Genomic DNA, 57,671 nt, shown 5'->3' with positions numbered 1-57,671 from the left:
AGCAGTTATAATCTTAGCTATCGAACTATAACCTGTTGAAAGACTCTTTATCTTTTTACTTATATCAAGGTCAAACTTTTTAGAAAGCTCTAAAGCATATGACATATTAAAGTTTGGATAAAACTCTTTTGTATATTTAAATATATCCTTTACCTTATAGCCTTCTGGAAAAAGGTTTCTCTCTGTCATAAAGTATATTTTTTCTAAAGCTTTATCATTTTCACGAATATTTTCGCCATCAACTTCTACAGTTCCATCATCTTGAAAAACTCTATTTGTAATTATATTTAAAAGAGTAGTTTTCCCAGCTCCATTTCTGCCTAACAACCCATAAATTTTATTTTCTTCAAAAGTAAGCGAAATATCATCTAGCACTAAATTATCATCATATTTTTTTCTTAAATTTTTTATTTCTATCTTTGCCATATCTTATTCCTCTCTCTCAATCATCTTTATAATATCTTCTTTAGAGATATTAAGTTTTTTTGCCTCTTCAATTAAAGCTACAATGTAATCCTTAAAAAACCTCTCTTTTCTTTTATTCATAAGTAAGTCTTTGCTACCCTCTGCTACAAACATACCTATACCTCTCTTTTTATAAATAATTCCTTCATCAACAAGAAGATTAAATCCTTTTCCAACAGTTGCTGGATTAATTTTATACTTTACAGATATCTCTGTAGTTGATGGAATCATCTCATTTTCTTTAAAAATATCTTTTAATATATTATCTTCAATAGCCTGTGCAATCTGGATATATATAGGTACATCATTAGTAAATTCTAAATTCATACGTCGCCTCCTATACCTTTATAATTTAATATATTCAACTATAGTTAATTAGTTCATTACTTATATAATTAACCATAGCACCAACTTACTTTATTGTAAATATTTTACTTATATTTCTTTTAATAAATCATATTTCATTTTTAGACATTCTTCTTAGTTCACTTTATAAAATTTAGATATTTAGTGAAGCTCTTTACAACTTGTAATAAATTCAATTATTTCTTTATTAATAACGTAGAATAAATATATAAAGTTTTTAAACAAAAAAAGACCTAGAGCTTTTTTTGGGGGATTAAGCTCTAGGTTATTTTCAATATTAAAATTTTACAAAAGGTTATTTATTTAGGGGACATAATAATTTATTAATTACTACAAGATTTATAATACTCTTTATTTATGTCAATTATGTGACATAAATATTTATTTTTAATATTTTGACTTACATTTTTCTTACCTTTGACTTACAATTCAAATAATCTTCTTACTAATCTTCTACATCAATTAAATTACTTTCATATTCTATTTTTCCAGTAAGTACACCATCATAGAAAGCTTGCTTATTATCAATAAAATTAATACACTCATTAATTTCTTTAATTTGATTTAGTAAAGCTTCTTTTGATTTATTAAGCATCTCTTTTCTTTCTGGAATTGTAGACGGTCCTTGTAAGCAATAATTCATATATAATTTCATATCTTTAATACTCATACCACATTTCTTTAAACATTGTAGTCCCTTTAACCATGCAACATTTTTTTCATCAAAAATACGATAATTATTTTTATCTCTTTTCACATTAGGCACTAAGCCTTCTTTACAATAATACTTTAATGTTTCGTATGATATCCCAACTTGCTTACTAACCTCTTTCATTGTGTACATAAAATTTTCCTCCAAAACTATAAAATATTTACAAAAAACTATTGCACGGTAGTTGCTACCGAGTGCTACACTATTAAATTGTAAGGCAAATATTGTTAAAATTCAAGGAGTGATAAATAATGAACTATGTAACTTTAAATAATGAAATTAAAATGCCATCAGTTGGTTTTGGAGTTTTTCAAATTCCTGAAAAAGAAGAATGTGTAAGAGTGGTAAAAGATGCTATTGATGTGGGCTATCGTTTAATTGATACTGCTCAAGCTTATGGTAATGAGGAAGCAGTAGGAGAAGCTATTAGGGAATCATCTGTACCTAGAGAAGATTTGTTTATAACAACTAAAGTATGGATTAGTAATGCTGGATATGAAAAAGCAAAGAAATCTATTGAAGAATCTTTAAATAAAATGAAATTAGACTATTTAGATTTAGTACTTATTCATCAACCCTTAAATGATTATTATGGAACATATAGAGCTATGCAGGATCTATACAAGGAAGGAAAAATAAAAGCTATAGGAGTATCGAACTTTTATCCTGACCGTTTAGTTGACTTATCCTTATTTAACGAAATAGTACCAGCCGTTAATCAAATTGAGGTCAACCCATTTCATCAATAAATAGAAGCACAAAAAGTTAATGAAAAGTATGGAGTTCAGTTGCAGGCATGGGCACCATTTGCTGAAGGAAGAAATGGAATGTTTACTAATCCAGAATTGAAAGCTATTGGAGATAAATACAATAAATCTGTAGCTCAAATTATTCTAAGATGGTTACTTCAAAGAGGAATTGTTCCACTATCTAAAACAGTTAATAAAGAAAGAATGTTACAAAATATTGATATTTTCAATTTCGAATTAAATGAAGATGATATGAATAAAATATCTTGTTTAGATAAAAAAGAAAGCTCTTTCTTTAATCATCAAGAAGCATCATCTGTAGAAATGTTAGCAAGTCTAGTTAGATAGGAGGAAATATAAATGAAAGTATTACTGATAAATGGAAGTCCAAATGCTAAAGGATGTACTTATACAGCATTAGAAGAAGTCTCTAAAACCTTAAATCAAGAAGGTATTGAAACAGATATCGTTCATGTAGGAAATAAAGATATTAGAGGTTGTATCGCATGTCGTCAATGTAGGACAAAAGGTAAATGTGTATTTAATGACATAGTTAATGAAGTCGCTCCAAAATTAAATGAATGTGATGGTATAGTAATAGGTTCGCCTGTATATTATGCTTCAGCAAATGGAACGCTTATTTCTTTTATTGACCGTCTGTTTTATAGTAGCATGTCCATTGATAAAAGAATGAAAGTAGGAGCTGCTGTAGTAAGTTGCCGTAGAGGTGGAAGTACTGCTACATTTGATGAAATTAATAAATATTTTACTATCTCAGGTATGCCAATTGCATCAAGTCAGTATTGGAATATGGTACATGGTAATTCTGCTGAAGAAGTAAAAAAAGACTTAGAAGGAATGCAAACAATGCGTACATTAGGTAAAAATATGGCATTTTTAATGAAAAGTATTCAATTAGGCAAAGAACAATTTGGATTACCAGAAAAAGAAGCTCACATATTTACAAATTTTATTAGATAGAGAATCTAGACAATTATCTAAAATTAATATAATTACCTTATTCATTAGTATTGAATAAGGTAATTCATTTAATGGTCTTTCTAAATATAAATTAAACTATAATATATTAAAACGGGGATGAATTTATGAAAAAAATATTGTACTTAATGAGACATGGGCAAACACTTTTTAATGTTAGACGAAAAGTCCAGGGATGGTGTGATTCTCCATTAACTAGCCTTGGAATTAGACAAGCTACCATAGCCGGAGAATATTTCAAAGCAAATAATATAACTTTTGATCATGCCTACTCATCTACATCTGAAAGAGCTTGCGACACTTTGGAATACGTTTCTAACACTCCATATAAAAGAGTAAAAGGTCTTAAAGAATGGAATTTTGGTACATTTGAAGGAGAAAGTGAAGACTTAAATCCACCATTACCTTATGGAGATTTTTTTGTTAAATATGGTGGTGAGGATGAATTTGAATTAAGAAATAGAGTTGCTGAAACACTCCACTCTATTATGAAAAATGATGACCATAATACTGTTTTAGCTGTTTCTCACGGAGCTGCTTGCCGTCAATTTATGAGATACTGGGCTCATACTAGCGATGTTGACCAAAAAGAAAGGCTTGGCAACTGTTGTATATTAAAATTTGAATTTGAAAATGATAAATTTAAATTATTAGAAATAATTAATCATGACTTTAGCAAATTAAAATAATGCTAATTAAAAAGCCGGCAAATTGAACTATACTCTATCAAATAGACTTTGTTAGTTCATTTTTTCCGGCTTTTACTATATCATTTTTACTGTGAATACCTTTATATTATTTATAGTTTATTATTTTTAATTCTTTCTGCTAAGTCTTTAACTTTAGCTTCAATAGTTTTTGCTATCTTTATAAACTCTTCATCTGATTTTCCTGTTGGATCTTCTAATCCCCAATCTTCAGTATGATTTGCTTTTAAGTATGGACAAACTACGTTACATCCCATTTTTATAGCTATATCAATTTCAGGAATATCACTTAATAACTTTGATTTTTGTGTTTTATTCATATTAACATTATATAAATCTTCTATTATTCTCACAGCATCTTGATTTATTTGTGGTTTTGTTTCTGTTCCTGCTGAGTAGCTTTCAAAAACTTCACTTCCAAATAGCTTACCTAAAGCTTCTGCCATTTGTGATCTACAAGAATTATGTACACATATAAATGCTACCTTTGGCTTACTCATATTATCCCCCTAAGTTCTAATTACTATAAAGTCTAATATATTTTTAATATTAAACTTTACAATATCATTATTAATTATATAAGACTGTCTCAAAGCTAATTTTATCATATAATTAACCTTAAGGCAGTCTAAAGTTTTATAATAAATTCATTAATTTATATGTCTACTAATCCATAACTTTTACTTCTTTGTTTTTAACTACAAAAAATGCTATTATAAGTCCTAATAATGTTAATGCTGCTATTAATGTAAAAGATACATTCATACCATGAACCTGTGCTTCTAGAGGATTTGTTAATCCTGATGATGCAGCAGATTTACTCATTAATGTAACTATTATTGATGTTCCTATTGATCCTGCTACTTGTCTTAATGTATTATTGGCTGCGTTACCATGAGCATAAAGCTCTCTATTTAATGAATTTAATCCTGACGTTGTAAGCGGCATCAAAAGCATAGCTATTCCTAACATTCTTATAGCATAAACAATAATTACATAAGTTATTGATGTATCTACTTTTAAAAATGAAAATCCAAATGTTCCAAGTGTAAGTATTGCTAGACCTCCTAATGCAAGGTATCTAGCACCATATTTATCAAAAAGAGTACCTGTTACAGGATTCATTATAACCATTACTATAGCTCCGGGCATAAGTGTTAACCCACTTCTAAAGGCACTTTCTGCTTTAACATTTTCTAAGAACATAGGAATTATAAGTTCTGATGAAATCATTGCTGCATAAACAATCATTACTATTATTGTTGAGAATGTAAATATACTACTTTTAAATACACTTAAATCTAGCATAGGTTCTTTCATTGTTAATTGTCTCCAAACAAATATTATAAGAAAAACTATCCCTATAATAAGTGGAATATATACATTTTTATCGCTCCAAGCATAATTTCCAGCATTACTAAATCCAAATAACAATGCTCCAAAACCTACAGCAGCCCCTATAAATGAAATAATATCAAATGATACCTTTCTAGTTGGCGTTACATTCTTAAGAAGGAAAATTCCAATCACTAAATCTATTACTGCAAAAGGTAATGTTACATAAAATAAGTATCTCCAAGGATAGCTATTTATTATCCATCCTGATAACGTTGGCCCTATAGCAGGTGCAAATCCTATTACAACTCCTACTATTCCCATTGCAAATCCTCTTTTTTCTATTGGAAACATATTCAAAAATACCGTTTGCATTAATGGAACTATTATTCCACTAGCTACACCTTGTATAAGCCTTGCTGTAAGAAGCATTGGAAAGTTAGTCGCAAAAGCTCCTACAACAGTTCCTACAGTAAATAAACCTATAGATACAAAAAATAAAGTTCTATTTGTAAATCTATCTATAAGGAATGCTGTAAAAGGAATTATGATACCAGTTGCAAGCATATAACCTGTACTTAACCACTGTGCTGTAGATACACTTATATTTAAATCTTTCATAATATCAGAAAGAGCAACATTCATAAATGTACTATTTAAGAAACATACAAATGCACCTAAAAGGAATACGCTCGCAATCGCAACTACATTGTACTTTTTATCATTAGTTGATTTTTCATTCATAAGCTCTTACCTCTCTATAATTTTTATACTTCAAGACTATATTTCCATTCTCTAAGGTAACTTATTCAAAAAAATACATATTTAAATATATCAATAAAAAAAGCCTTAGGATAATATTTTTCCTAAGACCTTTTTTAATTTATTTTAAATTAGCTAAGTTTATACAACTTCTAAATTTTCTATTCCTTCTCCACTTAAAACTAGAATATCTCCTTCTTTTATAATGCTAGCTCCCTTTGGAATTATAATCTCATCATTTCTTTTAATCATTACTATAAGTATTTCATTTGGTATATCGGCATCCATAATACTTTTATTAACCCACTTACTTTCCTTAGTTATATTCAATTCTATTAACTTACTACTCATCTCTCCTGTATAATCATTAAATGTTTTTAAAACTGGACTACTGTTATCTACTAAATCAAGTTTTTTTGCTAACTTAGGTATTAATGTTCCTTGAATTGCTACTGAAAATAGTGCAACGAAAAATATTATATGAAATATGTCATTTTCTATTTTTACACCATAAGTCATTGCATATATAGCGAAAACTAATGACGCTGCTCCTCTTAGTCCTACCCATGATACAAATAATTTTTCCCTTGTTGAATATCCAAACGGCTTCAATATTAAAAATGTAGCTGCAGGTCTTGCAATAAATATTAAAAATATTGATATAGCTATAGAAATACCTATAACTTGTGGAAATTTTGATGGAAATGCCAATAAACCTAGCAAGAAAAATAATGCTATTTGCATTATCCATGATACTCCATCAAAATAATAAAATAGATTCTTTTTATGTGGAATCTTACTATTACCAATTATTACTCCTGCTAAATATACACTTAAATATCCATTACCACCTAACCATTCACTCACCGCATATGCAAGTATAGCTATAGCTGTTATAAATATGCTATCAAATCCCCTTATTTCAAAGTCAACATTTCTAAGTACAAAAACTGCAATTTTAGCTAATATAACTCCAATTAAAACTCCAAATATTATTTGTTTAATTATAATTAAAATTATTCCATTTACTGCTCCACTACTCATTATAGTTAGAATTGATATAGTAAACATATATGCTGTAGGGTCATTACTTCCACTTTCAACTTCTAACAACGATGCTAAAGACCCTTCTAAGTTTAACTTTTGTGATCTCAATATTGCAAAAACAGATGCTGCATCTGTAGATGATACCACCGCCCCAATAAGCAATCCTTCCAATATACTAACCTTTAAAATAAAATATGCAAATGTACCTGTAAGTAATGTTGTTATTATTACTCCTCCTGTAGACATCAAAAGAGCAGGCTTTAATGACGGTTTAGCAACTTTCCAATTAGTTCCAAAACCTCCATAGAACATTATCAATACAAGAGCTATTGAACAAATCTCATTTGTTAAATTGTAATTTGCAAAATATATTCCTACAATGCCATCAGAGCCAAATAACATACCTAGCACTATAAAAATTAATAATATAGGCACACCAAATTTATATAAAACCTTACTAGTTGTTATAGAAATAAGTAAAACCAATCCACATATCATCAAGGTGTTCATCATAAGCATTCCCCCTATCCCTTTAATTTTTGCTTTTATAATATATAACTTCTATAACACATAATATGTGTAGAAACTTTTTCAAGTTACAATTCTATCTCCTATATTACTTTTTTGATAATAAATTTTAAAATTCTTTAGTGTATTTTCAAGAATAAAAATAACCTCCTAGAACTTCTCATATTAAAATAAGATAATCCTAACAGGTGACTTACTACTTAAGTTACTTTTTTTGCAATCAATTTTTTGAATAATAATTTATCTATAAATTACCCAAAATATATAATAACTAGTATCATCTATGATTATATCACAGAAAATACTCTCAATTCTGTATATACTTTTAAACAGTTATTAAATAAATGTCTAGGAGGAAAAAATATGAGTAAAAATAATTGGATAAAAGGCGCTTTAATATTAGGCTTTTCATTTTTCATAGCAATATTTTTAGTTAAACCAATAGGTGTATCTACTCAATTCTCAGTATTATCTGGAATCATTCATAGTTCAATTGATAAAAATGTTATAGTAGAAGACCCATTAAGAGAATCTGGTTATAGTAGTACAAATGCCTATTACGATAAAAACGATGGGAAATTGGCAAAAGCTATAAAACATCCTTTAAATTATGACTTTATATTTGTTTTAGCTATTCCAGTTGGCGGTTATATAGGATATGAGTTATTAAAAAGAAGAAAGAAATCTGAAGCACTTGATACAAGCTCTAATTTGAAAGTATGCGAATTGGGAGATGATACAAGTTTTATTAAAAATTATGCTCCAAGCTTTATTGGAGGATTCTTATTACTATATGGAGCTAGAATGGCAGATGGATGCACAAGTGGTCATATGATGAGTGGAATGATGCAAGGAAGTGTTAGTGGTTATGTGTTCGCTGCTTCTGTTTTTGCCACAGCAATACCATCCTCACTAATAGTAAAACATCTTAAGAATAAATCTAAGTAGGGAGGTTATTTAAAATGAAAATATTATTAGCAATATTACTTGGTGGTTTCTTTGGTTTTGCACTTGCATATGTAGGAGCTACTGGTTTTAAAAATATATTAAAAATGTTAAGACTTGAAGATTTATCTTTAGCCAAAATAATTTTATTTGCTATAGGTTTTTCTAGTGCTTTACTTTCACTGACAGCAATGTTAGGAATATTTGATGTATCACATTTATCTATTAAAACTATGAATTTAGGAGTTATTATAGGTGGATTAATATTTGGTATTGCCTTTGGCTCTATAGGCACTTGTCCTGGTACATGTATTGGTGCTATAGGTAGCAAAGGAGTTAAAAAAGCAATTTCTGCTGTTATCGGAGGATTAGTTGGTGCATTTGCATTTACTATGTCCTATGGTCCACTAAAAAATATAGGATTATTTGATATGTTAAATCTAGGAAAGCTAACTTTATTTAATATATCTGATAAATATCCTTCAGTTTTTAATACTGGATATTTAGGTTTACTATTAGTAGGTATAATTTTTATGATTGGAGCTTACTTACTACCAAAACATATTTTAAAATAAACTATATAAAAAGAAAAGCATCTTGAATTATACATTTGTATATTTAAGCATGCTTTTTCTTTAATCACTTATATATCGCTCTATCTTATTCTTTCTAAGATCTCTTTACATACTCTCTCTCCGCTTTCAACTGCTCCATTCATATATCCTTGATAATATATAGAGGTTTGATCACCTGCAAAAAAGCAATTACCTTCACTTTCACCTTCTACTCCTGCAAATTTTGTATATTGTCCTAACTTATAATACGGATATGACCCTAATGTCCAACGATTACCAGTCCAATAATCTAATATGGCTTTTCCATTCCATTTAGCATTACGCCTTGGTATAACTCTATCTAATCTATTAATAAACGTTTCTACATATTGTTTTATATACTCTTGATTATTATAAGAAGCACCAATTTTTCCTCCTGTATTATTAACAAGTATCCCCTTAGTTCCTAACTGTCCACAACTTCCCTCCCTTGTAACTTGATATCCAATATTACAATAAGTAGTACCGTTATTATTAACTCTTCTCCAATATCTGCTTGTAAACTGTACATTTAATTTTGTATTAGTTCCCATGGCCAGTTCATCTATAGCCTGTTTTTTCAATTCACTAAAACCAGCTTTATCATAGTTAACGCTGAGCTTAAGAACACTAAAAGGAATAGCTAAAACCACTATATCTGCAAGCACACTTGCTACCTTACACGCACTTTGAAATACTAATTTGTATTTATCATATTTCACCTTCGATATAGATAAAAGTTGCGTCTTAAATTTAACAGTTCCTTTCGGGAGTGCCCTATATAATCTTCCTGGGAGCTGATCATTTCCCCCTTTAATATGATACATTCTATCAGAACTACCAAATATATTAAAAGCATTTTCTTCTCCTGAACCAAGTAATCTTACTATATTAAGAGCACTTTGAGTATTAGTTTCTGCTCCATACTCCGCTGAATATGCTACATCTAATAGCCTTCCTAAATTAGAATTAACACCCTCTGGAATGATTTGATTAATCCACTGCCTAACAGATATATTATCTAATTCATATCCTCTATTTGTATATTTATTATAAAGTGTTGGAAATTTTACATCTTCATAATCTTTTCTAACTCTGGGATAAACACTTAGCCAATCTTTACTTGCTTCATCATAAGAATATGGTTGTCCATTAAAAAAATAAAAAGGCTTGTTTTCTTTCTTATCGATATCAATAAGATTTTCCAACTTTAAGCCTATCTCTTTAGCCAACTCTTTAATTTCATTATGTTCAGAATCTATTAGTTCTCCTCCATGCTCAGCAATTTGATTATCTAAAAAGTAGTTCCTTATACTAAAACATCTTCCTCCTACTCTTTCAGATGCTTCAAATACCTTGCACTTTATTCCAGATTTAAATAACCTATATGCACAGGTCAATCCGGCAAGTCCTGCCCCTACAATAACAATTTTAGGTTTCTCTTTCTTATGATCTCCCTCCATCTATTCACCACCAATAAAATCCTTATCCTAATATTATATGAAATAAAGTTTATTTTGTTTATCGTTATTAAAAAAATAATAGACGTAAGTTTATAAAACTTATGTCTATTATCCAATTCTTAATTATTATAAACACATACCAAAAATCTTATAAACATCTTCTTGGTCTAAAGGTACATAAGCATATTGTAAATTTCCATGCTTAACTGCTGCAGCAGCCATTTCTTTAAATTTTGAATCATCAATTCCAACTTCTCTTAAAGTCATTGGAATACCACATTCCTTAAAGAAATTTTCTGTTGCATCTATTGCTTCATTAGCAAGAGCAAATTTATCTTCATTGTAAGGTAAATGCCATACATTTATTGCATAATCTACAAACTTATCAACAGTTTCATCATTTAATATATATCTCATCCAACTTGGTGTTAATATTGCAAGTCCTACACCGTGAGTTATATCATAATGAGCACTTAATTCATGCTCCATTGGATGACAACTCCATGCTCCAACTTTCCCGCTTCCAGTAAGTCCATTTAAGGCCATAGAACTAGCCCACATTAAGTTTGCTCTAGCTTCATAATTTGTTGGGTCTTTTAAAGCAATAGGGCAATATTTTATGCAAGTCTCTAGTAATCCTTCTGACATCTTATCTTGAACATAAGCATCCTTAGTCTTCTTAAAATAATTTTCAAATACATGAGACATAATATCTGCTGTACCTGCTGCTGTTTGAATTGCTGGTAAAGTATATAAATATTCTGGGTCTAATATTGAAGTTTTAGGAGCCATACAGATTGCACCTGTTCCTAATTTCTCATTAGTATCCATCTTTGAAATAACTGCTCCCTTATTCATTTCTGAACCAGTTGCTGCTAATGTTAAAACTGTTACTATAGGTAGTGCATTTGTTATCTTTGATGAATCAAGAACTATGTCCCAAGTATCTCCTTCATAGTAATATCCAGCAGCTACTACCTTTGAACAATCTATAGTGCTACCTCCCCCTACAGCTAAAATAACATCTATATTATTTTCTCTACAAAGGTCTATACCTCTTCTTACAGTTTCAATTCTTGGATTTGGTTCGATACCACTTAATTCAACTATGTTAAAATCCTTTAATAATTCTTGAACCTTATCATATATACCATTCTTCTTTATGCTTCCTCCACCATAAGCAAGTAATACATTTCTACCATATCTTTTTAAAACTTCCGGTAGATTAGATATTTGTCCTTTCCCAAATAGCATCTCTGTTGGAGCGCCAAATCTAAAATTATCCATTTTTATTCCTCCTGTAATATTCACTAAACTTATTATTTTGCTTTGTCTAAGTTTTTACTCATATTTAATTAAATACGTATTTATATTCCTTGCTTAAACAACATCATGATGTCTAATTTTTCTATTTTAATTCCATTATAAGGGTTATACTTAACTATAAGTCAATACTTTTATAAATTTTCCTAAATTTACTCAATAAAAAATAATGCAATTATCTTTTATTAAAATAATTGCATTATCTAATCTACTTACTATATTTTATTAACTCCCATACATTAAAGTTAATTTTCTATTTGATTTTCTTATATACCTAAATGCTACAACTACTGTAAATACCTCACTAAAAGGTACTGTTAGCCATATTCCAACATCTCCAAAAATCATAGGAAGTAATACTATAAATATTACTATTAATATAGCGCCTCTTAAAGCTGATATAATAGCAGAAGTTTTTGCATCTTCTATAGCAGTAAAATATGCTGACGATAAAATATTTAATCCATTTACTATAAACGCTATAGAGTAAACTCTAGTTGCTTCTACCGTTAAGCTAACTAAAGAATCATCACCTTCTGTAAACATAGCAATAAGTGTTTCTCCTCCAAATGCCATAAGTATAGTACTTAATACACCTATTATAGAAATAGTTATAACTGAAATCTTCATTAATTTTTGTATACGGTCTTTGTTTTTAGCGCCATGGTTAAAACTTATAATAGGACTTATCCCATTACATATACCTGAAAATACAGCTGTTACTAATGAAGATATATAAAGTATTATCGAGAAAGCTGAAACTCCCATTTCTCCTATTTTTATCATTAACACAATATTAAAAATATAATTTGAAAAAGCTACAGCAAACTGAGTTATTCCCTCGGAAGAACCGTTATAAAATATCTTTATTACCTTCTTTATATCAAAGCTAGTTTTAACAAACTTAAGTATTGAATCTTTCCTTAAATATTGAACTAAAGAAAATATAAATCCTATTGTAAAAGCAAGTCCTGATGCAACTCCGGCACCTGCTAATCCCCATCCAAATTTCACTATAAATATATAATCTAATACTATATTAAGAGCCGCTCCAATTATATCTGCTACCATAGCATGATTTGGCTTTCCCATTACCCTTAAGTTTGCACTTAAATAAGAACTCCCTACAAACGTTGCTAGAAATAAGCATAGAGCTCTTAAATACTCAATAACTAATGGCATAAGCTCCTCACTTGAACCTAATATTCTAGCAATAGTAGGTGTAAATGCCAAAGTAAACACAGATAAAGCTAAAGTTATAGCTGTAAGTATATAAAATGCTAAACTAAAACTCCTTCTTGCTTCTTCTTTATCTCCTCTTCCCAAATCTATACTTGTTATAGTTCCTCCACCTATTGCGACCATAGTTCCAAGTGCCATTGCAACTCCAAAGAAAGGCATAGCTAAATTTACTGCCGAAAGTCCAGCAGCTCCAACTACATTACCTACAAATATCCCATCTATCACTATATAAAGTGAAAACACTATCATCGCAATTACTGAAGGAATTGAATACTTAACAAACAATTTTCCTATTGACTCTTTTCCTAATGTTAAATCCATACAACCACTCCTCCATAAAAGATAATAAGGTATAGTGTAACACTATAGTCAACTTATTTTTATCTTTAATTTATAGGATATGACTATATAGAAATTTAGTTGTTTTTATATCTTTACTTTTATTGATATCTTAATTAAATATTCATCATATCCCGAAACCGACAATTCATCTAAAAGTACATCTTCATAAAAATAACCTTCAAGCTCTAAATTGTTATCCTTAACGAATTTAAGTATTCTCTCATAGCTTTGATCTATGGTATAAAAACCTTTATTATGATATGCAATTAAATATAATCCTGCTTCTTTCTTATATAGCTTTATATTTTCATTTCCTTCATAAATTCGTGTATAGAAATAATCATAATTTTCATACATACCTTTTTTTATATTTTCTAAATGTATCATTTCTCCCATACTATGTGGACTATATATTTCATTTTTATCACAATATTTAACATGATTAGCTATCGCCTTTGCAAGACTCTTTTCATTTGTTACATTACAACATTCCGTTAAAACTAATAATTCTTCTTCACATCTTTCAATAGAAATTTTATTTGTATCTATATTAAAGATATCTTTTGTTATAGAAAGCTTGCCCTCTATTACTTTCTTCATTTTAATCAAAGAATTAATTTTTTCATCTATTATATTATTCTCCTTTTCAAGGAGAGAAATAAGTTCCTTTGGACTTCTTTTATCCAAATATGATTTTATATCTTTTAACGACATATCAAGTTCTTTTAAAGTAGATATAACATAAAATACTTCGATTTGAAAAACAGAATAATATCTATAATCATTATCTAGTTTTATTTCTGGAGAAAATATTCCTATCTTATCATAATAAAATAACGTATGCTTAGTAACACCTACAAGCTTTGCAAACTCACCGGTAGTAAAATAATTTTGTTTATTTTTATTCATATTTAAAGCACCTCAATAAATAAATTATACTTTTACACATTTAATTACACAATAAATCTCACATTCTACATATTATATATTATCTTAATTTCCTTATAGAAGTTATTTTACATATGCACAAAAATTATATTATTTATAAAAAAAGAAGAGTAATTTCTTTATGGTTTTTACCATTTAGAAATTACTCTTTACATTTACTCTATACTATTTTGCAGCTTTTGCAGCTTCGATTACAGCAGTAATATATCCTGTTGTATCAGCTAAAGTACATCCACTTACAGCATCAATAACTTCTTCTGCAGTCTTTCCAGTTACTTCTTCTAATTCAGATATTTTCTTTCCTTCAACGAATTCTTGAATAGCATCAAAATTAGCATCTATAGCAACAGTTGAACCTGCTTTTTCTGCCATATTCTTTGAATAGCTTTCTGCATTAGCACGTTTTGAACCTAACACTTTTCCTTCAGCATAGTTTTCAGCTAAATCAGCATCACTGTTTGCTACTCCTGTAGTAGTATCAGCAGCCATATATTGTAACTCATCAATATATGCTAAAACTACTTCATCACCATTAACTAATACAGAAGTTATAGTAAAGCTCTTTGTTCCGTGAGCAGCAGAATAAGTTTGTGCTAAAGTTAAATCTTCAACATTACCATCAAATTCTACTCCTGTAGTTGAATCTGCTTGTTTTGCAGCTTCTAAAACAGCTTGAATATATCCTGTAGTATCAGCTAAAGTTGCACCTGTTACAGCATCTACAACTTCTTCTGCGCTCTTTCCTACTAGCTCTTCTAATTCAGATATTTTCTTACCTTTTACAAAGTCTTGTATAACATCAAAGTTTGTAGCAATTTCTACAGTTGAACCTGCTTTTTCTGCCATATTCTTTGAATATGTTTCATTATTTTCTCTCTTAGAACCTAATACCTTACCTTCAATTACATTATCAGCCATTCCTTCACTATTTGGAACACCTGTTGAAGTATCAGCGCTCATGTATTGGAATTCATCAATATATGCTGAAACTATTTCATCACCACTAACTACAGTAGTTACAACAGCAAAAGCTTTTGTACCATGTGCAGCAAAGTTAGCTTGACCAATTTTTAAAGTTACTTTCTCAGCCGGTGTTTCTGCTGGAGTTTCAGTTTGAGTATCATTTCCGCTTTGAGCAGTTTCATCGTTTCCTTTACTTTGACAACCAACCATTCCTATAATTACAGCAGCTGCTAAACATAAGCTTAAAATTTTTTTTGCTTTCATTTTTTCTCCCCCTAAAATATAATACATTTTTGCTTAAATATAGTTGTATTTACTTATATTTCTATTTAATTATATTTGCCATTTACTATTAAGTCAATATTTTTTGTTATATTTTTAACTCTATATTTTTCAATTATTATTTTAGTAAACTTTTTCTTTTTATATTTATAGTGGTTTATTTTTTTATATAACTATTTTTTTAAATTCTATTTTGACATTTTTTTATCATTTATTTCGATAAAAAAACTCCTCATTTTACAAAAAACACAATTACTTTTAAGTTAAAATGAGGAGCAATAATAAATATTTATTATCTAAAAACTTTAAATATATTAACCGAAGAGCAATATAATTATTTACATTTAAGTAAAAACTCATCTTCATTCATAATTATTATATTTTGTCCTTTAGCCCTTAAATCAACTGCTTTTCTAAGCTTGATACTCATTTCTTCTCTCTGCAGACTTTCTATATCTTTAGTATTAGTTATTAATATTGTTGTTTTTTTAGTTACGGAGCTACCAATAGAGCCCCCAAGCTTTCTAACTAATCTACTTGCTTCTTCTCTACTCATTGATCCAAGTCCTCCAGTAAACACAATTACTTCATCCTTGAAAGCATCAAAATTGTAGTTATCATTTTTTATTTCTCTAGAAAATATTTTGCCTGATGTTCTAAGCACTCTTCCCTTTGTAGATGATGGTATATATCCATCTTTATTTACTGTACCTAAAGTAACTCCTATGAACTTTGATATTTCCATTATATCTTTTGTCTCTAACTCCTCTGATATATTAAGCAGTATATTGCTACAAGCAAGAGCATCAGCTAAAGCATCATGGTGATTAAACTCATATCCTAAAAACTTATTTACGGTATTAAGTTTTGCATTATCTAGTTGTTTATAAAAGTTTCTTGCAAGCTTCATAGTGCATATATAATTAAACTTTGGTGCTTCTATATTATAAAGTTCTAATGTATTTCTTAATACCGACACATCAAAAGATGCATTATGTGCGATTATTAAATTGTCTTCATTAAAATAATGCTTAATTTTATCCCATATCTCATTAAACTCAGGCTCATCTTTTACCATAGCTGGCCTTATCCCATGAATCCCTATATTTATTGGCATAAATCTCATTTCTTTTGGTTTAATAAGATAGTGTATTTTTTCTACTACCTGTCCACCTTTAACAATAACAATCCCTATAGAACAAGGACTATTTCTTTTCTCATTAGCTGTTTCAAAATCTATAGCTACAAAATCCATCTATTTTCTCCTATAATAACTCAATAATTTAACATGTTTATTATACTAGTTTAATCATTATAAAAATATAGTCTTCTAAAAAATAAAAAACTGCCAAGCTGGCAGTTTTTCTTCAAATTCTAATTATTAACTCTTAACTATTTTAAGCTTCCACCGTTAGTTGCAATAACTTCTTTATACCAATCAAAGCTTTTCTTTTTATATCTTTCTAATGTACCAGTTCCATCATCATTTCTATCAACGTATATGAAACCATATCTCTTTCTTAATTCAGCTGTTGATGCAGATACTAAATCAATACATCCCCAAGTAGTATATCCCATAAGTTCAACACCATCTTCAATAGCTTCAGCTACTTGAACTAAGTGATCATTTAAATATTGAATTCTGTAATCATCATTAACTGTCTTATTTCCATTTTCATCAGTGATTAATTCATCCTTAGCTCCAAGCCCATTTTCAACGATGAATAATGGTTTTTGATATCTATCATAGTAGTAGTTTAATATATATCTTAACCCTTGTGGATCAATTTGCCATCCCCAATCTGAAGCTTCTAGGTATGGATTTGGTACACCTGCTATTAAGTTTCCTGCACCCTTTTTGTTTAACTCTGGATCTGCAGTAGCACATGAACTCATGTAGTAGCTGAATGAAATAAAGTCTACTGTATTCTTAAGTATTTCTGCATCTCCTTCTTCAAATTTAATTTCTATATTATTTTCTTTGAAGTATCTATTCATATATCTTGGATATTCTCCTCTAGCATGGATATCTCCAAAGAATAATGTTCCTCTATCTTCTTGCATTGCTTTTATTATGTCGCTTGGATTTGGAGTTAATGGATAATTTGGTATTCCAAGAATCATACATCCAATTTTAAATTCTGGATTTATTTCATGACCTATTTTAACAGCTAATGCACTTGCAACAAGTTCATGATGCATTGCTTGGTAAAGGTCTTGCTTACTTAATTCCTCTTTTGGTGTTAAAATACCAGCACTCATAATTGGGAAATGTAATGCTGAGTTAATTTCATTAAACGTTAACCAATATTTTACTTTATCCTTATATCTTGTAAATACTGTTCTTACATATCTTTCAAAGAATCCTATAAGCCTTCTATCTGTCCATCCATTATACTCTCTTGCAAGATGTAATGGTGTTTCATAATGAGATAAAGTAACAAGTGGCTCTATTCCGTACTTAGCTAATTCATCAAATACATTGTCATAGAATTCTAATCCTTTTTCATTTGGCTCTAAATCATCACCATTAGGGAATATTCTTGACCACGCTATTGACATTCTAAATGTCTTAAATCCCATTTCAGCAAATAATTTTATATCTTCCTTATATCTATGATAAAAATCTATCCCTATAAGTTTCATATTATCTTCTGTTGGCTCTTCTGTCATTGGTCCTGTTATACCCTTTGGCAGTAAATCCTGGATTGATAATCCTTTACCCTCTTCATTATATGCACCTTCAAATTGGTTTGCAGCAGTAGCTCCACCCCATAAAAAACCTTCTGGAAATCTATACATTTTAAAATCCTCCATCTATTACTTTTATATAAAACTATCATTTTTTAAAGGTCTAAGAATTTTTTCTTAGACCTCTAAACTATTATAAATTTACTTTATTTATCCATTAAATCATAACTGTTAATAAGTCTTCTTCTGTATTTATATCTTTCTTATCTGTTCCTATTATGTCTAAGTAATTATCAGAGTTAGAAACTATTACCGGTGTAGTTACAGGGTATCCTGCTTCTTTTATTCCCTTTATATCAAACTCTAATAAAACTTGTCCTGCTTTAACTCTTTCTCCTTGTTTTACCTTAGGAGTAAAGCATTTTCCTTCTAACTGAACTGTGTCCATACCAACATGTATTAAAATTTCTGCTCCATTATCACTTGTAATACCTAATGCGTGATGTGTTGGGAATAATGTTGTTAATGTACCATCTACTGGAGCAACAACTTTACCTTCTTTTGGTTCTATAGCAACACCTTTTCCTAATAACCCTTGTGAAAATACTTCATCTTTAACTTCGCTTAAAGGTAAAACATCTCCTTTAATCGGACTAACTATAACTTCTTGTTTAACTAATGCATCTTTATTATCCTTATTTTCTACCTTTTCAACTTTACCATCTGTCATATCTTCTGGGCTTAATTTTGTAAAGTACATTAATAGAAATCCTACAATTAAACCTGCTATACTAGCTACAATAATACCTAAGAATGATTTATCTATACCTGATGGTCCTATAAATGTTGGAATTGCAAATATCCCCATTCCACCAACCATGAAAATTTTTGAACCAAATATACCTAATATTCCACCTGTTACCGCACCACCAATACAGCTTAGTATAAATGGTTTCTTTCTTGGTAATGTAATACCGTAAATATCTGGCTCTGTAACACCAAAGAATCCTGAAATAATTGATGGAATACATAATGATTTTAATTTTTTATTTTTAGTTTTTGCCGCTATTGCCATAACTACACCTGTTTGTGCAAAGCAAACTGCAATTGAAGCTGCTAATATTGGATCGTATCCTAAAACTGCTAAGTTATTCATTGCAAGAGGTACTAATCCCCAATGTAAACCGAACATAACGAATACTTGCCAGAATCCACCAATAAATAAACCTGCTAATACTGGACTAAAGTTATAAACTGCTAAAGTTATATCACCTAACCAATTTGAAGCTATTGTAGCTACTGGCCCAATTGCCATAAATGTTACTGGAACTACTAATAATAAAGTAAGGAATGGTACTATAAAAGTTTTAATAACATCTGGAACAATTTTCTTAAATAACTTTTCTACTTTTGATGCAAGGAATATGGCTAATATTATTGGAATAACTGTTGATTGATAGCTACTTGATGGCATTACTACTGGAATTCCAAGGAAGGTTACAGTTGTACCTGCAAGAGCTGTAATTGATGGATAAACCATCGCAGCACCAATTGCCATACCAGTAAATTGATTTAACTTAAACTTCTTAGCTGCTGTAAATCCTAAGAATATTGGGAAAAAGTTAAATAAACAATCACCTATTGAATTTAGTATTATATAAGTAGAATCTGTTTCTGCTAATAATCCTGTTGCAATTAATATGGCATTTAATCCTTTAATCATACCTGTAGCACATAATACCCCAAGTACCGGTTGAAAAACACCTGAAATTATATCTATAAACCTATCGAAAGGCTTCATCTTTTCTTCTGATTCTTCAGAACTTTCTGTTGCAAGTCCTGCTACCTTTACTACATCTGCATAAACGTCTGGTACATGATTACCTATAACCACTTGATATTGTCCACCACTTTTAACTACTGTAACAACACCATCCATAGATTTTAATACATCTGTATTTGCTTTATTTTCATCCTTTAATTTGAATCTTAATCTTGTAACACAATGTGTTAGACTGTTAATGTTACCCTTACCGCCAACATTTTCGATAATATCTTTAGCTAACTTTTCATACTTCATTATTTACATCCCCTTTTCAAAATTATTTTTTTATTTGATTTTCATTAATTTATTTATTTAATTCTCCTAAGTTCAGTAAACGATAACATAATTATTGCTATACTATCTCTTACTTAACTTGATTTTGTATATAAAAAGGCAAGACCAAATAAATAGAATAAATTGATATAAAATCTAACTATTCTACTAAATTTGGTCTCGCCTGCTTTACCAGTAACAATCCGTATTAAATTTTCTTTATTTTATCTTAACTTGTTTTACTTTAGTTAAACTTACATTTAAATATAAAAAACCTCAATTAATCAAAATAGATCAAATACAAATCTATTCTCATTAATTAAGGTCTCGCCTGGTCGAACCAGTAACAATCACATATTTATCTGTAAACATTTAACTTACCTTTATTTTATATGATTCTGTAAAGCTTGTCAATACTTTTATAAAATATTTTTATTTTACAGTTTATCTTTTATTTAAAACAAACTCCTATGAAACTCTATAAGGAGCTTGTTTTAAACTTTCTTTAGTTACTCTAACTAAAAAACTATTTGCTAGTAATTCTTTGTACATGCAGCGTTAAATATAATTTTTCTTCATCATCTAATTCTACATTCAAGTATTTTTCAATCTTAAGCATACAGTTATATGCATCTTCATATTTCATCTTAACTTGTTTTAATAAAAAATCATCATTTTTAGGTTCAATCTTATCTTTTCGATTTAACCTTTGAAAGAAAAATCTCAAGTGGGTTACAAATCTTTCATAGCTTAATGACTTCTCATCAAGGCTTATATTATAAGTATATCGTACTATGTTTAATATATCTTGAACCATCTTAGCCTGTTTTGCAACATCCTGAACCTTGTCACTATTTTTATTAACTTGTGCATTTATTAGATGAAGAGCAATATTCCCTGCTTCATCTTCAGGTAGTTCAACTTCTAGTTCATCTTTTATAAATTCAAGAGCTTTTTGTCCAACAGCATACTCCTTAGGATAAAACTTTTTAATCTCCCATATTATTACGTTAGGTCTATTGAAACCTTCCTTTTGAAGTTTTAAAACATTATATATATGGTCTGTTAATGTAACATATATATAATCATTTAGTGATCCATTTAATATATTTTTAGCATATTCAATAATATCATAGCAAAGTGATACTACATCTGGTTCAACATCCTCTAGTAAAAGCTTAAATCTTTCAGATGCTTCCTTTTCTTTTAATATAAATGTCTTTTCTACTTTAGATTGGTCTAAAATCTCACCAACACTCATTTTAAATGCAATTCCACATCCCATAGCAACAACTTCGCGGTTAGCCGAATCCTTAGCTACTACAGCGTTGTTATTAAATATTTTCTTTATTATCATGCTAATCCTCTCCATCTTACTTGCCGAATTTAAATTACCATTAACTTACTCTTCTGTTATATATAATATTATCATGTTTTAAGCTTATATTTCAATCCAACTTCCATTAAATAACATATATATTATTGTAAAATTAAAAAAAGACCTCAACTAATCAATAGAGAAAGACTAATTCTCTACTCATTAACTAAGGTCTCGCCTGGTCGAACCAGTAACAATCACATATTGACTTATAAACTTTTAATTCGTTTACATTGTAATATTTTTTCTTACAGCTTGTCAATACTTTTTTAACTAGTTTTAGTTATATTTTAATCAAAATATTTCCTTTAAAAATTTATATAATATACGGTATTTACTAAGGTACATTATATATAGAATCTATTATTTCTAATAAACCTGTACCTATGTAAATACCTCTTAAAAGAATATTATTCTAAATCATCTCCATTAGAAGCTATAACCTTTTTAAACCAATCAAACGAGTCCTTTTTACTTCTTTCTAAAGTCCCTTTGCCTTCATTATCTCTATCTACGTATATAAATCCGTAACGTTTCTTCATTTCTCCTGTAGTAAATGATACACAGTCAATACATCCCCATGGAGTATATCCCATTAAATCCACACCATCTTCTTCTACTGCAATTTTCATTTGCTCAATATGAGCTTTTAAATAATCTATTCTATATTGATCATGACATGAACCATCCTCTTCCTTCACATCAATAGCTCCAAATCCATTTTCAACTATAAATAATGGTAACTCATATCTTTCATAGAACATATTTAAAGCATAACGTAATCCTTCTGGATCAATTGCCCATCCCCAATCAGATACTTTTATAAATGGATTATCTACAGAGTGCTCTCTTGAACCATCTGTAATAGTAGAAGTATCTCTATGAGCAGTTGAATCAACAGTATTACTCATATAATAACTAAAACCAATATAATCAACAGTTCCTTCTTTTAATGCCTTCTTATCATCTTCAGTTATCTCTACATTGAATCCTTTTCTTTCAAACATCTTTAATGCATAAGCTGGATAATGTCCTCTTACTTGTACATCACAGAAGAAAAATCTATCATGCATAGCTTGCTGAGCTAAAACCATATCAGCTGGTCTGCAGCTAAATGGATATATTGGAACCATAGCTATCATATTTCCTATTTTAAATTCAGGGTTAATTTCATGTCCAACTTTTACAGCTAAGGCACTTGCTACTAATGTATGATGTCCACATATATACATTGCTTCTTCTGGGTTTTCATAATTTCCAAAATGTGCTCCTGAGTTAGTCCATCCAAATATATCATTTTTATAGTTCATTTGGTTATTTATCTCATTAAAAGTCATCCAATACTTAACTTTATCTTTATATCTTTCAAAACAAACCTTTGCAAATTTAACAAATAAATCAATTGTTTCACGACTCATAAATCCGCCATATTCCTTAGCAATATGATATGGCATTTCAAAATGACTTAATGTAATAACTGGTTCTATACCATACTTTAATAATTCATCGAAAACATCATCATAGAACTTTAATCCTTCTTCATTTGGCTCATTTTCAATTCCTAATGGAAATATACGAGTCCAAGCTATAGAAGTTCTAAAACATTTAAATCCAAGCTCTGCAAATAATGCTATATCCTCTTTATATCTTCCATAAAAATCTATTCCAACATGATTAGGATAGTAATTTCCTTCAACTACACCATCAGTAATTACTCTTGGTACTCCATGAGCTCCTGCTGTCATAACATCAGCTACTGATAAACCTTTAGATGTATTTAATACTCCACCTTCAAATTGATGTGCAGCTAAAGCTCCACCCCATAAAAAATCTTTACCTAATGACATATACTCTCCTCCAAATCTATAAAAAAATCTCTAAACAAAACCTTAGAAATATTTTATCGTCTCTTGTAGTTTCATTATATAAAATATCTATATACTATCAATAATTCTGATTATTATTGAAATATCGTTCGAAATTTTTTCAATAAATCCTTAAAAATCTTCAAACATCATTTTTAAATTTATCTAATACTAATTATTTATTTACATATTTCCAATAATATTCAAGCACTAAATATCTTTTTATAATACTAAATATCGTGAATTAGGGTATAGTATCATATTATAAAATATGTTACTTATATCTTTTATTTTATTAGTTTATATATTAGACTTAATTAATACACTGGATTAAAATATCTAATTTTATAAGGAGCATAATTATGTTAATTATCGAAAGACTTGAACAATGTGATTTTTCAGCTTCTGAAAAAACATTAATAGATTATATACTTAAAGCTAAGGAGTCTATTAAAGATAAAACCACTAAAGAAATAGCAAAAGAAACCTTTACTTCTGCTTCTACTCTAGTGCGAATAGCTCAAAAACTTGGTTTTTCTGGTTGGAATGAACTTAAAGAAAGTTATTTAAAAGAATTAGAATATTTAAATAGCCACTTTGATTCTATAGATGCCAATATTCCTTTTAATAAAAATGATAGTATTCTTTCGATTGCAAATAAAATAGCAAATTTGCAAAAGGAAGCTATACAGGATACACTTTCCTTAATCACCTATAAAGATTTAGAAAAAGCTATTAAAATAATAACAAATTCAAGCTATATAAACTTATTTGCTGTTAGTAATAATGCATTGATAAGCCAAGAATTTAAGCATAATATGTCTAGAATAGGTAAAAGAGTAGAAATGTGTACATTACAAGGAGAACAGACCTTTGCTGCTTATCTTGCAGAAAAATCCTCCTGTGCCATGATTATTTCTTATTCTGGTGAAACACCTTCTTTAAAAAATGTTGTCAGTGCCCTAAAACATAAAAATATACCTATTATAGCTATTACAAGTATAGGTGGTAATTCATTATCTGAAGATGCTGACTGCGTTCTTAGAATATGTACTCGAGAAAAACTATACTCAAAAATAGCTACATTTACTACAAGCACTTCTATTGAGTATGTTTTAAATGTAATATATTCTTGTATTTTTTCTTTAAATTATGACCAAAACTTAAATTCACGTATTAAAGCTTCTCATTATATAGAATCAGGTAGATATTCTACAGTCGATATAATAAAAGAAGATTTTAAGGATAAATAGCCTTAAAATCTTCTTTATATATATTAGAAATGCAATAAGTATTTTTAGTTAATCAAAATACACTTACATCCTAATACTATTACTTTATAAAATACATGCTTTAATTTATTATAATTTATATTTTATATATTTCTATTAACTAAACAAGTTCCACAACTTTGTTTTCTCTTTCCATTATTTCCATAACAACAGGGTCATTGCTTCTAATACCTTGTTCTTTTAACTCAGCAATCTTTTCTGCAAATTGTGGCAAGTATTTAGCATGAGCTACTAGCATTTCATCTAAAACTGTTTTAGCAATTGCTCCACCTTTAACTTGTGGATTTAGTAAGAATGCTTGTAAAGCTAGTCCGTAATCACCGTTTATAGCAGCTTCTATAACACATTCTTCCATAGCCTTCATAACTTGAATCCATCCTTTTTCAGCTGAATTTAATTTACCCCAAGCAACTGGCATAGCTCCTGCAGCAGTAATATATGAAGTAACTTCAACTATGCTGTCTGGTGCTAAATCAGGAATTGCACCATTATTTTGTGTACTTACTACCATAGGTATTTTCTTATCATTATAAATAGCATTTATACATTCACAAGCTGCATCACTATAGTGTGTTCCACCTCTCTTTGTTAATTGCTCTGGCTTATAGTTAAGGTTTGGATCTTTATATAGTTCAAATAATTCAGCTTCAGTTTTCTTAACTTGCTCTCCTCTTGTACCTTCTCCATTAAACTCTTCAAGTCCATGTTCTAACATCTCATCTTGTAAGTAGTAATATCTATGATATCCACAAGGAATAATATTCATTTGTTCTAATTGTTCTCTTAAGAATTTAATATTATGAATATTAGCAGGAGTTCCATCATCCTCTTTTCTATCATACATATTCTTAATTATTTCAGCAGTTACATCATTTCCTTGTTTATCAGACACTTTATGCCAATGGAAGTGATTTAATCCAGCAAATTGGAATATTAACTCATCTTCTTTTTTATCTATTAACTTAGGTTCTCCCATCATTGCACCTACTGGTACATTACAAAGACCTATACATTTCTTCCATCCACCATGCTTAATAACAGCTTCAGTAACCATTCCTGATGGGTTAGTAAAGTTTATTAACCATGCGTTTGGACATAATTCTTTCATGTCTTCCACTATATCTAATATCACTGGAATAGTTCTAAAAGCTTTAAACATTCCTCCAGCACCATTTGTTTCTTGTCCTAACATACCATGACTAAATGGAATTCTTTCATCCTTTATTCTTGCATCTAAAAGACCAACTCTAAATTGAGTAGTAACAAAATCTGCATCCTTTAAAGCTTCTCTTCTATCTAATGTTAAATGTACTTTTACATCATGTCCTGAAGCATCCCACATACGTTGAGCCATTGCTCCAACTATTTCTAACTTTTCTCTTCCTGCTTCAACGTCTACTAACCAAAATTCTCTTATTGGTAGTTCGTGATATCTATTTATAAATCCTTCCATTAATTCTGGAGTGTAACTACTTCCTCCACCTATTGTAACTATCTTTATTGGTCTTTTTTCCATAATTAATTTTCCTCCCATTCCCTTTTAAAAAAATATTTTTAACTTGTCGTTAAAACCTTTTCTTTACACTTATTATAGAATTAATTATCCAGTAACTATTTTCATTTTTTGAAATTATTGTTTCATTATATACATTTTCATTTTTTGAAAATAATACCTTTCTGTAGTAATCATATATAAAAATTCAACTATTAAACTAAAGCTAACTATGTATCTCCATAAATCACTACCTTTAATCCAACTCTCTTACTTTTTAATCTCTTAGTTCTTAATTTGCATTATCCACTATTAACTCACCATATGCTTTATCATTACTTTTGCTTGAAGTAGGCAGTTTTACTTTAATAAACCTTCTAAAATACATCCCATTAGTTACTGTTGTTAATAAATCTGAAATTGGCTCTGCAAGTACAACTGCCATAAGCTTATTTGGTAACAACATAGGTAAAACATAAATTAAAGGTATTAATAATATTATTTTTCTATAAAATGCAAAGAAAAATGATCTCTTGCCTTCACCTAGCGAATTATACGTTTGCTGGAATGTTGAGTTTGCACCCATTATCATACAACCAAAAATATATATTCTAAGCATACTCGCAGCTTGATTTAGCAATATCTCATCATTAGTAAATATTGATATAAACATCTTTGGAAATAATTCCATTAACACCGTTCCTAAGAACGAATATATTAAACATACTACAATAGCTAATTTTATTGTTTTTCTAACCCTATCATAATTCTTAGCTCCATAGTTAAAGCTTATAATCGGCTGAGAACCTTGCGCTATACCTTCTATAGGTAATAATATAAACTGGAACATAGATATCATTATTGTCATTGAACTAACTGCTATATCTCCTCCATATTTTAACAACTGACTATTAAAACATATTATTAAAAGCCCTTCTGTTGAGCTCATAAAAAATGGAGCTGAACCTAAAGTAACTATTTGCTTCATTATATTTCTGTTAAACATTAAGTATTTTCTATGTATTCTAAGTAATGTTCTCTTACCAAACAAAAAGCTTAATACCCATGAAAATGATACAAATTGAGATAGTACTGTAGCTAATGCTGCTCCTTTAGTTCCCATATTGAATCCAAATATGAAAATTGGGTCTAATATTATATTTAATATTCCACCAATTATTATTGTCATCATTCCAAACTTAGCAAATCCCTGAGTATTTATATAAAAGTTCATACCAACTGTTAATTGAACAAAAGCTGTTCCTAAAGCATATATTTTCATATACTCTAAGGCATAAGGTAAACTATTTTTACTAGCTCCAAAAAGTATTAATATTTCTTTGTTAAATAATAAAATTAATATTGTTATTATTACTGATGAAATAATTAATGCCATAAAACTATTAGATATTATATTATCTGCCTCATCTGTATTATTTTCTCCCATCTTTATAGCTGCTAATGGTGCTCCCCCTCTCCCAAATAACCCTGTAAATGCAGTAATTATAGATATAATTGGTACACATACACCTATTCCAGCCATAGCCATTATTCCATTATCCATTCTTCCTATATACATTCTATCTATCATGTTATAAAGCAAAGTTACCACCTGTGCGCAAATAGCTGGTATTGCTAAAGATGTTAAAAGTTTTGGTATTTTTTCATGTTCTAATTTATTCCCCATATATACTCACTTCCTAAAACGTATTTTAAAATCTAAATATATGGTATTATAATGTCTTCATAAAATAAACGTATTACACCAATCTTTGAACGACATTTTAAAATTTTGCTAATTTTTATTTACTAATTCTAAACGCCATTTTAATAAAACAAAAAACTTTAAGCCAAAATATCAGCTTAAAGCTTTTTTAAATATAATATTTAATTTATTAATTTTAGTGGAATAGATTTTTTATTCTTGAAATTATTCCATCTTTTTTAGTTTCATTTTCTGTTGTTTCAGTAGTTTTATCATTATTTTTTTCGTCAGTTACTTCCTTATCATTACATTTTACCGAATTACTTCTCATAATGAACTTAACTGACCCATCCATATGCTCAGATAAACCTGAGTATACTCCATACTCTTTTGACATTTGAACTAATTCATCTTTAACTTCTACAAATCCATCTATAGAATCAAGAACTGTACTTCCTTTATCAGTTATTTTATCTAAACCTTCCTCTTTAAGCTTAGAAACACCATCATAAAGCTCAGATGTACCATTTTCTAATTGGCTAGTTCCTTCTAATATTTGAGAAGATGCTGTTCTTAAATCATTAGCTCCTGTAGCTAAACTATTTCCTCCATCAGCTAATTGCGAAACACCTTCACTTAAGCTTGTTCCACCTTTAGCTAATGCGGTAGTTCCATTATATAAAGTTCCTACTGCATCATTAATCTTCTTAGAATTGTCATTTAGCTCTTTAGCTCCATTTACAAGCTGATTACTACCAGCTTGTAACGCTGTTGTTCCCTCTTGCAACTGAGTTGTTCCTGCTGATAGCTGAGTACTTCCTGCATATAATTGACCTACTGCATCATTTATCTTACTTGAGTTTGAATTTAATTCATTAGTTCCAGCTAATAAATCACCACTACCTTTTGTCAATTTTGAAATACCAGTTTCCAAGGCATCAGTAGCATTTGCTAATTGTTGGCTTCCCGCATAAGCTAGACCTACACCATCTGACATATTTGCCGCTCCTGATTTCAAATTTTCTCCATTACTAATTAACTCTTCAAAATTTCCATTTAAATATTGAGAAGTTTGTAAAGCTGTATTTAAGCCTTCTGCTAATTCATTAGCTGAAGTAGCTGCTGTACTCAAACTACTACCTAAAGTAGCTAATCCACTCTTTTGACCTTCTGATACCTGTGATATTCCTCCACTAATTTGTTGAAGTGATTCAGTTAATTCTGGGTTAGTGTCTCCTAGCGCTTCTATTATTTGATTTAAGTTACCTGCAAGTCCATCTAAAGTCTCTGTACTTCTAACTAATTCTCCCAATCCTTCACTACCGCCTGAAAGTCCATTACTTAGAGCCGCTGCCCCTTCTGAAGCTGTGGTTATTCCATCATTTAGTTTAGAATATCCACTTTGAAGTTTTACAGAGTTATCTACATAATCAGTTACCCCATTTGCAAGAGTTTCTCTACTTTGGTCTAGCTGAGCAAGTCCACTATTTAAATCTGTTATTCCTTTAATTAATGTTGGTGCTTGTTCTCCTAAACTACTTATTCCATCATTTAAATCACTTGCACCTTTTGCTATACTAGATACACCTTCATTAAATGTCTCATAATTACTTTTAACTTGACTCAATCCATCTTCTAATTGTTTTGAGCCATCTACTAAAGCTGGGACACTATTGTTCAATGCATTTACTCCACTATCTAAAGCAGTTGCTCCATTTGATAATGTTGCTACACCTTCATTAAATAATGCATAATTATCTTTTATTTGTCCAGCACCATTCATTAATGCATTTGCTCCTGTAATCAATTCTGGGACCTTACCATTTAATTCAGATATTCCACTATTTAATTGAGTAGCTCCATCTGCTAAAGTGCTTACTCCATTATCAAAAGTTTTATAATTACTAGCTAGTTCTTTTTGTCCTTCTAATAACTCTTTACTTCCAGCTAAAAGTTCCTCCCCTCCATCCTTAAGATCATTCAATGAATTTCTTAAATCATTTATAGTTTCTGAACCCTTAATTTCCTCTAACTCCTCACTTGAAGTAGTTACAAGCATCATAACTGCTGGAATTTCAAAATTCGTTGTCTCACCTGTTATTTCTATTGAATCTTTTAAGTCTAAATCCATATTAATATCTTCATTATCATCAAATAAATTATCTAAATCTAGAGATTCTTTAAGACCTGGTAGAGAAATAAATGTTATAAATGAATTATTACCATCATTTAATATTTTCCCTGTATTTACTTTAACATTTGAAAAATTATCATTAGATAAAGTTAATTCTGTGGCACTTAAAAATGGTGTATATAAAGTCCTAGTTTTTCCACTTATCACCTTTGTTTTACTTTCATTATTTGTTAGAGTTAAAGTAATCTTAAATTTTCCTGACTCCCCTAATACATCCTTAGGATTTACTTCTTTTCCATTCAACTCATATTTAATTGATAATGATACCGGTAATTTATTATTTGTTTCTCCCTGGTAATAAAGATCTGTTGTATCAATATCCCACTTTAAAGTATCTCCATTTAAAACTGGTTCTTCATCACCTTTAACATTTTTAACATTTTTCAAGTTTGATTTATCTGTAAAATTTCCTAAAGTTTCATCACTACTTATCCAATCACTCACTATTTGCTTTGTTGGATTTCCGTTTTCATCCAATAATACATAAACAGTTTCATCTTTTTTAATATCTTGTGCAAATGCCATTGTTGATGTTGTAGTTGCTATCAAAGTTGCTAAACATATAATCTTTTTTGATAATCCTTTATTCATTACTCTTCTCCTCCTTCAACACATTCAACAAAGTTTTTACTTGTTTTAACTATTATTTTTTCACAAAGTAATAAGATGCCTGGAAGTATGAACAATATAACAAACATACTTATTATTGCTCCTCTTGCCATCAATGTGCATAATGAGCTAATCATCTCCATATCTGATATAATTCCAACTCCTGCTGTTGCCCCAAAAAATGTTAAAGCGCTAGTTACAATTGATCTTATTGAGCCTTGAAGCGCTATTCTCATAGCCTCTTTCTTATCTTTATTCTTTGCAAGTTCTTCTTTAAATCTTGATGTTAACAATATTGCATAGTCAACAGTTGCACCTAACTGGATAGTTCCAATTACTATGGATGCTATAAAAGGAATGCTTGTATTCATGTAATATGGAATACCAAGGTTTATATATATTGCAAGTTCTATTGCTAAAACTAAAATTATAGGTATTATTGGTGATTTAAATATAATTAATATAATTATGAATATTGCTATTATTGATACAAAGCTAACCATCTTAAAATCAGTATCTGCTATATCTATCAAGTCATTTGTCAATGGAGCTTCTCCACCTACTAACCCCTCTGGGTCATATTTTTTAACAATATTATTTATTTCTTCAAGTTGAGCTGTTACTTCTTCTGATGCTGCTTTATATTCTGAGTTAAGCATTATTTCTTCATGTCCACCATTTTTTATCTGATCCAATAACTCTTCTGGAATAAAGCTTTCAGGAATTCTTGGCCCTAATATATCTTCAAGTCCAATTACTGAAGTAACCCCATCAACAGATTTCAACTCCTTAATCATTTGATTAACTTTATAACCATCTAAATCTTCGTCTACAAGAATAATATTAGTAGACATCATATTGTACTCTGTTTTTAACTTGTTATTCGCAACTATTGATGGTAAATCTTTTGGAAGAGATTCATCTAAATTATAATATACCTTTGTATTTCTATACCCTATTAATGCTGGTATTAAAATTAAAGCCCCAATCAATACTAAAACCTTATTATGATTTATAACCCAAGCTGATGATTTTTCAAACTTAGGTAAAACTGTTTTATGTTTAAATTTATGAATAGCTTTATCAAATACCAGTATAAGTGATGGTAGTACTGTAACCGTACATATTAATCCAAATACTACACCTTTAACCATTACTAGCCCTATATCTTTACCTAGAGCTAACTTCATAACACATAAAGCTAAGAATCCAGCAATAGTAGTAAGTGAACTTCCTGCTATTGATCCTATGGTTTTTTCTATAGCTGATGCCATAGCACTTGTCTTATCTTTTTGAATCAATCGTTCTTCATCATATCTGTGTAATAAGAATATTGAATAATCCATTGTCACACCTAGTTGTAATACAGCTGATAAAGCTTTTGTAATATATGAAATTTCTCCAAACCATATATTAGTTCCCATATTATATATAATTGCAATTCCTATACTAAGTAAAAATATTATAGGTGTTAAGAAAGATTCCATAGTTAACGCTAAAATTACTAGTGAAATAATAACTGCTATTAATATATATATTGGTGCTTCCTTATCAGCTAAATCCTTAGTATCTTTAATAACTCCAGCTACCCCACTTAAAAAAGCTTGTTTACCTGTAATATCTCTTATCTCTTGAACGGCCTCTTGTGTATCTATATCTGCATCTGTTTCACTTAATTTAACAATCATAAGAGTTGAATTATCCGAGAAAAGCATGTCCTTAACACTAGAATGTAAAATCTCTATTGGTACTGAAATATCTAAAGCATCATTTATCCATATAACTTCATTTACTCCCTTTACCCCTTCAACCTTTTCTTTTAATTTCTCAACATCTTTATTCTCCATGCCTTCTACTATCAGCATGGCTAAGGAACCACAGCCAAATTGTTCTTTTAGAATCGATTGCGCTTGCCTTGTTTCTAAATCACTTGGCAAATAGCTTAAGATATCATAATTTACTTTCGTACTAAAATAACCAAAAGCTGATGGTATTATCAAAATAAATGCTAATACTAGTATAACTACTCTATTTTTAGCTATTATCTGTGATAGTTTTCTCATAAAAGTTTACCCCTTTCTTTTACTTCCAACTGATTTTATAACAATTGTTATTTTTTTACAATTTCAATTTCCAACTTTCTCACTTTCACTTTTGGTTTATTTTTTCATTTAATCCTTTATATAATACTCATCCTTTACTTTGCTCTTTTTTTCTCTTCTTTTCTTCTGCTAAATTTCTAAGTTAGCTATTTTGCTATATTCTGCATTTCAACATTTCTGTCTATACATTCAAAGTTAATAATTTATTCAATCATTATGTTACAAAAATTAATTATCGCAAATTAAAAGAGCCGTTATAAAACGACTCCATCATATTTTACCCACTCTAAAGAACTCTATCATTTCTTTTGTTAAGCTAATATTTAATTCCGGTTTAGGTATATCCTCTCTCTTAATCCATATTGCTTCAGCTAACTCGTCCTCATCTAAAGTTATTGTGGAATCTCCATCTAAATCTACAAAAAATCCCGATAAAACTGATCCAGAAAGTCCCCAAGGCTGACTTTTATAGTATCTAATATTTTTAACCTTAAGACCTACTTCCTCCATAACTTCTCTTCTTACAGTTTCCTCTAAAGATTCTCCTATCTCATTATATCCCGCTACTAAAGCATAGTTTTTATAAGGCCCTTTAGCATATCTAGTTAAAAGCATCTTATCACCATCTATTATCCCTACTATTACACCTGGTGATATTCTTGGATATCTAATATTATTGCAATTGTTACATACTAATGACCTTTCCTTATCACTATGTGCCATTATACTTCCACATCTTCCACAATATCTATTAGTATCGTACCACATATAAAGATGATATGAAGTAAATCCAGCAAAAGCCATCCATTGAGGCTTCATAGTTCTAAATACTTGTATACTATCCTTTACAAAAATTTCACTTTCTTTAACATCTGCCTTTAGCGCCAAGAAAAACCTTTTTTCATCTATAGTAAACATATATATTAAATGCTCTAAACCATCTAATACTCCCATTACTTCTTTATACTTAGGTATTCTTTTTTCATTACCATCTTTTATTAATATAGCCTTGTTTTCTTTAAAAGCTACTATATAATCATTATTTCTAACTTTAAACTTTCCATAAGTACTATTATACTTATGTGGTTCTATATCCTGTATCATAAACTTCCCACCCTTTCCTCAGTGTTATTTCTGCTACTAAAAAAATAGCCCTATTATACTTAATAGTATAACAGAGCTTCTTTTATTTTTAATCTATACTTTTTTCTAAGATAAACTTTTCAATAAGTTCTGCAACTACGCCTTCATTATTAGTAGCCTTTGTTACATAATCACAGGTTTTCTTTACATCATCTACTGCATTTTGAGCAGCTACTGAAAGTCCAGCAACCTTAAGCATAGCCATATCATTATAGTTATCTCCTACTGCAATAGTATCCTTAATATCTATATTTAATAGATTTGCTAAATCTATCAATCCTTGTCCCTTATCAACACCTAGAGTATTAAATTCCATATATCTATTAGATGAATAACTTACTGAGCATTGTCCTTCTATTATACTCTTCATATCTTCTTCTAGTGACATTAAATAATCAACATCAACATTTTGATAAATAACTTTAGAAATTTCTTCATTTTCTAAAAAATCTACTGTATTACTGTCCATTCTAATATGATTTATTCTACTTAATCTTTGCTCTTCACTGTCAGAAATATTATAAACATATAAATCTCTTTGAGTATAAATATGAATACATAAATCTTTTTTTAAACCATACTCAAAAAGTTCTTTCATCTTACTAAAGCTTAATCCTTTAAACTGTAATATTCTATTGCCAATATTCTCTGTTAAAGCACCACCATTAAATGAAAGTACATATTCACCTTCTTTATTATGAAGTTCTAATGTTTTAAGCCCTTTTGAATTAATTCATATCCACGCCCTGTAGCAGGTACAAACTTAACTCCATACTCTTCTCTTGCTTTTTTTATTAAATCAATATTTCTTTGACATATTTCATGATTGTCATTTAATAATGTTTCATCCATATCACATGCTATTAGTTTATAACCCATAATTCATCCCCTAATTTTATTATTATAAGTTTCACTTTAAAACTTAATTACTTTAATTATAATTCCCACCTGCTATAATTCATTTTCATATTTTGAAATTATATAAGTTAATGTGATAATAACTTACTTATTAAAAATTAAAGGATACCTACATCAGGTATCCTTCTATTAATATACAAATCTAATTTTCTCTAGTATTCAAAAGTTAGAGCTACTTCCCCTTCTCCTATAATACAAATAATTCTATTTGGCTCTATATTTCTCAATGTAAACTTTTCTTTTACTGGCAATATTGAAAAATATTGCAATCCTAAATTCTCGTCAAAAATCATCATTTTAGTCAGTGTATCAGTTGTTAATGTTACATTAATATTCACAGTTTTTGTATTATCAAATCTATAAAATCCCTCTGTATAAGTGTTAGAAATAGCAGGTATTAAATCTTCAGAACAATATACCTTAGTGCTAAACATACTTAATACAATTATAAGTGCTATTAAAAGCTTTTTTAACATATATAATCTCCTTATCCTTTAAAAATTTATATTTTTTTCACTTTAAATTCTAAACCTTCCTATTATTTATTATGGATTATTTTATTTTATATATTCTTTCAAAAACTATATAAAATAATCTAAAACTAACAAAAGTTTAGGCTTTAGATAAAAAGACTTTTATACGAAATAGCTTTCTCCTTTACGCAGTAAATTCTAAGTATTTCTCATTATTACACTTTCGATTCCATCAGCTACATGTTCACAAGCATCACAACACTTCTCAAAATACTCAAAAGTTTCCTTCCAGGTTATAAATTTAATAGGTTCCATTATAGATGAATAAAAACCTCTTATACTTCTAGTATAAATCCTATCACCTTCTTCTTCTAAATCACTAATATTAATTATTAGCTTTCTTATTTCAGATGATTTTTTAAAGTTTCGGAACTCTTTAATCAAAGCACTAGTTTCATTACATATCTTCACTATTAACTTGCTAAATTCAACTGCTTCTTCCCTCATAACACTAATATTAAACATATAAATTCTAACTAAAACATCTTCTATAGCATCAGTTACATTATCTATCTCATTGGCAAGTTCTATAATATCGCCTCTCTCAATAGGCGTTATAAATTCTTTTGATAGCTTATTAATCATCTCATGTTTTTTTATATCTGCATTATGTTCAATTTCATGCATATCTTTTATCCTACTATCTATTTGGCTCATTCTAAAATTACTTATGGTATTATCTAATAACGAAGCAGCTTCACATGAATATCCTATCAAATCTACCAGCATTTCAAAATAGTCGTTATTTTTCTTAACTGCCATTTAATCAATACTCCCTTCAACCTTTTTAAGTTTCAAATTATACATTGTTAGAAAATCTGAATAAATAACTTAGCCATTAAAAATCCTATAACTCCGCAACCTGGAAATGTAAGAACCCATGTTAATACCATTTCTTTAACTACACCCCAATTTACAGAACTTAATCTCTTAGCTGCACCAACACCCATTATTGCTGTAGTCTTAGTATGAGTAGTACTTACAGGCATACCTACTACTGAAGAAATCAAAAGACATCCTGCACCAGCTAAATCTGCTGAAAAACCTTGATACTTTTCAAGTTTAACCATGTCCATACCAACAGCTTTTATAATCTTATATCCACCAATAGAAGTTCCAAGAGCCATAACAGCTGAACTTAATACCATAAGCCATACCGGAATGACGAAATTACTAACATCAGATTGCCCTTTTGCTAAAAACATTCCTAGCATAAATACCCCCATAAATTTTTGTCCATCTTGAGCTCCATGCATAAACGCCATAGCTGCTCCCCCTACTACCTGAGCATCTTGGAAAAACTCACTAGTTTTTCGTCTATCAAAGCCCTTAAATAGAAACTCTACTATCTTTACTGTAATCCACCCTAAGAGAAAACCTAATATTGTAGATAATATCAAGCCATAAATAACCTTAATCCACTCGCCTCCATTAATCCCTTTAAGTCCACCTTGAAGTGCTATCGCTGCTCCTGATATCCCAGCTATTAAAGCATGACTTTCACTTGTAGGAATTCCAAAATACCATGCAGCTGTAGCCCATAACACAATTGCAAATAAAGCAGCACATAATGCAACTAATGATTCTGCTGGATCCCCACCAAAATCAACCATATTATATATAGTTTCGGCTACATTTGCATTTATAATGGTCATTACAAACACCCCTAAGAAGTTAAATACAGCAGCCATCATTATAGCTGCTCTCGGTGTAATAGCCCTTGTTGATACACATGTTGCAATAGCATTAGGTGCATCTGTCCACCCATTTACCATTATAACTCCTAAGGTTAAAATTACCGTTATTAATAAAGGTAGATTATGTGTTAACTCATATATAAACTCTGCCAAAGAAATAGTCATTAAGTACACTCCTCATAAATAATATAATTTACTAGTTTATAAAAACTTTTCGATACTTAATTCTATTTTTTAACTTTACCTTTAATACATTTTTATTAGTATATTTTTTATTAAATCTTATTCTTTCATTATTTTTAAAAATTCTATTGCTCCTAATGATAATGGTACTTTCTTTAAATAACATGCACCTATGCTTCTTTTAGGAATCTTCTCTATAGTATCAATTTCGTATAAATAATTTTTTTCTAAATATTCCTCAGAAAACTCTTTAATTACGCAAGCAATTCCTAAATTTATTTTTGCAAACTCTAAAAGTAAATCATACGACCCTAATTCAAAATCCGGTGATAAATTTACACCTTTTGAATTCATAAAACTCTCTACATATTTTCTTGAGTTTGATGACTTTTCTAAGAATATTAAAGGTAATTTTGTTAATTCTTCATAAGAAACTTTATCACTTATCAACTTTTTATACTTTTCTCCACAAACAAATATATCTTGTATTTCAGCACAAGGTATTAATTCTAATGAAGAATCATCTATAGGAAAGTTACAAATTGCAATATCTATATCACCAGACTTTATATATGAACAAAGCTCGGTTGTTGTGCTATTAATAATCCTTAATTTTATATTTGGATATTTATTATGAAACTTTTCTAAGAAAGGTATTAAGTAATGCTTTGATATTGTATCACCTACTCCTATCCTTAATTCTCCTGTAGAAAGATTTTTAAATTCAAATATCTTCTCTTCCCCTGCTTCAATAAGAGTTATTGCTGAATTTACATAATCAAAAAGATTCTCTCCTTCAGTAGTAAAAGTTACTCCTTTACGAGTTCTATTAAAAAGACGAATATTCAATTCACTTTCTAATTGCATTATTGATTGACTAACAGCTGGTTGAGTCATATATAATTCTTCTGCCGCCTTTGAAAAACTACCACTCTTCCCCACCTGTCTAAAAACTCTATATAAATCTAATTTACCTATCATATAAGTACTCCTTATATTAAATATACAAACTATTTATTTTACTTATATTATATCTAATAGTATATTACAGGTATAGAAAATTTTTTTAATTTTTACATAAGGGAGAGATTATTTTGGAAAGAGTTATAGGAACAGTTGTCAGAGGTCTTAGATGTCCAATTATCAAAGAAGGAGATAATATTGAACAAATAGTTGTTGATTCAGTTTTAAAGGCAGCTGAAACAGAAAACTTAACTTTAAATGATAAAGATATAGTAACAGTAACAGAATCAATAGTTGCACGTGCTCAAGGAAACTACGCTACAATCGATCAAATAGGACAAGATGTTAGTTCTAAATTCGGTGAAGATACAATAGGTGTTATATTTCCTATCTTAAGTCGTAATAGATTTGCTATATGTTTAAGAGGTATTGCTAAAGGCGCTGCTAAAAAAATAGTTTTAATGTTAAGCTATCCTTCAGATGAGGTTGGTAATCACTTAGTTGATTTAGATCTTTTAGATGAAAAAGGAGTTAACCCTTGGACTGATGTTTTAACAGAAGCTGAATTCCGTAACCTTTTCGGATATAATAAACATACTTTTACTGGTGTTGATTACATAGAATACTACAAATCACTTATAGAAGAATACGGAATAGAGTGTGAAGTTATTTTCTCAAATGACTGTAGAACTATATTAAATTACACTAAGAGCGTTCTTACTTGTGATATTCACTCAAGATTTAGAACTAAGAGATTATTAAGAGCTAATGGTGCTGAAAAAGTTTATGGACTAGATGATATAATGACTGAATCTATAGACGGCAGTGGTTGTAATAAAACTTATGGTTTACTTGGCTCTAATAAATCAACAGAAGAAACAGTTAAACTTTTCCCAACTAACTGTCAATTAGTAGTAGATAATATACAAGCTATTTTATATGAAAAGACTGGTAAAAACATTGAAGTTATGATTTATGGAGATGGTGCATTCAAAGACCCAGTAGGTAAGATTTGGGAACTAGCTGACCCTGTTGTTTCTCCTGCTTATACTGCTGGATTAGAAGGAACACCAAACGAAGTAAAAATTAAATATCTTGCAGATAATAACTTTGCTAACCTAGAAGGTGAAGAATTAAAGAAAGCTATCTCTGAATATATTGAAAATAAAGATGCTGATTTAACTGGTAACATGGTTTCTCAAGGAACTACTCCTAGAAGACTTACTGACCTTATAGGCTCATTATCAGATTTAACTTCTGGTAGTGGAGATAAGGGAACACCAATCATCTTCATCCAAGGTTACTTTGATAATTATACTAAATAGTTTACCCATTAAATAATATACAAATATATAAAATAAAGACTGTGCTATATGCCGGTCTTTATTTTTTATTAAATTTATTCTACAAAAAAGATGCAAATTCAAACTTTAGAATTTACACAGACTTACTAATGAAAAAAGTCAGCTAAAGCTGACTTTAAATCATTATATTTTCAGAAACACCATCGTTTCCTCTTAACTATTAACTTTTATATCTTAACTATTTGCTAAGTTTCTTCCCATCATAACTCCCATAGCTGAAGCCATCATTAGACCTCTTGTCCAACCTGAAGAATCCCCTAAACAATATAATCCTTTTATATTAGTTTCAAAATTCTTATCAAGTTCTATTTTATTACTATAAAATTTAATCTCTGGTCCGTAAAGAAGAGTTTCTCTACTTGCAAATCCAGGAACTACAACATCCATAGATTCTATAAAGTTTAAAATGTTAGTCATTGTTCTATACGGTATAGCTGAAGTTAAATCTCCTGCTTCAGCATCTGGAAGAGTATGTTTTATATTTGATTGATATAACTCATGCTCCCATGTTCTCTTACCGTCTAAAATATCACCATATCTTTGAACGATAATACTTCCATTTCCAAGCATATTTACAAGTTCAGCAACCTTCTTACCATATTCTATAGGTTTATTGAATGGCTCACAGAAATTGTGAGAACTTAATATTGCTAAGTTAGTATTTTCTGACTTTTTATTTTTATATGAATGTCCATTTACTATAGCTAAATCATTATCGTAGTTTTCTTGGCTAACAAATCCACCTGGGTTTTGACAGAAAGTTCTTACCTTATCGTGGAATGGAGCTGGGTAACCAATAAGCTTTGATTCGTATAAAACATCATTTACACTTTCCATAACTTCATTTCTAAGCTCAACTCTAACTCCGATATCAACAGTTCCTGCTCTATGATCAATATTATGTTCTAAACACATATCCTTTAACCAATCAGCACCTTTTCTACCTGTAGCCACTACTACTTTATCTGCATAAACTTTTTCTTCTATCTTTTTAGTTCTTGAATCAGCTATTAATACACCTTTAATAGCATTGTCTTCTACTATTAAATTCTTAGCAACTGTATCAAATTTTATTTCAACACCTAATTCTAAAAGGTGATTTTGAATCTTTAAATATATTTGTTGTGCCATTTCAGTACCTAAATGTCTTATAGGACAATCTACAAGCTTTAAGTTACCTTTAATAGCTTTTCTTCTTATTTCTTTTACTGCCTCGTTATTCCCTACACCTTCAACTTTAGTATCTGCACCAAAATCTAAATATATTTTATCAGTATAATCAATAAACTCTTGAACTAGGCTTGGTCCCATAAGCTCTGGCAAATCTCCACCTACCTCATAGTTTAATGAAAGCTTTCCATCAGAGAAAGCACCTGCTCCTGAAAAACCAGTAGTTATATGACAGTAAGGCTTACATGACACACATACATTAGTTTTTTCTTTAGGACAAGATCTTTTATCTATTCTTCTTCCCGCCTCAATAAGTAAAATATTCTTTTCTGGGTTTAATGTTTTCGCTTCTAATGCTGTGAAAATTCCAGATGGACCTGCTCCTACAATTATTACATCATAATTCATCATAAAATACCTCCAACTAGCTTATAGTTCAGCTTTTTACGGTAGCTGAGTAGAAACATCTAGACCTTATTACCAGAAATATATAAGCGAATATTTTTAATCTTTATTTAAATTTTGTTCGGTTTTATTATATTGCATTTTACGAATGAAATCAATATGTTTTTAAATAATATTTGTATTTTTTACAATATCAATTTATATATTCCTTTTCTTAAATTATATTGAATTACACTTTAAATTTTTTCTATATATTATATAATATTAAGATAATGATTTTTATTTTGAGAGGTATTTTTTATGAATAATATATTGACTGAAGAAAATATTAAAAAATTAAGAGAAGAGTTAGATTATAGAATGACTGTAAAGAGAGCTGAAATAGCTAAAGATAAGCTTATTGCTGCAGCTCATGGTGACCGTTCAGAAAACGCTGAATATAAAGCTGCTTGTGAAAACTATAGAGAAAATGACAACAGAATACAATACTTATTAACTATGATTTCTACAGCAACAGTAGTTGATGATTCTTCATTAGACAAATCAGTATTAGGTATAAACAGTAAAGCAAGAATTAGATTTATCGAATTTGACGACGAAGATACAATAACTCTTACTACTACTCTTGATGCTAATCCTGAAGATATGCTTATAAGTATAGAATCTGATTTAGGAAAAGCACTAGCTGGAAAAAAGGTTGGAGATATTGTTGAAGTAAACGCTCCTGCTGAAAACTATTCAGTTGAAATATTAGAAATACTATAAGTGTAAAGCTACGAACGTATGCGTGTAATGTGTTTCAAATAAAAAATAATAAATGAGGTTTTACTATGGTTGAAATGAATATTAGAGAATTATATGAGGTTGGTACTACTTTTGAATCAGCAGTTGGTCAAGGTACAAAAGGCGAAAGAGCTAGAATACCTAAAAATTATTCGAGAATTAGTTTTACAGAAGATATGGTTAATTTTTTAGCTAGCTTTGATAAAGAAATTAACTTTCTAATTGCAGGTGAGATTTGGTGTCCAGATTTCCAATTAAATGCCACAGTTTTAAAGAAATTTACAGAGATTAATAGTAATTTTGATATGTCTGTAATATCGATGGGCAGAGGTAAAAAGTTCTTATTTCCTATTTTAAATGTTGAAAACATGAAATTTCCTGTAATAGTAGTTTTAGATAAAGAATTTAACATTTTAGGTACTTTTGAAGAAAGACCTAATGTAGTTCATGAATCATCTAATTTTGAAGATATAAAACTAGATTATTATAAAGGCAGATACTTAATAGATTCTGCTAATGAATTTGTAGATATTATGAATAAAGCAAAATAAATACTTACTTTCTAGCTATAAAAAGAAGCCAAAAGTTTATATATCTTTTAGCTTCTTTTATTCTTATACTATTTCTTAGGAACATCTTCCCAATCTTTTAAAAATTTTTCTATTCCTATATCAGTTAATGGATGTTTAGTCATTTGAATTATTACTTTATAAGGAACTGTTGCTATATGAGCTCCACATCTCGCTGCTTTAGTAACATGAATTGGATTTCTTATACTTGCCGCAATTATTTCTGTTTTTATATCATGTATTTCAAATATTTCAACAATTTCTTTTATTAATTCCATTCCATCCATGCCTATATCATCTAATCTTCCTAGGAAAGGGCTCACATAAGTAGCTCCTGCCCTTGCAGCAAGTAACGCTTGTGCTGCAGAAAAAATAAGAGTTACATTTGTCTTTATACCTTTAGATGATAATATTTTTGTAGCCTTTAGCCCCTCTTCAGTCATTGGAATCTTAATTACTATATTTTTATGAATTTTTACAAGTTCATCTGCTTCTTTAACCATTCCTTCTGCTTCTGTACTTACAACTTCAGCACTAATAGGTCCATCAACTATATTTGTTATTTCTGTAATAACCTCTTTAAAATCTCTTCCTGATTTTGCAATTAAGGATGGATTTGTAGTTACTCCACATATAACTCCCATATCATTAGCTTTTTTAATCTCTTCAACTATAGCCGTATCTATAAATAGCTTCATTCTAACTCCTCCCTTGAATTAACTTTAATAATTCAATTACAATATATGCAAATACAATAACTTTATACTGAATTCTTGACTTTATAATCCATTATATATTTTATGCATATAGTATACTTACATATATATCTCATTAACTAATCTCTAAAACTTTAACCCATATCATATGATTTTATTTCATTTCTAATCCTATCTATGAATCTATCTAATTCTACAGAACCTTCATCTCCATTTTTTCTGCTTCTTAAAGCTATATTTTGATTTTCCACTTCTTTTTCTCCAACTATAACTATATATGGTACTCTTTCATTTCTTGCTTCTCTTATCTTATAACCTATTTTTTCAGCACGTAAATCTTCTTCAACCCTTATGCCATTATCTAATAATTTATTTTTTACTTCACTTGCATAATCATTAAACTTATCCGATATAGGTAAAATCTTAACTTGCACCGGAGCAAGCCATGTTGGGAATTTACCTGCAAAATGCTCAATTAATATTCCAATAAATCTTTCTATACTTCCAAAGATTACTCTATGGATAACTATAGGTCTATGCTTCTCCCCATCACTACCTATATAATCAAGTTCAAATCTTTGTGGTAACTGGAAATCTAATTGTATTGTTCCACACTGCCATGTTCTACCTAAGCTATCTTGAAGATGAAAATCTATCTTTGGTCCATAAAAGGCTCCATCACCTTCATTTATTTTATATGGTAAATTTAATTCATCTAGAGCTCCTTTTAATGACTCTTCAGCCATATTCCAGTCTTCATCACTTCCCATTGAGTCTTCTGGCCTTGTAGAAAGCTCAATATTATATTTAAATCCAAATTTTGAATATACTTCATCAATAAGCTCTACGACACCTTTTATCTCAGATTTAATTTGTTCAGGTAACATAAAAATATGCGCATCATCTTGAGTAAAAGCTCTAACTCTCATAAGTCCATGTAAAGCACCTGAAAGTTCATGTCTATGAACTCTTCCCAGTTCACCTAACCTCATTGGAAAATCTCTATATGAATGGACTTCTGATTTATAAACAAGCATTCCACCTGGACAATTCATCGGCTTTAATGCAAATTCTTCTTCATCAATAATTGAAGTGTACATATTTTCCTTATAGTGATACCAATGTCCTGATGTTTCCCAAAGCTTCTTATTTAACATTATTGGAGTTTCAATTTCTACATATCCAGCTTTTTGATGAACTTCTCTCCAATAATTTATTAAAGTATTTTTTAAAACAACTCCTTTAGGTAAGAAAAATGGGAATCCTGGCCCCTCTTCTACAAAAGTAAACAGTTTTAAATCTTTCCCTAACTTTCTATGATCTCTCTTCTTTGCTTCCTCTAAATTATGAAGATAAGTTTTTAGCTCATCTTTGCTTGCAAAGGCCACACCATAAACCCTTTGAAGCATTTTATTTTTTTCATTTCCTCTCCAATAAGCACCTGCTACGGAAGTTAATTTAAATGCTTTTATATACTTAGTTGAATAAATATGAGGCCCTCTACAAAGGTCAATAAATTCACCTTGCTTATATAAAGATATTTTTTCTCCCTCTGGTAAATCACTTATAAGTTCTACCTTATAATCTTCACCTCTGTCTTTCATAAGCTTTAAAGCTTCTTCTCTTGATATATCCACTCTTTCAAAACTTAGGTTTTCAGAAATAATATTATTAATTTCTTTTTCAATTTTATTTAAATCTTCTGCTGTTAACGGTTCTTCTATATCAAAATCATAATAAAACCCATTATCTATTGATGGCCCTATTGCTAATTTTACATTCTTAAATACTCTCTTAACTGCTTGAGCCATAACATGTGAAGTAGAATGTCTCATAACTTCAACTGCTTTCTCATCTTCAAATGTTAAAATATTTACCTCATCATTATTTTTTAACTTATAACTTAAATCAACTAAGGTTCCATTTACTTCACCTACCACTGCTGATTTAGATAGATTTTTACTTAGCGATTTTGCAAGTTCATAAATATTAGAACCTTCTTCGATTTCTCTTACTGATCCATCTTTTAATTTTACGTTAATCATACCTCTACCTCCTTAAGTGAGATTCCAAATTTCGCCCATGGGCACACATGTAATTTAGTTAATCGAACTTACACCTTCGATTCTAGGAGAAGGTGATTCCTATATTAATTTAAAATAAAAAAACATCCATCCCAAACCTTGGGACGAATGTTTACATACGTGGTTCCACCCAAATTGAATTACTACAATTCAATTCATCTCTTAAAATTTAACGATTTTCACCGATGATATTTCACCTTTAGGCTACTAAACCATAGCTCCAGGGTAGTTTTCTTATAGTCATATTTAAGAATGCTTACAGCCGGTGACATTCTCTCTCTTCAAACTGTACTCTATAGTACTCTTCCCTTTCCTTGCCTATAAATATTAAAACTAATATTATCACTTTTACAATATTTTGTAAATATATCTTTTAAATATTTTATGTTTTAATACCTAATTTTATTCAAAAAAGAAGTCGCACCTTTAATGCGACTTCTCTATTAAAACTCTGCTATCTCTATTGTTCCATCTTGTAAAACTGTAAATGTTATTCCTCTATCATAATTTTCAGTTATATAAATCTCTGAAGTACTTAATGCTTTTCTAACTCTCTTACTAGCAGAATTAGTATCTACTGTAGTATCTGTTGTAATAACTGAATACTTTGGAGAAACAGCTATTGCAAATTCATCTGATGTAGCATCCTTATTTCCATGATTTCCAACCTTTAATATATCACTAGAAAGATCTACCCCAGCATCCATAAGTGTCTTTTCCTCTGCAAACTGCATATCTCCAGTAAACAAGAAAGTCTTCCCATTTACTACAAGCTTCATTACAAGTGAATTATCGTTATCGTCATCTTCATTTAACACCAAAGGTCCAATTACATCAAAATAAATATCATCTGTAATCTTAACCTTATCTCCGGCATTTAATTTTGTTATTGGTAGATAAAGATCCTCTGATAAATTATCTATTTTATTTTCACCATTCTTTTTATTTTCAGATATTTCTGCTCTGTACATCATCTCTATATCATAAGCTGCTGCAACTGCTTCCATACCACCAATATGATCTTTATGTGTATGAGTTAAAAATACTCCATCTAAAGTATCTACATCTTTTGCTTTAAGGCCCTCTAGAAGCATTTCTGAATTTTCCTCTAGTCCAGTATCTATAAGATAATTCTTATCATCAATTTGAACTAAAATAGCATCTCCTTTACCTACGTTTATGTATGAAACATTAACATTTTCTGCTTTACTAGATATATTGGATAAACTATTTTCTTTATTTTTCCCACACCCAACTAATACAAATATCATAAAAAAACTACTTAATATTTTAAAAATGCTTTTCTTATTATTCATCAAAATTCTCCTCTCTTAAATTACTTCAACTTATTTTTCATAAGCTAATTTATAATGCTTTCGATATTGAAGTGGAGTCATCTTATATTGTTTTTTAAATACTCTATAAAAATAACTTTTTTCTTTAAAACCAATCATTTCAACGATATTTTGTACAGTCAAATTTGTAGTAACTAACAACCATCTAGCTTTTTCCAACTTTATTTCTAATAGCTTTTCAGAAAATTGGCAATTAGCTAATACTTTAAATCTTACCGAAAAATATGTGGGATTAAAATTAAAATGTTCTGCCATAGACCTAAGAGTTACTGTTGAATAATTATCTACCATATACTTAAGCCACTTTCCAATATCATAATCCTTCATCATACTAGACTCACTTATTATTAGTGCCTCTTGATGGACCTTATGTAAATTAGTTAAAAATAAAATCAAAGAAGCTTTTACTAATTTATAATTTTCTTCATCGTTACTACTTAGCTCATATAATAATATATTTAAATATGTCTTAACTACCTCTTGCATAGTTATATCAAATAGCAAATATTCCATTTGAGATGTATCTAATCTTAAAAAATCATATAATATTGGACAATCTGCCATTTGCGCTATTAATTGAGTAGTTATAAACTCTTTCTTTAACTTTACAAAGCAAATCTCATTCTTATCTTTAATATTATATTTTATTTCCCCTACTTGCTTCAGTAATATAATATTACCACTAAACAAGTTAATAACTTTAGAATCTATAGTTATACTTCCTTATCCAAAAGCTACTATCAAAATTATATCTCCTTTTTCATTTGATAATATACCTTCTTCACCTTCAATTAATCTTATATTATAAATTCCATTTTTATTTTCTTTTTTATTTCTTATTTTATTTAAAACACTTTTAACTTCCATAGTTTTCATTACCGCTTTCTATATAAAAGTTTTATTCTTAGCTATATAAAATCTATTATATTTTTATTAACTTAATATTACCTTAATCATTTTATTACCATAACATAATTAGAATATTATTAAAATATCACATCTTTCAATTCTTAAAATAAACCACTTTTTCTGCAAAATGCATCATCTTCTTTTAACTTTTTTATACTGTTATACTTTTTCTTGTTAGTTAAAGATATAACAATGAATGGGGGAAACACTAAAATGATAAGAAAAAAATTAAGTATGCTATTAGCAACAGCTTTAGTTTTTGCTATGAGTACAAGCCTTTTTGTTGGTTGTAGCTCAAATAATACTGATTCTAAATCAACTGCAAAAGCTGGTACTTATACAGCAACTGAAAAAGGATTTGGTGGAGATGTTACAGTTAATGTAACTATTGCTGAAGATGGAAGCATCGAAAGTATTGATGTTACTGCTGACTCTGAAACTCCTGATATCGGTGGTAAAGCTGCTCCTCAATTAGCAGAAACTATAGTAAATAATCAAAGCTTAGCTGTTGATACAGTAAGTGGTGCAACTGTTACAAGCACAGCTGTAATTACAGCAATAACTAACGCTTTAACTGAAGCTGGTGCTGATATAGATGCATTAAAAAATGCTGAAACTGCTAAGAAAGGTGAAAATGAAGAAGCTACTGTTGACGTTGTTGTAGTTGGTGCTGGTGGTTCTGGTACTGCTGCTGCTTTAGCTGCTGCCGAAGCTGGACTTAACGTAATGGTTATAGAGAAAACTGCTTCAGCTGGTGGTAATACAAAAATTTCTTCTGGATTCTTCGCTGTTGATACAGAGCTTTTAAAAGAAGATGGATATGATCTTTCTGTAGATAAAGCAGTTCAAGATTTAATGGAATTTAACCAATACTTATCAAACGGTACAATCGTAAGAAAGATTGTTGAAAACGCTGGTGATACAGTTGAATGGTTACAAGGATATGGGGTTGATTTCTATATTCCAGAAACTACAACTCAATTAGCTCACGAAGATGACGTTTATAAGTGGAAAACTTATCACAAATATAAAGATAATGCCGTAGCATATGAAAATATGTATGCTAATTTAGATAACATGGGTGCTGATGTACGTTACAATACTTCTCTTGAAACTATAATCAAGAATGACGAAGGTGTTGTTACAGGTATAACAGCTACTAAAGCTGATGGTGGTACTTTAACAGTTAACGCTAAAGCAACTATCATCTGTACTGGTGGATATGGTGCTGATGCTGAAAAAACTGCTGAAGCTTTAAAATCTGATTTATTTAACTCTCTTGGTATGCCAAATGCTGGAGAAGGTATAGAAGCTATCGAAGCTGTTGGTGGATACGACCTAGATGCAACTCCACTTTTACATGCTTGTCAATTTGCAGAATCAGAAGTTAAACAAGATTCAGCTGGTGAAAACCTTGCTGGTTTCTCTGATACAAGCTTAACTCAAGTATTAAATACTCCATTATTATGGGTAGACCAAACTGGTAGCCGTTTCACTAACGAAGATGTTGTTTATGATACAGCATTCTGGGCAAACGCTGCTTACACTGTTGGTGGAAAATACTACATCATAGTAGATGAAGCTACATTAAAATCTTTCTCTGAAGGAACTAAATTAACAGTTTCTCAAGCTGGTCCTGGTGCAAAAATGGATCTTGATGATTTCGTTGCATTAGCAGATGCATCTGTTGAAGCTGGTACTGCATTTAAAGGTGCTACTTTAGAAGAATTAGCTGAAAAAGCTGGTATGGATGCTGAAGATTTAAAAGCTACTGTTGAAAGATATAACACTATGGTTAAAAACGGTAAAGATACTGATTTCGGTAAAGCAAGTGAATCATTAGCTTACTCTGTAGAATCAGGTAACTTCTATGCTTTTGATGTAAGAGGTGTATTCCTTGGAACTATCGGTGGAGTTAAAGTTGATGAAAACATGCAAGTTATGAACACTAACTACGAGTTCATCCCTGGATTATATGCAGCTGGAGCAACTGCTGGTGGATACTACACTGGTGTTGGATACCCTCCATATGAAGGATTAGCATCTGGATTTGCTTATACTTCTGGTAGAATAGCTGGTATGAGCGCTGTAGATTATGTTAACTCTTTAAAATAGTTAAAAGCTATAATTTTAACCCCTAAAATATAGTTTTAAATATCTATCCCCAAATCATTTATTTTAATGATTTGGGGATTTCTTTCATTATGCAGTATTATACATCTAAGTATGTTGTATTAGCAGGAACACCTGATATATCTTCATTAACATTTAATTCATCAATCTTTTTAATATCTTCACTTGATATATCAAAATCAAATATATCTATATTAGCTTTTATTCTTTCTTCATTTGATGATTTTGGTATTGGAATTACTCCATTTTGTATGTGCCACCTTAAAGTAATCTGAGCTATACTTTTATTATATTTTTCTGATAACTCTAACATTAATGGTAAAGATAATATTTTCCCTCTCATTATAGGTCCCCATGCAACTACCTGAATATTATTTTCATTACAGTACTCAATTGTTTCCTTCTGAGTTTTGCAAGGATGTATCTCTATTTGATTTACCATAGGCATAATTTTAGCTGTCTTCTTTAATTCTTCTAAATGACCTATCTTAAAATTACATACTCCTATTGCTCTTACTTTTCCTTCTTTATAAAGATCTTCAAAAGCTCTCCAAGTTTCACTATTTAATTTATTAGGCCAATGAATTAAATATAAATCTAAGTAATCTACACCAAGTTTTTTTATAGACTTATTGAATGCATTAATTGTTTCCTCATAACCATGGTCATCATTCCAAAGCTTAGTCACAAGAAATATATCTTTTCTATCAATGCCACTTTCAGCTATTCCTTTACCAACACCTTCTTCATTTCCATAAAAAGAAGCTGTATCAATCTGTCTATATCCAAGATTAAGTGCTAGCTTGACTTTATCTATTACCTCTTGTTCTTCTCCAAGCTTATATGTCCCAAAACCAATTGAAGGTATATCAACTCCATTAGCTAATTTTCTAACCATACTTTCCATATTAATTTACCTCTCTTTCAATTATTTTTATTTCTGTATCACTGACTACTATTACTTTAGTAGCAATCTTATAAAATAATGACGTATCTACAACACCTACAATTGAATTTAAATCTTCATTTAATTTTTCTATACTGCTAATTTTATCTTTATCAAAAAAAGCATCAATTAAGAATAATCCATTATCTGATATTGTGATTCCATCCTTTGCTACACTACTTCTCATTTTAGGTATTCCGCCTAAATTTCTTATTACCGATTCTACATAACTCTTACTTTCAGGGATTATTTCTAAGACTACAGGATGATTAAATTCTAATCTCTTTACAACCTTACTTTCATCTACAAGGAGAACATACTCTTTGGCCATACTTGCAATAATCTTTTCTTTAGTATGAATTCCACCACCACTTTTTAACGCATTTAACTCTTCATCTACTTCATCACATCCATCAAATGCAATATCTACACTACTAATTGACCAAGTTGGTAGAACTTGAATACTATTTTCTATACAAAGACTTGCTGTCTTAAAAGATGGAGTAACTACTTTTACATTTAATCCAGATTCCTTTATATAAGAAATCAAATATCCTATAGTACTTCCCCCTCCAAGTCCTATTGTCATATTATCTTTTATATACTTTAAAGCTTCCTTTGCACATCTTCTTTTCACTTTTCATCTCTCCTATTTATAGCTTATCATCAGCAATTGATTGTTCATGCCTACTTAAGTTATCATAGACATCCTCTTTTCCTACAGTCAGGAATAAGTATAGTATTTCTATTACTGTCATAGCTGATATTCTTGAAAAATAATATTCATCTAAAAACAATTTTTCTCTAGTAGCCGTTGTGATATGATAATCACTTATTTTAGCTAATGGTGAATTAGCACTATTAGTAATCGATATTACTTTAGCTTCTTTTTTATGAGCTACTTCTGCTACATTTAATAATCTTTTAGATGCTCCTGAATTAGAAATTACTATCACAACATCTTCTTTTGTTAAATTATAAGTATATGCAATTTGTGTTTCCCAAATTGTATTAGCTACTGCTGGTATGCCAATTTGATTAAATTTATAACTTCCATCCATTGCAACTGGTATTGTATTACCTACCGCTGCAAATTGAATACTTCTAGCTCCACTTATCAACTTTATAATTCTGAGTAAATTCTCTTCATCTATCATAGATACAGTTTGGCTTAATTCCTCTACTTTATTAGCTAAAATGTTCTGTAATGATTTCTTGATATTATTTTGGTTAACATCTCCAGAAGCAGTTACTTCTGATTCACAACCTTTAACTAATTCTTTTGCAAGAGTAATCTTTAGATGATGAAACCCCTTCACATTACACTTTTTACAAAACCTAGAAACAGTTGCCTCACTAGTACCTGCTGCTTCAGCTAATTCTGCAATTGTTAATTCAACTACTTTAGAAGAATTATTTAAAATATAATTTGCAATTTTCTTTTCTGCATCAAAGAAATTATTATACTCAGCAAAAATTCTATCCCTAATTGTTTTATTTTCCATATGAAATTTCCTTTCATCATTTAGTATATTTTTAGTATATCAAAGAAATTAAATTTCGTAAATAATCATACCAAGAAATTAAATTTCTTGGTATTGCATAATATCTTATACCTATGTTAATTCTTTTTTATATACAAACTTATAATATTTAATATGAAAAGTAGGTATAGATAAAATTCTATTTTTATCTATACCTACTTACATTAAAACACACAATTAATCTATTTTTAGAATGCTAAACATCTTATATATACATAAATTACTTTATAAAAGTGTTTTAGCAAACTCTATATTATCAAATTCTTTTTCTTTTATATACCTTATAGATTTAGTTAAATAACTTCTATGATGCTCAATAGTTTTAGAGAATACTTGAATAAACCTAACTATTTCCTCTTTAGAATCATTTCTTTCCTTTATATATTTTCCAACTAGATAAAACCTAATAAATGAATATCTCATTAATAACATAATATATCCATCAAAAATAGACTCTTTTTCATTAAACGGAAACATATTATTATAAATAAAATTAACTAAATAATTTTCAAAAATATATGTATACTTATCAAGAAATTCTTTATTATATTCTTCAAAAACCTCTATATATGTTCTATTATCAGCATCTTCTCTATTCAAATTAAACGAATCTATAATTTGCTTTGTATATTCCTTAAACAAATCACTATCTACTTCTTTATCTATATTTAATAAAGATACCATCTTCTTAAAGAAATCTATTTGAAGCATAAAATATAAACTATTTTTTTCATAAAAACCTTGAGTTCTGTTTATATCATAGTTATTAATAAACTTTTCTATGTTATTAAAATTACTTTCACTTTCATCTTCTAAATTATTGATAAATTCACCTAATACGAAAAGTCTTTCAGTTAATTCTAATTTTCTATTTTGAATTATTTTAATACAGACTTTCCTTATCTCTTTAAAGTACTTTGCAAGTGAATTGCTTAATTCTTTAGATTTAGTATCAACTTGGTTTGATAATATATGTTTACCTATCTCCTCTTCGCTTTCTTTAAATTTAATTCCCTCTTCATTCAATAATAAAATTCTTGCAGCTTCAGGACAAGCAACATCAAGGGATCTTTCATAACATCCATCAACTAAGTTTGTTATCCTTGGAAAACATGTACAAACATTTGAAAGATAATCTTCCCCAAGTTTTGAATGTATTACACAATAATTATTACAATCTAAAAAAGGACATCTTTTATCATCCTTTAATTTTACCTTTCCATAATCTACATCATCACTAAAACTTTCTTCATTATTATGTACATTTTTTTGAAACATTCTTTTCATCTCTAAATCTTGTACTTTATAATATTTTCTAAATGTAACCTTATCGATATCTATATCCCATCCAATACAACAGCTATCCTCACAAGAACCACCTATACATTTAAACTCATTATAATATTCTGGATATATACTTTTAACTTTCTTCCCCATAGTTCATTCCTCTTCTAACAATTAAGTATAGGCTCATTTTACTATAATTAAAAATTAAAATCTATATTTAATAAGTATACTTAATTTAATGACTATACCTTGTCAAAATTTAATTTCATATTATTAAGTAATTCGTACTCAAAGATTTTCTAAATATATACTAAAGAGATTACCTATAAAGTTTTTAGGTAATCTCTTTTAATTAATATATATTTATATAATCTAAATTATATATGAAACATTATACTGGTAATATTATTGTAAATTTACTTCCTTTATTTAATTCACTTTCTAACGTAACCTTTCCGTTATGTAGCTCCACTATATATTTAACTAATGTTAATCCTATACCACTACTACTTACCTGAGTTGAATTCATATTTTCTCCTTGCTCAAATCTATTAAATATAAACTTCTGGTCTTCTAATGATATTCCTAGTCCCGTGTCTTCTACTGAAATACTTACTAAATCACCATAATCTTTAATAAATACTCTTATTTCTCCACCCTCTTCAGTAAATTTAACAGCATTTCCTATAAGGTTAATAATACATCTCTCTATTTCATTAGGATCACAACATATTATTTTCTCCTCAATCTCTGGGTCTATAATTAGTTCAATTCCTTTTTCACTTATTAAACTACTCATTCCTAGTGCAGTTTCTTCAACTAAATATACAATATCAATACCTTCTTGTTTTTTTATCTTATATGCACCTGATTCTATCTTTGAACTGTCTATAATATCATTTATAATTCCCAATAAATTATTAGAACTCTTCGTAATAATATTCAGATATTTTTCTCTATTTTCATTATATAAATTATCTTTTCCAACTAATGTCCGTACTAGCTGTACTGTTGCTATAATAATATTAATTGGTGTTCTTAACTCATGAGAAAGATTTACAAAGTAATCATTTTTAAACTTCTCATTTTTAATGTTTCTTTCATATAACTTCCTATTTGTTTCCATCTGAGCATTTATTTCCTTAGTCTGCCTATCAACTATCGCTTTTAATATTTTAACATGATTTCTAACATAAATAACTATAGCAACTATTATAATAAAATAAAGTATAAATGCAGTTTTAGTTCTCCATATAGGACTTTTTATAGTAAAGTTAAGAGAAGTTTCTTCAGTTATATCTCCATTACTCTTTATGCCCCTAACCTTAAATGTATAATTCCCTGGCGATAACAAAGTATAAATAGCATTATTTCTATTTTCAGGATATTGCCAGTCACTATCAACCCCTTCAAGCATGTAGGTATATGAAACTCCACCTATTCTACCATAGTCAGGTAAAAAATATTTAATCTCTATATTATTCTCATTATGATTAAGTTTGATAATCTCATTATCATCATAATCTATTAATTGATTATTTACTCTAATATTACCTAATACAACTTTATCTTCATTATATATTTCTTCTTTTATTTCACTTGGATTAAATGAAATAATACCTTTATTTGTACCAAAAAACATTTTACCACTCTTTGTCTTATAGGCTGCTCCCCTATTAAAAAGAGTTCCTTGTAAACCATCTGCTTCAGAGTAATTCGTAAACTTTTGTTTTTTTATGTTAAACTTACTTAAACCATTATTAGTTCCAATCCATAAGTTTCCTTCATCATCAATTAATAAAGAGTTTATATAATCATTTGCAAGTCCATCTTTTTTAGAATAACTAGTAAATGTTTCTGTCTCTATATTAAATTTATTTAAACCGGCATTGGTACCTATCCACAAGTTACCATTACCATCACCTTGAATACAGTTTATAGTATCATAAGTTAAGTCATTATTATTATCATCACTTGTATAATTCTTAATTATCCCTTCTTCTTTATGAAACTTGATTAACCCTGTATATCTACCACCAGCTAACCATAATATATTTTCATCTTCTTCATCCTGAAAGATATCAATTACCCTATAATTAGATAAGCCATATTCCTCAAAGTGACTATTATAACTTTTTGCAAGATTTCCACCATTTTTATGTATATAAAAACCTTCATTGCTTCCAACCCATGTAGATTGTCCATCATAATAGAATTTCAAATAATTTTTATTAGCCGCTTCTCCTAAGCGATTTTTATTAATGTTTTGTATAGTCCCATCTTCTTTTAATATCACATCCACAGACTCATCTGTAGAAAGCATAATTTTACCGGGTTCTACCTCATGTAAATGGTTTATAGAATTACTGCTTAAAGATTGCTCCATTGTATCATCATGAACATATCTTATGGTCTCATTTGTTTCTTCGTTAAAACAAAATACTCCATTATATTTAGTTCCTACCCATATATCTCCATGACTATCTTCTAATATTGATGTAACACTGCTTTCAGAAATACCTAGGTTATGTAATAAATAATTATATTTTTTATTAAATTGTTGAGTATTATTTAATATACTCACTCCGTTATCTGTCCCTATCCAAATAACTCCATTCCTATCCTCATATACATAAGTTATATAATTACTTAATAAACTATTGGATACTTCTTTATCGGTTTTATAAACTTTAGTTATATCATCTTTTTGTTCATACTTTATTAATCCATTTGAGCTTGCAAACCATATATTTTCCTGTGAATCACATAATATATAGCTGATATCTGTATTAATTCTTTCTCCTATATCTACATCAAAATAAACGCTCTGTATCTTATTATCATTAATATAATAAATCCCACTTTTTGTTGAATACCAAGTTTTATAATCGTTATCAAAATCTATACTATATATATATTTATTATTTTCATGAATATCTTTCATTTGATTAATTTCAAATGTATTAATATCTATGTATGTTGCTCCACTTTTAGTAGCTACTACTATATTACCATCTTTAAACTCTTTAATATCTGTAATATAGCTATTAGTTAAAGAGTTACTATTACCCTCTTCTGCATAATACTTTCTAAATTTCCCTGTTTGCTCATCATACATATTAAGCCCATCAGAAGTTCCAACCCACATTGTATTATTATTATCCTTAAATATAGCGGTCACGTGATAGTTTGATATCGAATAATCACTATTATAATTATTTCCTATTCTGGTGACTTCGTTAGTTTTCATATTTATTATACTTAAACCACCACCAGTTCCAACCCACATATTACCATTAGAATCTTCAGCTAAAGCTGTTATATATGTTGAATTTAAGCTCTTTTCATCTTCATAGGAATAATTATAGATTCGGACTCCACTTCCATCATATCTATTTAATCCATCTGCCGTCCCAATCCACATATATCCTCTAGAATCTTGTAAAATTTTTGTTATATAATCATTGGAAATCCCATCTTTTACTGTTAACGATTGAAAATTAACAGCATCATTTTTTACTATTTCATTATCATATATAACTTTATCATCGGAGTATACGATTTGATTACCTCCGAGTACTATAATAAATAAAAATAGTAAAAATATTATATATTTTCTCTTTTTACTCATTTTCCCCCCGAATAATTAAATCCGATCTGTTAAGTTATATGAACATTGCTCTTCTCAACCTAAGGAAATACAATAGGTTTGCAAAACTAAATAATACCCCCTTAGAAAAGGAGAGAAGAACAATGAACAAGACTAATATAA

At 29.2% G+C, this 57,671-nt stretch carries 47 protein-coding genes, 1 pseudogene, 1 riboswitch and 1 other annotated feature (1 of these 50 running past the window's edge); of the genes and pseudogenes, 10 read left to right on the top strand and 38 right to left on the bottom strand.

All coding sequences use genetic code 11. The features are described from left to right. From LQE93_RS05220 to LQE93_RS05210, 3 genes are all read right to left on the bottom strand, one after another. Positions 1–426: the 5' portion of an ATP-binding cassette domain-containing protein gene (locus LQE93_RS05220; protein ID WP_231072417.1), read on the bottom strand. The gene continues 456 nt to the left of window position 1, outside the view; the window shows 426 of its 882 coding nt (coding positions 1–426); the start codon lies at positions 424–426; the stop codon falls past the left edge of the window. A 3-nt stretch (positions 427–429) separates the two neighbouring features. Then, entirely contained in the window at positions 430–792 is a 363-nt protein-coding gene (locus tag LQE93_RS05215) for a GntR family transcriptional regulator (RefSeq protein ID WP_231072415.1), read from the bottom strand. 484 nt (positions 793–1,276) lie between these two features. Then, positions 1,277–1,675, bottom strand: coding sequence for a MerR family transcriptional regulator (locus tag LQE93_RS05210; RefSeq protein ID WP_055263779.1), 399 nt, complete (start codon positions 1,673–1,675; stop codon positions 1,277–1,279). A 119-nt stretch (positions 1,676–1,794) separates the two neighbouring features. Here LQE93_RS05210 and LQE93_RS05205 point away from each other — a divergent pair. The 3 genes and pseudogenes from LQE93_RS05205 (at position 1,795) to LQE93_RS05195 (ending at position 3,980) form a co-directional block, all read left to right on the top strand. Then, positions 1,795–2,640, top strand: a pseudogene (locus tag LQE93_RS05205) (aldo/keto reductase). 12 nt (positions 2,641–2,652) lie between these two features. Then, complete coding sequence (locus tag LQE93_RS05200) at positions 2,653–3,273, top strand: flavodoxin family protein (protein ID WP_055263783.1); 621 nt, start codon at positions 2,653–2,655, stop codon at positions 3,271–3,273. Positions 3,274–3,398: 125 nt separating this feature from the next. Beyond that, on the top strand, positions 3,399–3,980 hold the full coding sequence (locus LQE93_RS05195) for a histidine phosphatase family protein (RefSeq protein WP_186839001.1): 582 nt from the start codon (positions 3,399–3,401) through the stop codon (positions 3,978–3,980). Between the two features lie 110 nt (positions 3,981–4,090). Here the strand turns inward: LQE93_RS05195 and LQE93_RS05190 are convergent, their stop codons facing one another. From LQE93_RS05190 to LQE93_RS05180, 3 genes are all read right to left on the bottom strand, one after another. Further along, positions 4,091–4,498: an arsenate reductase/protein-tyrosine-phosphatase family protein gene (locus LQE93_RS05190; protein WP_231072408.1), complete on the bottom strand. Its 408-nt coding sequence runs from the start codon at positions 4,496–4,498 to the stop codon at positions 4,091–4,093. A gap of 166 nt (positions 4,499–4,664) precedes the next feature. Next, positions 4,665–6,077: an MDR family MFS transporter gene (locus tag LQE93_RS05185; RefSeq protein WP_231072406.1), complete on the bottom strand. Its 1,413-nt coding sequence runs from the start codon at positions 6,075–6,077 to the stop codon at positions 4,665–4,667. 159 nt (positions 6,078–6,236) lie between these two features. Continuing rightward, complete coding sequence (locus tag LQE93_RS05180) at positions 6,237–7,655, bottom strand: potassium/proton antiporter (RefSeq protein WP_231072404.1); 1,419 nt, start codon at positions 7,653–7,655, stop codon at positions 6,237–6,239. A 378-nt stretch (positions 7,656–8,033) separates the two neighbouring features. Here LQE93_RS05180 and LQE93_RS05175 point away from each other — a divergent pair, with 378 nt between their 5' ends. Both LQE93_RS05175 and LQE93_RS05170 read left to right on the top strand, forming a co-directional pair. Beyond that, entirely contained in the window at positions 8,034–8,618 is a 585-nt protein-coding gene (locus LQE93_RS05175; protein WP_231072397.1) for a YeeE/YedE thiosulfate transporter family protein, read from the top strand. 14 nt (positions 8,619–8,632) lie between these two features. Beyond that, positions 8,633–9,190 (top strand): hypothetical protein, encoded by a 558-nt coding sequence (locus tag LQE93_RS05170; RefSeq protein WP_186839498.1) that lies wholly within the window; start codon positions 8,633–8,635, stop codon positions 9,188–9,190. Between the two features lie 80 nt (positions 9,191–9,270). On the opposite strand, the gene LQE93_RS05165 is transcribed toward LQE93_RS05170, so the two are convergent. The 10 genes from LQE93_RS05165 to LQE93_RS05120 all read right to left on the bottom strand — a co-directional run bounded on the left by LQE93_RS05165 (position 9,271) and on the right by LQE93_RS05120 (position 23,785). Beyond that, on the bottom strand, positions 9,271–10,671 hold the full coding sequence (locus tag LQE93_RS05165) for a flavin monoamine oxidase family protein (protein WP_231072395.1): 1,401 nt from the start codon (positions 10,669–10,671) through the stop codon (positions 9,271–9,273). Positions 10,672–10,797: 126 nt separating this feature from the next. Then, positions 10,798–11,958: an iron-containing alcohol dehydrogenase gene (locus LQE93_RS05160; RefSeq protein WP_055263799.1), complete on the bottom strand. Its 1,161-nt coding sequence runs from the start codon at positions 11,956–11,958 to the stop codon at positions 10,798–10,800. 261 nt (positions 11,959–12,219) lie between these two features. Beyond that, positions 12,220–13,557, bottom strand: coding sequence for an MATE family efflux transporter (locus LQE93_RS05155; protein ID WP_186839501.1), 1,338 nt, complete (start codon positions 13,555–13,557; stop codon positions 12,220–12,222). Between the two features lie 105 nt (positions 13,558–13,662). After that, positions 13,663–14,487 carry a MerR family transcriptional regulator gene (locus tag LQE93_RS05150; RefSeq protein ID WP_231072393.1) on the bottom strand — a complete coding sequence of 275 codons (825 nt, stop codon included), beginning with the start codon at positions 14,485–14,487 and terminating at the stop codon, positions 13,663–13,665. Positions 14,488–14,691: 204 nt separating this feature from the next. Next, positions 14,692–15,753 (bottom strand): hypothetical protein, encoded by a 1,062-nt coding sequence (locus tag LQE93_RS05145; protein WP_055263804.1) that lies wholly within the window; start codon positions 15,751–15,753, stop codon positions 14,692–14,694. Positions 15,754–16,105: 352 nt separating this feature from the next. Further along, positions 16,106–17,026, bottom strand: a complete 921-nt coding sequence (locus tag LQE93_RS05140) for an exonuclease domain-containing protein (protein ID WP_231072392.1) — start codon at positions 17,024–17,026, stop codon at positions 16,106–16,108. Between the two features lie 137 nt (positions 17,027–17,163). Beyond that, positions 17,164–18,573 (bottom strand): glycoside hydrolase family 1 protein, encoded by a 1,410-nt coding sequence (locus LQE93_RS05135; RefSeq protein WP_231072391.1) that lies wholly within the window; start codon positions 18,571–18,573, stop codon positions 17,164–17,166. 106 nt (positions 18,574–18,679) lie between these two features. Then, positions 18,680–20,542 carry a beta-glucoside-specific PTS transporter subunit IIABC gene (locus LQE93_RS05130; protein ID WP_231072386.1) on the bottom strand — a complete coding sequence of 621 codons (1,863 nt, stop codon included), beginning with the start codon at positions 20,540–20,542 and terminating at the stop codon, positions 18,680–18,682. Positions 20,543–21,086: 544 nt separating this feature from the next. Beyond that, positions 21,087–21,917 carry a BglG family transcription antiterminator LicT gene (licT, locus tag LQE93_RS05125; protein ID WP_055263812.1) on the bottom strand — a complete coding sequence of 277 codons (831 nt, stop codon included), beginning with the start codon at positions 21,915–21,917 and terminating at the stop codon, positions 21,087–21,089. A gap of 431 nt (positions 21,918–22,348) precedes the next feature. Beyond that, positions 22,349–23,785, bottom strand: coding sequence for a 6-phospho-beta-glucosidase (locus LQE93_RS05120; RefSeq protein ID WP_231072385.1), 1,437 nt, complete (start codon positions 23,783–23,785; stop codon positions 22,349–22,351). A 380-nt stretch (positions 23,786–24,165) separates the two neighbouring features. On the opposite strand from LQE93_RS05120, the gene LQE93_RS05115 reads away from it, so the two are divergent. After that, positions 24,166–25,056 (top strand): MurR/RpiR family transcriptional regulator, encoded by an 891-nt coding sequence (locus tag LQE93_RS05115; protein WP_055263816.1) that lies wholly within the window; start codon positions 24,166–24,168, stop codon positions 25,054–25,056. 139 nt (positions 25,057–25,195) lie between these two features. Here the strand turns inward: LQE93_RS05115 and LQE93_RS05110 are convergent, their stop codons facing one another. The 11 genes from LQE93_RS05110 to LQE93_RS05065 form a co-directional block, all read right to left on the bottom strand. Beyond that, the gene (locus tag LQE93_RS05110) at positions 25,196–26,611 is read right to left on the bottom strand and encodes a 6-phospho-beta-glucosidase (protein WP_055263818.1); all 1,416 of its coding nucleotides are present in this window, start codon (positions 26,609–26,611) and stop codon (positions 25,196–25,198) included. Positions 26,612–26,879: 268 nt separating this feature from the next. Next, positions 26,880–28,274: an MATE family efflux transporter gene (locus LQE93_RS05105; RefSeq protein WP_231072384.1), complete on the bottom strand. Its 1,395-nt coding sequence runs from the start codon at positions 28,272–28,274 to the stop codon at positions 26,880–26,882. Positions 28,275–28,488: 214 nt separating this feature from the next. Next, the gene (locus LQE93_RS05100; RefSeq protein WP_231072382.1) at positions 28,489–31,077 is read right to left on the bottom strand and encodes a hypothetical protein; all 2,589 of its coding nucleotides are present in this window, start codon (positions 31,075–31,077) and stop codon (positions 28,489–28,491) included. Then, complete coding sequence (locus tag LQE93_RS05095; RefSeq protein WP_231072381.1) at positions 31,077–33,158, bottom strand: efflux RND transporter permease subunit; 2,082 nt, start codon at positions 33,156–33,158, stop codon at positions 31,077–31,079. The genes LQE93_RS05100 and LQE93_RS05095 overlap by 1 nt, the downstream gene beginning before the upstream one ends. A gap of 309 nt (positions 33,159–33,467) precedes the next feature. Further along, complete coding sequence (gene nudC, locus LQE93_RS05090; RefSeq protein ID WP_231072380.1) at positions 33,468–34,301, bottom strand: NAD(+) diphosphatase; 834 nt, start codon at positions 34,299–34,301, stop codon at positions 33,468–33,470. 88 nt (positions 34,302–34,389) lie between these two features. Further along, a complete protein-coding gene (locus LQE93_RS05085; RefSeq protein ID WP_331000412.1) occupies positions 34,390–34,983 on the bottom strand; it encodes an HAD-IIB family hydrolase in 594 nt (197 codons plus the stop codon). Positions 34,984–35,045: 62 nt separating this feature from the next. Continuing rightward, positions 35,046–35,219 (bottom strand): HAD family hydrolase, encoded by a 174-nt coding sequence (locus LQE93_RS16785; protein WP_269144336.1) that lies wholly within the window; start codon positions 35,217–35,219, stop codon positions 35,046–35,048. Between the two features lie 191 nt (positions 35,220–35,410). Then, on the bottom strand, positions 35,411–35,734 hold the full coding sequence (locus tag LQE93_RS05080) for a hypothetical protein (protein WP_055263830.1): 324 nt from the start codon (positions 35,732–35,734) through the stop codon (positions 35,411–35,413). 195 nt (positions 35,735–35,929) lie between these two features. Beyond that, positions 35,930–36,553 carry a DUF47 domain-containing protein gene (locus LQE93_RS05075; protein ID WP_231072379.1) on the bottom strand — a complete coding sequence of 208 codons (624 nt, stop codon included), beginning with the start codon at positions 36,551–36,553 and terminating at the stop codon, positions 35,930–35,932. Positions 36,554–36,600: 47 nt separating this feature from the next. Beyond that, entirely contained in the window at positions 36,601–37,653 is a 1,053-nt protein-coding gene (locus LQE93_RS05070) for an inorganic phosphate transporter (protein ID WP_231072377.1), read from the bottom strand. 117 nt (positions 37,654–37,770) lie between these two features. Next, positions 37,771–38,652, bottom strand: a complete 882-nt coding sequence (locus LQE93_RS05065) for a LysR family transcriptional regulator (protein ID WP_231072376.1) — start codon at positions 38,650–38,652, stop codon at positions 37,771–37,773. Between the two features lie 113 nt (positions 38,653–38,765). Between LQE93_RS05065 and LQE93_RS05060 the strand changes: the two genes are divergently transcribed. Further along, the gene (locus LQE93_RS05060) at positions 38,766–39,959 is read left to right on the top strand and encodes a coenzyme F420-0:L-glutamate ligase (RefSeq protein ID WP_231072375.1); all 1,194 of its coding nucleotides are present in this window, start codon (positions 38,766–38,768) and stop codon (positions 39,957–39,959) included. A gap of 213 nt (positions 39,960–40,172) precedes the next feature. On the opposite strand, the gene LQE93_RS05055 is transcribed toward LQE93_RS05060, so the two are convergent. Continuing rightward, positions 40,173–41,576, bottom strand: a complete 1,404-nt coding sequence (locus tag LQE93_RS05055; RefSeq protein WP_055263928.1) for an NAD(P)/FAD-dependent oxidoreductase — start codon at positions 41,574–41,576, stop codon at positions 40,173–40,175. 4 nt (positions 41,577–41,580) lie between these two features. Next, positions 41,581–41,682: riboswitch (purine riboswitch) on the bottom strand. A gap of 191 nt (positions 41,683–41,873) precedes the next feature. Here LQE93_RS05055 and LQE93_RS05050 point away from each other — a divergent pair. Both LQE93_RS05050 and LQE93_RS05045 read left to right on the top strand, forming a co-directional pair. Next, the gene (locus LQE93_RS05050) at positions 41,874–42,338 is read left to right on the top strand and encodes a GreA/GreB family elongation factor (protein ID WP_055263840.1); all 465 of its coding nucleotides are present in this window, start codon (positions 41,874–41,876) and stop codon (positions 42,336–42,338) included. A 65-nt stretch (positions 42,339–42,403) separates the two neighbouring features. Next, positions 42,404–42,907 (top strand): thioredoxin family protein, encoded by a 504-nt coding sequence (locus LQE93_RS05045; RefSeq protein WP_231072374.1) that lies wholly within the window; start codon positions 42,404–42,406, stop codon positions 42,905–42,907. Positions 42,908–42,975: 68 nt separating this feature from the next. On the opposite strand, the gene fsa is transcribed toward LQE93_RS05045, so the two are convergent. The 5 genes from fsa to LQE93_RS05020 all read right to left on the bottom strand — a co-directional run bounded on the left by fsa (position 42,976) and on the right by LQE93_RS05020 (position 47,947). After that, positions 42,976–43,623, bottom strand: coding sequence for a fructose-6-phosphate aldolase (fsa, locus tag LQE93_RS05040; RefSeq protein ID WP_231072373.1), 648 nt, complete (start codon positions 43,621–43,623; stop codon positions 42,976–42,978). Positions 43,624–43,775: 152 nt separating this feature from the next. Then, positions 43,776–45,686 (bottom strand): threonine--tRNA ligase, encoded by a 1,911-nt coding sequence (gene thrS, locus LQE93_RS05035; protein ID WP_231072371.1) that lies wholly within the window; start codon positions 45,684–45,686, stop codon positions 43,776–43,778. A 136-nt stretch (positions 45,687–45,822) separates the two neighbouring features. Then, positions 45,823–46,049, bottom strand: a binding site (T-box leader). A 119-nt stretch (positions 46,050–46,168) separates the two neighbouring features. Then, complete coding sequence (locus LQE93_RS05030) at positions 46,169–47,041, bottom strand: ComEC/Rec2 family competence protein (RefSeq protein WP_231072370.1); 873 nt, start codon at positions 47,039–47,041, stop codon at positions 46,169–46,171. A 30-nt stretch (positions 47,042–47,071) separates the two neighbouring features. After that, the gene (locus LQE93_RS05025; RefSeq protein WP_231072366.1) at positions 47,072–47,770 is read right to left on the bottom strand and encodes a helix-turn-helix transcriptional regulator; all 699 of its coding nucleotides are present in this window, start codon (positions 47,768–47,770) and stop codon (positions 47,072–47,074) included. A 33-nt stretch (positions 47,771–47,803) separates the two neighbouring features. After that, entirely contained in the window at positions 47,804–47,947 is a 144-nt protein-coding gene (locus tag LQE93_RS05020) for a hypothetical protein (protein ID WP_231072365.1), read from the bottom strand. Positions 47,948–48,202: 255 nt separating this feature from the next. Between LQE93_RS05020 and LQE93_RS05015 the strand changes: the two genes are divergently transcribed. After that, complete coding sequence (locus LQE93_RS05015; RefSeq protein WP_231072363.1) at positions 48,203–50,104, top strand: FAD-dependent oxidoreductase; 1,902 nt, start codon at positions 48,203–48,205, stop codon at positions 50,102–50,104. Positions 50,105–50,201: 97 nt separating this feature from the next. On the opposite strand, the gene LQE93_RS05010 is transcribed toward LQE93_RS05015, so the two are convergent. The 5 genes from LQE93_RS05010 to LQE93_RS04990 form a co-directional block, all read right to left on the bottom strand. Then, complete coding sequence (locus tag LQE93_RS05010) at positions 50,202–51,029, bottom strand: aldo/keto reductase (RefSeq protein WP_231072361.1); 828 nt, start codon at positions 51,027–51,029, stop codon at positions 50,202–50,204. A 1-nt stretch (position 51,030) separates the two neighbouring features. Continuing rightward, positions 51,031–51,705 carry a ribose 5-phosphate isomerase A gene (rpiA, locus tag LQE93_RS05005; protein WP_231072359.1) on the bottom strand — a complete coding sequence of 225 codons (675 nt, stop codon included), beginning with the start codon at positions 51,703–51,705 and terminating at the stop codon, positions 51,031–51,033. A 16-nt stretch (positions 51,706–51,721) separates the two neighbouring features. After that, on the bottom strand, positions 51,722–52,573 hold the full coding sequence (locus tag LQE93_RS05000) for a MurR/RpiR family transcriptional regulator (RefSeq protein ID WP_055263856.1): 852 nt from the start codon (positions 52,571–52,573) through the stop codon (positions 51,722–51,724). Positions 52,574–52,837: 264 nt separating this feature from the next. Next, a complete protein-coding gene (gene fliB / locus LQE93_RS04995) occupies positions 52,838–54,049 on the bottom strand; it encodes a flagellin lysine-N-methylase (RefSeq protein ID WP_055263858.1) in 1,212 nt (403 codons plus the stop codon). 241 nt (positions 54,050–54,290) lie between these two features. Then, a complete protein-coding gene (locus LQE93_RS04990) occupies positions 54,291–57,530 on the bottom strand; it encodes a ligand-binding sensor domain-containing protein (protein WP_231072358.1) in 3,240 nt (1,079 codons plus the stop codon). Positions 57,531–57,671 lie beyond the last annotated feature (141 nt).

It is taken from the genome of Clostridium sp. NSJ-145 (genome assembly GCF_021044725.1).
Lineage (GTDB): Bacteria > Bacillota > Clostridia > Clostridiales > Clostridiaceae > Clostridium > Clostridium disporicum_B.
This window is presented reverse-complemented; position numbering and strand designations above follow the sequence as displayed.

Coding starts and splice junctions, on each gene's coding strand:
- LQE93_RS05110 (WP_055263818.1), bottom strand. CDS start 26,611: ATGGAAAAAAGACCAATAAAGATAGTTACAATAGGTGGAGGAAGTAGT.
- LQE93_RS05050 (WP_055263840.1), top strand. CDS start 41,874: ATGAATAATATATTGACTGAAGAAAATATTAAAAAATTAAGAGAAGAG.
- LQE93_RS05185 (WP_231072406.1), bottom strand. CDS start 6,077: ATGAATGAAAAATCAACTAATGATAAAAAGTACAATGTAGTTGCGATT.
- LQE93_RS05140 (WP_231072392.1), bottom strand. CDS start 17,026: ATGGATTTTGTAGCTATAGATTTTGAAACAGCTAATGAGAAAAGAAAT.
- LQE93_RS16785 (WP_269144336.1), bottom strand. CDS start 35,219: ATGGGTTATAAACTAATAGCATGTGATATGGATGAAACATTATTAAAT.
- LQE93_RS05065 (WP_231072376.1), bottom strand. CDS start 38,652: ATGATAGGTAAATTAGATTTATATAGAGTTTTTAGACAGGTGGGGAAG.
- LQE93_RS05190 (WP_231072408.1), bottom strand. CDS start 4,498: ATGAGTAAGCCAAAGGTAGCATTTATATGTGTACATAATTCTTGTAGA.
- LQE93_RS05010 (WP_231072361.1), bottom strand. CDS start 51,029: ATGGAAAGTATGGTTAGAAAATTAGCTAATGGAGTTGATATACCTTCA.
- LQE93_RS05165 (WP_231072395.1), bottom strand. CDS start 10,671: ATGGAGGGAGATCATAAGAAAGAGAAACCTAAAATTGTTATTGTAGGG.
- LQE93_RS05095 (WP_231072381.1), bottom strand. CDS start 33,158: ATGAGAAAACTATCACAGATAATAGCTAAAAATAGAGTAGTTATACTA.
- fliB (WP_055263858.1), bottom strand. CDS start 54,049: ATGGGGAAGAAAGTTAAAAGTATATATCCAGAATATTATAATGAGTTT.
- LQE93_RS05170 (WP_186839498.1), top strand. CDS start 8,633: ATGAAAATATTATTAGCAATATTACTTGGTGGTTTCTTTGGTTTTGCA.
- fsa (WP_231072373.1), bottom strand. CDS start 43,623: ATGAAGCTATTTATAGATACGGCTATAGTTGAAGAGATTAAAAAAGCT.
- LQE93_RS05075 (WP_231072379.1), bottom strand. CDS start 36,553: ATGGCAGTTAAGAAAAATAACGACTATTTTGAAATGCTGGTAGATTTG.
- LQE93_RS05145 (WP_055263804.1), bottom strand. CDS start 15,753: ATGAAAGCAAAAAAAATTTTAAGCTTATGTTTAGCAGCTGCTGTAATT.
- LQE93_RS05210 (WP_055263779.1), bottom strand. CDS start 1,675: ATGTACACAATGAAAGAGGTTAGTAAGCAAGTTGGGATATCATACGAA.
- LQE93_RS05045 (WP_231072374.1), top strand. CDS start 42,404: ATGGTTGAAATGAATATTAGAGAATTATATGAGGTTGGTACTACTTTT.
- LQE93_RS05105 (WP_231072384.1), bottom strand. CDS start 28,274: ATGGGGAATAAATTAGAACATGAAAAAATACCAAAACTTTTAACATCT.
- LQE93_RS05030 (WP_231072370.1), bottom strand. CDS start 47,041: ATGAATAATAAGAAAAGCATTTTTAAAATATTAAGTAGTTTTTTTATG.
- thrS (WP_231072371.1), bottom strand. CDS start 45,686: ATGATTAACGTAAAATTAAAAGATGGATCAGTAAGAGAAATCGAAGAA.
- LQE93_RS05020 (WP_231072365.1), bottom strand. CDS start 47,947: ATGGAAGTTAAAAGTGTTTTAAATAAAATAAGAAATAAAAAAGAAAAT.
- LQE93_RS05155 (WP_186839501.1), bottom strand. CDS start 13,557: ATGGATTTAACATTAGGAAAAGAGTCAATAGGAAAATTGTTTGTTAAG.
- LQE93_RS05055 (WP_055263928.1), bottom strand. CDS start 41,576: ATGAATTATGATGTAATAATTGTAGGAGCAGGTCCATCTGGAATTTTC.
- LQE93_RS05135 (WP_231072391.1), bottom strand. CDS start 18,573: ATGTATAGATTTCCAGAAGGTTTTTTATGGGGTGGAGCTACTGCTGCA.
- LQE93_RS05180 (WP_231072404.1), bottom strand. CDS start 7,655: ATGATGAACACCTTGATGATATGTGGATTGGTTTTACTTATTTCTATA.
- LQE93_RS05160 (WP_055263799.1), bottom strand. CDS start 11,958: ATGGATAATTTTAGATTTGGCGCTCCAACAGAGATGCTATTTGGGAAA.
- LQE93_RS05120 (WP_231072385.1), bottom strand. CDS start 23,785: ATGTCATTAGGTAAAGATTTTTTATGGGGTGGAGCTTTAGCTGCACAT.
- LQE93_RS05175 (WP_231072397.1), top strand. CDS start 8,034: ATGAGTAAAAATAATTGGATAAAAGGCGCTTTAATATTAGGCTTTTCA.
- LQE93_RS05215 (WP_231072415.1), bottom strand. CDS start 792: ATGAATTTAGAATTTACTAATGATGTACCTATATATATCCAGATTGCA.
- LQE93_RS05195 (WP_186839001.1), top strand. CDS start 3,399: ATGAAAAAAATATTGTACTTAATGAGACATGGGCAAACACTTTTTAAT.
- licT (WP_055263812.1), bottom strand. CDS start 21,917: ATGATAATAAAGAAAATATTTAATAACAACGCTGTAGTAGCTAAGGAT.
- LQE93_RS05015 (WP_231072363.1), top strand. CDS start 48,203: ATGATAAGAAAAAAATTAAGTATGCTATTAGCAACAGCTTTAGTTTTT.
- LQE93_RS05130 (WP_231072386.1), bottom strand. CDS start 20,542: ATGAAGTATGAAAAGTTAGCTAAAGATATTATCGAAAATGTTGGCGGT.
- LQE93_RS05000 (WP_055263856.1), bottom strand. CDS start 52,573: ATGGAAAATAAAACAATTAGGGATAGAATTTTTGCTGAGTATAATAAT.
- LQE93_RS04990 (WP_231072358.1), bottom strand. CDS start 57,530: ATGAGTAAAAAGAGAAAATATATAATATTTTTACTATTTTTATTTATT.
- nudC (WP_231072380.1), bottom strand. CDS start 34,301: ATGATACAGGATATAGAACCACATAAGTATAATAGTACTTATGGAAAG.
- LQE93_RS05100 (WP_231072382.1), bottom strand. CDS start 31,077: ATGAATAAAGGATTATCAAAAAAGATTATATGTTTAGCAACTTTGATA.
- LQE93_RS05115 (WP_055263816.1), top strand. CDS start 24,166: ATGTTAATTATCGAAAGACTTGAACAATGTGATTTTTCAGCTTCTGAA.
- LQE93_RS05150 (WP_231072393.1), bottom strand. CDS start 14,487: ATGAATAAAAATAAACAAAATTATTTTACTACCGGTGAGTTTGCAAAG.
- LQE93_RS05200 (WP_055263783.1), top strand. CDS start 2,653: ATGAAAGTATTACTGATAAATGGAAGTCCAAATGCTAAAGGATGTACT.
- LQE93_RS05080 (WP_055263830.1), bottom strand. CDS start 35,734: ATGTTAAAAAAGCTTTTAATAGCACTTATAATTGTATTAAGTATGTTT.
- LQE93_RS05070 (WP_231072377.1), bottom strand. CDS start 37,653: ATGACTATTTCTTTGGCAGAGTTTATATATGAGTTAACACATAATCTA.